This is a genomic window from Arthrobacter sp. D3-16, from assembly GCF_054408515.1.
This window is the reverse complement of record NZ_CP096437.1, coordinates 959662-1014244: the sequence shown is the minus strand read 5'-3', so window position 1 is coordinate 1014244 and position 54583 is coordinate 959662. Positions and strand designations below refer to the sequence as shown.

Sequence of the window (54583 nt, the reverse complement as noted above, 5' to 3'; positions counted from 1 at the left end):
GATTGGAGCCTCGCCGCGCACAGGCAGCGGGACCTGATGGAACTGGAATGAACCCGTAGTCGCTCTTAGTGGCCCTGTTCCTCGTGGGGCTTCGGTCTGCGCCTTCTGCGGCCGGCGCCAGTCCTCATTGTCGCGGTATCTGACGATGATGTCTTTGATCCCGGCGTCGAAGCTGGAGAACTGTGATTCACAGCACAGCTCATCGCACAGCTCCGTGGAGTGGACGGCGTAGCGCAAATCGAGTCCGGACCTTGGTCGTACGTATCCGGGGCCCGCCCCATGTGCTTGAGGCTCAGTTCAATAACGTCCTTATTGCTATCTTCCCGCGACCGTCACATATGAGTACCAATCTTGCCCTAGGCGTTGATGGCCAGGACCGCGGAGGTGTGGCAGTTTGCGTGGCTTAAGTCCCGGACGTTTTCGCTCTTGCCTTAGAGCCTGAGAAGACTGCCGTCAATGACGTTCGTGATCTAGCACGGATTGAACTTCTCCACTTGCTGGTACGGGCATAGTTATTAGAGCAGTTACTGATTGTGACTTGCACCGTGAGGGACCGGACCGAGGTAGGGACCAGCAGGTCTGCGCCCGCTTTCGTCAAAAATACGGGTTGGACGGGTTGTACGAGGTCTGTTTCGTGAACCGCTCCGATAAATCCAGTTCAAGTCACCGTAGACCTCGTACTGCATTACGACGTTGCCGTCAGGCACCAACCGGTCCACCAGTTCACCTGCGCACTATCAGCGGGGGACAACGTGAAGCGGTCCTCCGGGAGGAAAAAGAAACCGCTGCGTTTGTCCATTCGTGACACATGTACATGATTTGGTTGAATTTCCAACATCCCGGAAAATCGAACATATGCGCGGAATAATCCTCGCCGGGGGAACCGGTTCACGTCTTCATCCAATTACGCTCGGCATCAGCAAGCAGCTGGTCCCGGTATACGACAAGCCCATGATCTACTACCCGCTGTCAACGCTCATGCTGGCTGGCATCCGGGACATCTTGGTCATCACTACGCCCCACGACGCGGACCAGTTCCAGCGGCTCCTGGGTGACGGAAGCCGGTTCGGCATAAACCTTACCTATACTCAGCAGCCCTCGCCGGGTGGGCTCGCACAGGCCTTCGTTCTAGGGGCTGACCATATCGGTGACGGTCCTGTGGCTTTGGTGCTGGGCGACAACATCTTTTACGGCCACGGCATGGGCACGCAGCTTCGCCGCTTCGAAAACATAGACGGTGGAGCCGTCTTCGGTTACCGCGTTGCAGACCCATCTGCATATGGCGTTGTGGAATTCGATGAGACCGGTCGCGCGATTTCCCTTGAGGAAAAGCCTTCAGCGCCCAAGAGCCATTACGCAGTTCCTGGCCTGTACTTTTACGACAATGACGTGGTGCAAATTGCACGCGACCTCAAGCCCTCCGCACGGGGTGAGCTTGAAATTACTGACGTCAACCGCGTTTACCTGGAACGCGGAAAACTGCAGGTGGAAATACTTCCGCGCGGTACGGCCTGGCTTGATACGGGGACATTCGACGACCTAAACGATGCATCAGAGTTCGTGAGGACCGTACAGCACCGCCAGGGACTCTCCATCGGTTGCCCCGAGGAAATCGCCTGGCGGTTAGGATTCCTTACTGATGACGAGCTGCGGGAGCGTGCAGAGCCCCTCGCAAAGAGCGGGTATGGCAAGTACCTCCTTGAACTCCTGGTTGAAGGTGCTGGGAGCCCGGTAAACCCACTGGAACTGGTCTCTCCCTGACTAGTAACTGTCAAAAAATACAGGCCCGCCGCTCTAAGCGACGGGCCTGTAGCAGTTTGCCTTCGAGCTAGTTAACGAAAGCCTTCATCCAGGTCTTCAAGTCCTCGCCGAACTCAACCCGCTCGGAGGCGAGCGTGATCACGGCCTTGAGATAGCTCAGCTTGTCGCCCGTGTCGAAGCGGCGGCCTTTGAAGACGACGCCGTACACCCCGGAGCCTTCACCCTCGCCGGCGGCCAGGGTTTGCAGGGCATCCGTCAACTGAATCTCGCCGCCGCGGCCCGGCTCGGTGTTCTCCAAGACGCCGAACACGGACGGGTGCAGTACGTAGCGGCCAATCACAGCCAAGTTGGACGGCGCCTCACCCACAGCAGGCTTCTCGACCAAGCTATTCACGCGGACGTAATCCTCGCCGTCAACCGCGGTGATATCCGCGCAACCGTAGGCGCTGATCTGGGACGGGTCCACCTCGATCAGGGCGATGACGGAACCACCGGTCTTCTGCTGCACCTCCATCATGGTGCTCAGCAGGTCCTCGGCCTCATCGATGAGGTCGTCGCCCAGCAGTACGGCGAACGGCTCGTTGCCCACGTGCTGCTGCGCGCAGAGGACCGCGTGGCCCAGTCCCTTGGCCTCGCCCTGTCGGACGTAGTGGATGGGGCCCAGCTCGGAAGCGTACTGGATTGACTCCAGCCGGCCCGTGTCACCCTTGAGCTCCAGTACGCGTTCCAGTCCCGGCGCACGGTCAAAGTGGTCCTCGAGGGCGCGCTTGCTGCGGCCCGTAATCATCAGGATGTCGTCGAGGCCGGATTTTACGGCTTCCTCCACCACGTACTGGATGGCCGGCCGGTCTACCACCGGCAACATTTCCTTCGGCATTGCCTTGGTGGCGGGCAGGAAGCGAGTTCCCAATCCGGCAGCAGGAATGACGGCTTTGGTTATTGCTTTCCCCGTTGTCATAGCTGAACCTTACAAATCAGCGGCAGACAAAGGCAATTTCTGGCTGAGCTTCAAGGGTTTCACAAGCTCAATCGAGCTCTGGCCTCAACCTCTATGGCCTCTCAGGTCCCGAACGATTTGGGGAACTGAGCGCAGAAAGCGGGCCCATCGGGCCCGGTGCTGCAGGAGTCGTCCGGGTAGTGACATGTCAGCGTAGATGTTCCCGCTCAGGAAGACCTCCCGACGTGGGAACACCGCCCGCCACAGCATCTTTGGTTTGTCCTGCCATTGAGCCTGGACAATGGCCAGGAGGTGGGCGCTTCCCGGTTCCTTCGCCAGTAGGCGGTTATGCCACTCCAGGGATGGCTGTGGCCATTCCGGAGCAGCGGTTTCCGAGATAAGGCCCTCGAGAAAGGGCCGCATGGCCGCCAGGGAACCGGTGGCTGTGGTGATTGTCACGAGGGCGGACGCAAGTGCTTGCTGTTGGGTGAGGCGGGCCAGGAACTCGAGCTCCTGCCGGCACGCCGGCACGTGGGGCGACCGGAGGGCATGCAGTGCCAGGACCAGGACTGCCAGCGCCTTTGACGGGACCCGCAGTTCCTGCCCTGCAAGCTCCAGGACTTCCGTGCTACTCCACATCACCTCAAAGCAATCGGCGGCGGGATTATCCATCCCGGGGAAGCGGAAGTGAACGTCAATGCAACAGGGCCACTCTGGATGGTCGAGCGTCACCGAATGCTTTGGAAAAGTCCTGCCGTCCGGATCCGAGGGGCGTTCGCGCCAACCCCGCTCCCGCAGGCCTTGCAGCATTCGTTCCAAGCTGGAAGGTGGCACAAAAACGTCCACGTCAGCCGACGTCTTGGGCTGGCGCAGCCCCTGAAGCACACTCGCCGGCCCCTTGATGAAGAAGGCCCGGACGCCCACGCCTTCCGCCACCCGCGCTGCCAGGGCATGGCCCAGGAGCACGCCCTCGGGGATACTGAGCTGTGATGCGTTCACCACGTCCGCCACTGCTGCTCCTAACCCTGCGCCCTGCGCCCACCGGGCACAGCTTCCAGGACGCCTTGGGCTTCGGCATCCCCCCGGGTGTTGACTCGCTGGGATTCAGCCGCAGACGCTGGCCCGGGGGCGGAGGTATAGGTACCGTAGTAGGAATTGGCGTCTGTTCCGCGGGTTGGCACGTAGTTCAAAACCGCGCCCAGCACCCGGCCCTTGACCTTGTCCAGGTTTCCCAGGGATTGAGCCAGCTGCTCCTGGGTGGTCCTGCCCGTCCGGATCACAAGGATGGCACCGTCGGCCACGCGGGAAAGGACGGCCGCGTCAGTCACCGGAAGCAGCGGCGGGGCGTCAATCAGGACGATGGCATCCTCAGCGAGGGTGTTGAGCATGTTCTTCATGGCGCGGGACCCCAGCAGCTCGCTTGGGTTTGGCGGGATGCGGCCTGATCCCAGGACGGAGAGGTTTGGCAGGGCACCCCACGGCTGGAGGACGTCCGCCAACTCAGCGGTGCCGGTGAGGACATCAGTGACCCCCACTCCCGGAACTAGATTGAAAACGTCCACCAGCGTGGGCCGGCGGAGGTCGCCGTCGACCACGACGACGTTTTCACCGGCGGCCGCCATGGTGACGGCCAGGTTGGCTGTGACGGTGGATTTTCCTTCTGACTGCACGGAACTGGTCACCACGATGATCCGTGGCGGCTGGTCGACGTCAAGGAAACTGAGGTTGGTGCGCAGTTCGCGGAGGGCTTCAGACATGGCTCCCCCGGCGTCGTGGACTTCCGCTGCCGTTCCGGCGTCGAGGATGGTGCTTTTCTGGTCCAAGCGGTGGTCCACGGGGAGTGTGCCGATCACTGGGACTCCGAAGATCCCCTCGATTTCAGCAGCCTTGCGGATCCGCCGGTCCAGATGCCGGCGGATCACCGCATACGCCGCTCCAAGGGCCAGGCCGACGAGTGCGCCCAGCGCAAGGTTGAGCTTGGTATTTGGTGAAGTTGGGCTTGTAGGGAGGACTGCCTTGCCCAGCGGGAGCACCCGGACTGCCGTTGCAGTTGCTGACGGCCCGGCGTCGAGCGTTGGTTCCGTGCCGGGCTCACTAGCTGTCTCGGCGGGGGTCGCTGTTTCGATCGCCTCCACCTGGGCAGCCAGGCCATTGACCCAGGCATCAGCCACGCGCTGTGCGGTGGCCGGGTCAGTCGACTGGGCAGTGACCCGAATTTCGGCAGTGTCCAGCGGGACCTTCACGCTGATGGCGCCGAGCAGGGCGTCGGCAGTGGTTTTCAGCTCCAGGGAGGCGATAACGCGGTCCGCAACGAGGCGTGACTTTGCCACGGACTCGTAGTTTTTGACCTTGGCCTTGGCCAGGCTGTCCCCGGCGAGTGACAGGCTCACGTTGTCCGAGCCCGGAGTGACCACGATGCCGCTGGAATCTGAGGAGTAGATCTTGGGTTGGAGGACGGTCCAACCGCACGCCGTCAAGGTGGCCAGCAGGGTGAATGCGACAATTGCCTTCCAGTAGACCCGAAGCATCCGGAGGTAGTCCGTTAGCTCCAGGCCGGCGGGCGCTTCCGCGGGGGCCGCTGGTGTGCTCATGGTGGTTCCTTCCACTCAAGTTCTTGGATTTCCTGTCCCGGTCTTCGTTGCCGGGGTACTGCTTCGAGTGGTCCCCCACGCGATTGCTGCCTAGCTGCTGCCCTGTTCCAAGACCGATTTCTCGATCAGCTGCTCGGTGGCTGCGGCCACGGCGTCTCGGTAGCCTTCTGGCCTTCCATGCACCCCTCCGATTTCTTCGGCGAGCTGGTCCAGCCTGATTGGTGTAGCGGTCGCTTCCCAGATGGCCGGGCCGATCCCGCTGAGCCGCACGATGTCGTTCTCCAGCATCACCAACAGGTCATCGCCGATGGCCACGGCATCTTTCGGTGCCATGCGGCGGATGAAGCCGGCCGGGATGTGTCCCGTGTGGACGTTCTCTGCTGCCCTGGCGTCCCACTCGGGCTCGGCCCGGGGCTGTGTTTGGAACAAGGGTGCCAGAGCCGCCGGCAGATCTGCGGCTTCCGAGTAGGTCACCTGCCACACTCCCCCAACGCTGTCGATCAGGCGGCAGAGCGACTGCAGCGGCTCCTCGATCTCGCCCTGTGAGGACGAATCCGGGATCAGGGCAAGCACTGCGTCGGCCAGCGGAACCAGCTTCAGCACCGGAGCCACGGGACTGTCACTTTGGACCCGGTCCAACAGCACGATGGACTGGATGAAGGGCTTGGCGGGAGCTGGCTGAAGTCCAAGCTCGTCCGGTCCCACCTGTCGCTTGGGTTGCCCGGGCCGTTGCCTTACGGACAGCGGTTTGGGGTACGGAACCACCGAGCCGCCAGGTGAGATGGCTGCGGTTTCGTCCGTGACATAGCCATACGTCCGCGCCAGCGCAGAAGCGGCGGTAGTCTTGCCCGTTCCCGACTTCGCAACCAGCGCCACTACCGCCCCTGTTACTGGCTCCGCCACTCCGCAGGCGTGGAGCATCGTGAGCTCACCTGCCCTGGCGAGGATTGCCGTCACCGTGAGCCGGGACGTGAGGTTCTCAGCCAGCTCCTCAAAGGAGGCGGCCTGAAGCTGGAACATACCGTCGTCGGGTTTATCCGACTTCCACGCGACGGAAGCGGTGAATGGCTGATCGTCCGAGGGTTCTATCGGCAGCGACGGAAGCAGGGGCTTGCGGCTGCTGGCGCACCGTCCCCAGGCCAGTCTCATACTCTCCCGCTGCTGCAACGTGACCGCAGGGCCCCAGCGAACAGCGAACTGTGTTCCCAAGACCTCCAGGGTCAGCAGCTCAGTGCTTCTTGCCAATTCGTCGAACAGACGTTGTTCCCACGCCAAAAATACGTTCCCCATGATCCCCCCGGACCTCAAGCTGTTAGCGCGAAGCGTCGCGGTCGGCCTCGATCAGGCGCTGGGCTTCCAGGCTGGCCAGGAACTGTTCCACCTGGGACTGCATCTGCCCTGACTGGTCTTCAAAGGTGGCCTCGAGTTCCGCGAGGATGGACTGTTCTGTGCGTTGTCCGTCGATCAGTTCCCAGATGGTTGCCGCCGTGCCTTCGAGGACCACGGGTTGGTTTGCGTCGAGGTGGAGCAGGGCGACGCGGCACATGGATTTAGTACGCACCTTGGCGACCTGGCGCGAGTGTCGCCAAATGACGTTCGTGGTCACGACTTCACGAGGGTAATCGTGGAGCTCGGCCTCAGTTGTTTGGTCGCCCCGCGTTCTTGGAATGTGATCAGGGTGGTCACGTCATAGGTGGCACCATCCTGCTTACGGCCACTGTAGGTGTAGCCGCCTAGCAGAAATTCGAGGCTTGTGGCACCCGCGGGCAAGGTGTGGGAAAAATTAGCGCTGAACGTGTTGCCCTGTGAGGGAGGCGTGAAGGTCAAGGTAGTGGATCCCACGCGAACCGTTGAAAAGGAGATGGCAGGGGCAGTGGACGCCGCAGACTGAGGGGCGATGGTAATCAGAACCTGAATGGAACCAATTACTCCACCCAGGTCCTTAAGACTCAAGGCTGCAGGTACCGGCACGCCTGTCCGATCGTGGCCTGTAGCCGATGATGAAAGCATGTTTTGCGTTCCGGTTGTGAATGAGCCGGATGCTGACGACGTGGTTGGCGGCGCCGTCGGCCCGGGCGACGCAGATGCCGGAGGGACCGCAACGGTAGTCAGGATAACGGGCACTGACCACGCCACTCCTTTGACTACCCTGCGCCGGCTGAAGCCGCTCTCTTCGCCGCTCGTGCCTTTTTCGTTCAAAACCTCAGACAATGACGCCCCCGGATGTAGTCTTCAGCCGCTGCCGGTCCTTGAAGACCGGCGGCGGGGATAGGCCGGGCGTTTTCCCGGCTCTATCTACTCTCGCGGACGAGGCTTAAGAATCCTGCAACCAACCCGCAAGGTTGGGTCAAGATCTAGTTTTTTGTTCTGAAAGCGCTTTCACCTGCGGAAACGCGAAAGAGGCCACATACTGACTTAGGTCGGCGGAATCGTTCTGTTTGCAGAGCCGTGGCTGCTCTTCGTTCTCTTCAGCCATCCAAGAGCAGTGTGAGAACGTGGCTTTCTTCCAAGCTGCGGTGTTGGCACCAATTACCTGTTTGAGTCGGGGCAAATACCTGTTTGTGTCCAGCACAGTACTCGAGTCCCTGTTATGCACTCCGATCCCGCTCCAACGCGTTGTCAGGCTGCTAAGGTCGCCGGATCCCGCTCGCGCGGGTCCATCCCGAAGAATAGAGTCAATGATGCGTTTATCTTCCTTGGTGGCCGCGACGACGCTGGGACTTGTCGTCGTATTGGCACCAGCCGGACCGGCATTCGCTGGTCCAAACGAACAGCGCGCCGCCTGCACAGCGATGGGCGGAACATTCAGCGGCGCCGGCAACAATGCAAGGTGCACAGTCGTCACACCCGTCGTGGGTCCCGATGTTCCATCAGGGGCTTCGACGACCACATTCAGTGCGGACCGCCCCGTGGGCGCCCCTGTCACCGTGGACACGTCGCTTCCGGCCCGGCAAGCAAATCCCACGGCGGCAACCGAGGAACGCAATGTCGGTGACGCGGTTGAGGTTCGGACCGAGCGCGCAGGAACGCCGGTGGTAACACGTGAGGATCGCAATGCCGGCGAGCCTGCGCACGTTGACGTTATTGTTCCCGGCACCCCGACATCCACAACGCGGACGGACCAGGGCACCCCGACGAGCACGGAGTCACCGACCACCACCAACTGCCAAAGGGTGAACAACGAGCGGGCAGCGCGGCCCGTCGAGAGGTGCGAGAGGGCCGTCCTGACCACAACGACGACCCCCACAACGGTGGTTACCACGACTACCACCCCACAGGAGAAGGTCACCACAACCACCCAGCAGCGGGAGACGGTGATCACCACCACCACGCCGTACACCGAGGTCTTCACCAGCACACAGCAGCGTGAATCATGCACCACCACGACGTACCAGACGGTGATCGCCACGATGACGACTCAGCAGACGGAGCGGACGGCGACCACCACTCAGCCGACGAGCCGGACCACTGTTACCACGACCAGCATGTTCGACTTCCCCCGCGGCACCGACATCCCGACTCCCACCGGCACGCCGGCAGTGACGACGTCAACGGCTCCAGGCACTCCAGTAGTGACCGAAGCTGTGGTTCCCGGCACTCCGGTGGTGACCACCGGAACCCGTCCCGGCGCCGAGGAATCGGACATCGTGTGCACCCCGGTGGCACCGGTGATAACAGCCAAGGACGGCGAAACCCGTCAGGAGCTTTCGACGGCGACCGCGCCCGCAGAGCCTGTTGTCACCGTGACCCGTCAAAACATTGATCCGCTTGTGATGGATACCCGAGCCCCGGGAGCTCCAGTCGTGACCACCAGCGTCCGCAGCTCCGGCGGGACCTGCTACAACAACCCTTCAAACTCGGACCAGCGGGCCAACCGCTGCTAAGGGATTAAGCGCCCGAACCTAAAGCACGGCAGCTGCCGCCTTCCATCCCGGAGGGCGGCAGCTGCCGTGTATGCGGTTCGAGACTAAGGGGGTATCGGGGGGCCTTCTGAATTAGACACTCTGAGCTTGAACAACCTCAGCCAGCGAAACCGGTGAACTTAGGCTCCCGCTTCTCCTGGAAAGCCCTAAAACCCTCGGCATAATCGTCCGTTTTGCAGAGCCGCGCCTGCTCAGCGTTCTCCTCTTGCATGGCCTCCCACAGGCCCAGCCGCTGGTCACGGATGTGTGCCACGAGCTCTTTGCTGGTGACAAATGCACCCGTGGCGCCGGTAGCCACCCGAGAGACGATCCCCCGCGTCGTCTCCAGCAGCTCGTCCGCGGGCATGGCACGGCTGAACAGCCCCTTCGCCACCGCCTCGGTGCCGCTCATCAGCTCGGCCGTATAAATCAGGTCCAGCGTGCGGTGCATCCCGAGCCGCTCCGTGAAGTACCAGTGCCCGCCCGAATCCAGCGTGGCCCCCAGCTTCGCGAACGGCGACCCGAACTTCGCGTTCTCCGCCACATACACCACGTCCGTGGCCAGCAGCAGCCCCAGCCCCACGCCCAGGCAGGCACCGTGGGCCGCCGCGAACGTGGGAGCCGGGAACGCGCTCATCTTCTTCAGCAGCGGCTCCACCAGCCCGCCCAGATACGCGGCAGCGTCGTCGCTCTCCGGCGTGACGTTCTGGATGTCCCGGCCCGCGCAGAAGGCGCGGCCCTCTCCCCTCAGCAGCAGCGCCCGCACGTCACCGCGGGAGGCGGCGGCAGCAGCGTCGTCGTACGCCTGGGACAAATCCGCCAGCGCCTGCTCATCCAGCGAGTTCAGCTTGTGCGGTGCGTTCAGGACCACTTCGGCGACGCCATTGTTGATGGAGAGGGAAATCATGGAACTCCTTGAAGTTGAAAAGACTTAGACGTCGAAGTCGACGGTGACTTCCTTGCTGGTGGGGTGGCTCTGGCAGGTCAGCACGTACCCCTTGTCCAGCTCATCCTGCTCCAGCGCGTAGTTTTCGTCCATGGTCACGCTGCCGGTGACCACCTTGGCCCGGCACGTGCCGCACACTCCCCCGGCGCACGCGAACGGCACATCCGGGCGGACGCGCAGCGCAGCGTTGAGGACCGACTCGCGAGCATGGGTGGGGCTGGCCACCTCGCCCTGCAGGCCGTCCAGCTTGAACGTGATCTTGTACGTCTCCTTGGACTCGTCCACCACCACCGGACGGCCCGCATGCCCCTCCGGCTTGTCCGGCTTGCCGCTCGTGAACAGCTCGAACCGGATATTCTCCGGCTGCACGCCGCGCTCGGCCAGGGTGTCCCGGCACAGCTGCACCAGCTCGAACGGCCCGCACAGGAACCACTCGTCCACGTCGTCCGCGTGGATGGCCGTGCCCAGCAGCTGCTGGAGCTTCTCGGCGTCGATCCTTCCACTGAGCAGCGGCGCGATCCGCTGCTCCCGGGACAGGACGTGGTGGATGGCCAGCCGCTGCGGGTACTTGTCCTTCAGGTCCGCCAGCTCCTCCAGGAACATCACGTCCATGGCGGCCTTGTTGGCGTAGATCAGGTCGAACCGGCTCTCCGGGTTGGCGGCCAGCAGCGTCCGCGCGATGGCGATCACCGGGGTGATGCCGCTGCCGGCGGCGATGGCCACAAAGCTGGCCTCTCCGTTGGAGGCGACGTCCCCCGCCAGCTCCTCCGGGTTGTTCATCGAGTTCATGCGGTTCTGCTCCACCGCCTGGCCGTCGCGGCCGTGCCGGGACACAAACGCGCCCATCGGGCTCATCACGTCCAGGGTGTCCCCGGCCTTCAGCTCGGCGTTCGCCCAAGTGGAGAACAGCCCGCCCAGGTCCTTCTTCACCGCCACCCGGATCTCGCTGCTGCCGTCCGCGAAGCTGCGCGGTTCGGCGCAGATGGAGTAGCTGCGGCGCACCTCGTGCAGCTCGCCGGTCTCATCGGGCAGTTTGGTGCGCAGGGCCACGTACTGGCCGGGCAGGTAGTCGAACTGCCCGGCGAGCTCTGTGGGGACGTGGAAGGCCACCTCGATGGCATCCTCGGTGAGCCGGCGCACCTCCTTCACGGCGAGGGTGTGGAAGGACGGACGACGGCGGCCGGTGGCCTGCGCCGTCTCTGCGGCGGTCTGGCGGACAACAGGCATGGGGCTTCCTTACAGCACTTTGAAGTAGTCGAACGGTTCCTTGCAGTCCTGGCACACATACAGCGCCTTGCAGGAGGTGGAGCCGAAGCGGGTGAGTTCCCTGGTGTTCAGGCTGGCGCACTGCGGGCATTTCACGGCCATGCTCAGGCGGATGGGGCCGGCGTGGCGGGCTGCTCCTGCCTTGCCCGACGGCGGGGCGATGCCGTACTCCTGCAGCTTCGCCTTGCCTGCCTCGGTCATCCAGTCCGTGGTCCAGGCCGGAGCCAGCACCAGGTCCACCTCGACGTCTGTGAAGCCCTCTTTCGCGAAGGCAGCCTTCAGGTCGTCACGGATGGCGTCCATGGCAGGGCAGCCCGAGTAGGTGGGGGTGATGGTGACCCTGACGTTTCCTTCTGCCACCTGCACGTCCCGGAGGATGCCCAGGTCCTCGATGGTGAGCACGGGGATCTCGGGGTCGCAGACGGTGGCGGCGATGTCCCACGCCGTCTGCCGCGGTGTCCGCGTCCTGGTTTCGAAGTCGGAGATGTACATGGCCTGTGTGGTCACCACTTCGCTCCGGGGTACTCGCGGGCGAGGACCTGCATTTCGGCCAGGATGTAGCCCAGGTGCTCGGAGTGCTTGCCGTACCGGCCGCCGCCGGGGGCCGCTGGGACGTCCGGCACCTCTAGTTCGGCTTCTTTCAGGACTTCGCCGGTGAGCCGGTCAAAGTCCTCCCGCAGGCTGGAAGGCGCGACGGCGGCACCCGCCTCGGCGAGGCTTTGCGTCAGGTCATCGTCCTGGAACAGTTCGTTGACGTACGGCCACATCAGGCGCAGGCCGTGGATCATCCTTCTGCGGGATTCCTCGGTGCCGCCGGCCAGGCGGAGGATCCACTGGGCGCTGTGGTCCCGGTGGTAGTCCACTTCCTTCACGGCCTTCGCGGCGATGGCGGCGAGCGTTGCGTCGGTTGATTCGGTCAGCCGGCGGTACAGCTCGAACTGGTAGTAGCTCACGATGAACTGCCGCGCGATGGTCACCGCGAAGTCGCCGTTGGGCTGCTCGAAAAGCTGAACGCTGCGGAACTCGTGCTCGCGGCGGAAGTAGGCGAGATCGTCCTCGGACTTCTCCCAGGCGCCGCCGGCATAGCTGAGGAAACTCCGGGCGTGGCCCAGCTGGTCCAGGGCGATGTTGCCTAGGGCCACGTCCTCCTCCAGCTCAGGGGCGCGGGAGATCCAGTGGCCCAGTCGCTGGGCGAGGATCAGGGCGTCGTCGCCGAGCCTGAGGGCGTATTCGGCGACGTCCTCTGACGGCTTGGCCAGGCCGGTGCGGACCTCGAGGGCGATGTCTTCCGGGCGGAGGGCGTTGCCGGGGGTGATGCGGGTGGCGCTTGCGTTGGAGTCGCCGCTTCCCGATGGGGCAGCCACGCCGGTGGAGATGTCGCCGTGGCCTGAGTTCTCAGTGGTCCGGGTGGTTTCGGTGTTGGAGGCAGGGGTGCTCACAGGTGCTTCACCCCTTCGCTCTTGGTGTAGTACGTGGCGTGCCGGTAGTCCTTGCCCTGGGGCGACTCAAAGAACGATCCCTTGGCGTCCGGGTCACTGGCGGCGATGGCTTCTGCCGGGACAACCCAGATGGAGACGCCCTCGTTGCGGCGGGTGTAGAGGTCGCGGGCGTTGCGCAGGGCCATGGCGGCATCCGGTGCGTGCAGGCTCCCGGCGTGGACGTGGCTCAGGCCGCGGCTGGACCGGACGAAGACCTCCCACAGGCCCCAGGCGCCGCGGTCTGCGGCGGGCTTGATCGACGGAACCTGATTCTCCGAGGCCGGGGTTATTGCGGCGGCCTTGGCCTCGGTGGCGGCTGCCTCCGGCTCGGCCGGGACTTTCTGCGCGTCGCGGTTGATCTCTGTGGCCGAGCTGGCGGGAACTTCCGGGTTGCCGTGAGGGCTCATGCTGCGTATTCCTTTGTCTTCATTGACTGTTTTGCCCGCTGTTTGTCCGCATAGGCGGTCGCTGCCTCGCGGACCCAGGCGCCGTCGTCGTGCGCTTCCCTGCGGCGTTCCAAACGCTGGGCGTTGCAGGGGCCGCGGCCGGCCAGGACTTCCTGGAACTCGTACCAGTCCAGCGGGCCGTGCTCCCACTTCTTGGTGTCCTCGTTGTAGCGGACCTGGTCATCCGGGAGGGTGAGGCCCAGGACCCGAACCTGCTCCACCATCATGCCCACGAAGCGGCTGCGGAGTTCGTCGTTGCTGAAGCGCTTGATGTTCCAGGCCATGGACTGCTTGGAGTTGGGCGAATCGTCGTCCGGCGGGCCGAACATCATCAGGGCCGGGGCGTACCAGCGGTTCACGGCGTCCTGGGCCATCTGCTTCTGCTCGGGGGTGCCGTTGGAGAGCTCGAGGAGGATCTCGAAGCCCTGGCGCTGGTGGAAGGACTCTTCCTTGCAGATGCGGACCATGGCGCGGCCGTAGGGGCCGTAGGAGGCGCGGCACAGCGGGACCTGGTTGCAGATGGCGGCGCCGTCCACCAGCCAGCCGATGGCACCCATGTCTGCCCAGGTGAGGGCAGGGTAGTTGAAGATGCTCGAGTACCTTGCCTTGCCGGCGATGAGGTCTTCCATCATCTTGTCCCGTGTTTGGCCAAGGGTTTCGGCGGCGCTGTAGAGGTACAGCCCGTGGCCGGCCTCGTCCTGGACCTTGGCCATGAGGATGGCCTTGCGCTTCAGGCTGGGGGCGCGGGAGATCCAGTTGGCCTCCGGCTGCATGCCGATGATCTCGGAGTGCGCGTGCTGGGAGATCTGGCGCAGCAGGGTCTTGCGGTAGGGCGCCGGCATCCAGTCTTTGGGCTCGATCCGGGAATCCTCGGCCATGACCCGGTCAAAGTTGGCCTGGGCTGCCGCTTCTTCCGCCGAGAGCTCCTCCGGGGATAGCTCAGCTGGCACTGACTGCAAGTTCTGCGCTGCCATGGTTGCTCCTATGCAAAGACCTACTGGGACGTGCCGAATTATTTACCGACCGTTCGTTCAGGATATGCGGAAGCGTTCCGGACCGTCAAGCGCCCACCCCTCCCCCTGGGGCGCCCCATCACCTTCCCCACCCTTTTCCGCAACGCCGCATCACCATTAGCGGTGTGGGACAGCCTGAGGTGAAAAATAACCTAAACCGATAACCCGCTTATCCAGCCAGCCGTATGGGACCCCCGCTTTTGGCGGGAATTCCAGCCCTGCCAACAGAGAACAACAGGTCATTGTCGCGCCGCCTGCAACGTATTTGGGGCTAGCAGCCAGAGCCTCATTGACTTTCATCAGTGCTTGTTCTAGATTCGCAAATCACAACACCTGCCAAGGCATTTCGTAAATCCGGAATTACTTATATGGGCTGGAACGATGAATGAATTGAACGGCAATACCGTCATGATTCTCGGCGGCGACGGATATCTGGGCTGGACGCTGGGGCTGGCCATGGCCAGCCGTACGGACCGGCAGGTCGTCTTAGTGGATAACCTCGTCAAGCGCCGCTGGGAAAAGGAGGTAGGGGCCAAGGTCCTGGTGCCTCTGAAGAGCCCCAAGCGCCGGGTCGCCGAATATGAGCGGATCTTCGGCAGGCAGAACCTGTCGTTTGAAAAAGTCGAACTCCTGGACTCCGAGGCTGTCGAGAAGGTCATTGCAAAGCATCGGCCGGCCGTCGTCATCAACGCCGCCCAGCAGCCCTCCGCGCCGTATTCCATGAGCAGCGCCAAGAACGCCGCGGCTACGTTCTCGAATAATGTTGCCGGTCACCTCAACGTGTTGTGGGCCATCGCGCACCTCAGCAAAGCTACGACATACATCAAACTTGGCTCCGGCGGCTGCTACATGGCTACTGCCACCGACTATGTCCCGCTTGATAAAACCGACTTCACCTTCGAGCATTGCGGAACGCAGCACAAGGTCCTCCAGGCCTTCTTGCCGATGCAGGCCACGGACTTCTACCATCAGTCAAAAATTGCCGACTTCCTGATCGATGACCTCTGCTCCAAAATGTGGGGCCTGAAGGTCATTACTGTCCAGCAGGCCACCATCTTTGGCGCGACGATTCCGGAAAACCATTCGCCGGAGTGCGGCGGCCTGGCGGCCCGGTTCAATTACGACGCTGTCTTCGGCACGGTCTTCAACCGCTTCATCTGCCAGATGCTCATCGGACACCCGCTTACCGTCTATGGTGACGGCACTCAGAAGACTGGCTTGATCAGTCTCGCCGATACAGCCGACAACTTTCTGAAGCTAGCCGACGTTGATGTCGAGCCCGGCGAGCATATGGTGGTGCACAACTACACTCACCGCTTGAGCATCCGCGACATCGCCCAGAAGCTCGCAGATATTGATCCCTCCGCCAAGATCAATTACCTGACGAACCCCCGCCAAGAGCCGACCGGCGGGCTGGATCTTCAGGTGGAAGTACATGAGGCCATTAAAGCCACTAACACCAACAAGGAAGCCCGGCTTCAGGCAGAGATGGCTAACACGCTTGAGTTTGCTGGCCGCTACAAGGCCAACATCGATCGGTCCATCATCTTGCCCGAGGTCAAATGGTCGGTAGGAGAGAAGACAGCCTAAGCCCGTTTGCCCCAACCTTGCCTTCTGACGGCTCTGGCAATCCCCGATCGGCTCCGCCAGCGCAGTTTTTGCCACCGCCTAGGAATTCACGCGCAAGCCGGGCCAGGACTTCGAAATCTTCCAGTTTGGATTCATGAATGAATGACACCCGCGCCACATCCTGAACAACCTTGATGTAGACACCCCGTTCCATCAAAAACTTGAACAGGGCGGAAGGATCAGCCGTCCGCATAGAGACGATGTTGCTCTGACGAGCGCCGCAATCGATGAAATCGATTCTGTGTTCCCGCAGAATCACCTTGATCCCCTCCAGGATCGCAAGGTTTTTTCGCTCGATGACGTCCATGCCGACAGTATTGATTTCCCGGAGCGCCGCGTGCAGCGCGGCCAATCCGGTGATGTTCTGGGTACCATCCTGGAAACGGGCAGCCGTATCTCTCAGAACGTAGGAATCCTCGTCGAAATGCTCCATGCTGCGGATGCCAACCCTGCTGTCACGCAAGGCGGGCATGACCCTCCGGCTGACGTACATGAAGCCGATGCCCATGCCGGCACGCAGATACTTCTGGCCTCCGCAGACGAGTATGTCCACCGGTGTCTTGACTACATCGATCGCCCGCACGCCGATGTGCTGGACAGCGTCAATCACCAGGAAGATGCCCAAATCACGGCACAGTCCCGAAAGTACGGCCAGGTCCGGCATAAAACCGTCGTAGCGCTGGGCTGAGGACATGCTTATCAGCTTGGTCCGCGGGCCGATGCTCTCGAGCAAACGCCGGAACGCGGCTTCACTGTCCCGGCCGGTTATTACCTTCACCCTTACGCCGTCCTGGCGCTTACGCAACCAGGGCAGCAGGTTGGCCGGATATTCATTGCCGAGTACCAGCACCTCGTCGCCGCGCCGCAGCGGCAGCGCATCGCTCGCGATAATAATGCCCTCGGACGTATTTTTCAGATAAGTGATTTCTTCAGCCGCGCAATTAATCAGCCGGGCAGCTTCGGCAGCCATGTCCTCTGCCACCAAATCCCAATAATGCAGCACTTCCGGCGGCCCGTACTGATAAAAGTCATCCATAAAGGTGCGGGCCGCTTCATAAGCGCTCTGGCTCATAGGCGCGACCGTGGCGTAATTAAAGAATATCTTCTCGCATAAAGGCTTCACGCTGCCGCGAATTCCGGCGTGCAACGCATTCGCTTCGTTTGCCGGCGCCTTGGCAGCGCGGTCTGTACTACGGGCCATGGCTGCCTCCGAGCGGAACCATCAGCACCCCGGCAAGCGGGAAAACCCGAACGGTCAGGCAGCGCTTCCGCCGCCCGGAGGGGAAGATCGGGGTCTGATCCGCTCCCACCCTGTGCCCCTTCCCCGGAGTATCACCTTGTACAAGGACCCTAGGAGAACTGGCCAGAACCTGCATGCGTAGGAAGTACTCTAAATTTCGCCGGTGCCATACCTGCACAGGCGCAACTGGAGGCTACGGCCACTTGCCGACCTTGTATTGCTTGGGGAGAGGCCAGCAGCGGCGTTCAGGCCACGTCGATGAACACCGGGTTGGCGTAAAACCACGTGTCTGCCCAAGGGTCAGCGTCGCCGAGGTTGTTGCCGTGGCGGAGGGGGCCGGCCGGATCAACGGCGGTTCCGTAGTAGCCCGCGCCATGCCGGTTGCCGTCGCTGCCGCGGAGGCGGAAGTAGCAGGATTCCTGCACGTCCTTGAGAACGTGGCTGATGGTGAACGTGCCGGTGCGGCCCGACACGTCCATCTGCTTCCAGACGGCGGTTTCCGGAGCCCGCAGCAGGTCGCGGTCTGCCACGGGGCCGGTAACAGGACCGCCGATGACATCCACGTGGGCCAGTTTGGGGAGGACCCCCGCGAAGTTGCGGTAGTCCGTCGTCGTAATGGTGATGGAAATTTCGACGTCGGCGCCCCGCCTTACGCTGAGCCGCGAACCTAGCGTGACGCCGTTGCGTCCGTTACCGTTGCCGCGCGCCTCACGCACCCGCACCTCCAGGCCCTGCAGCAGGTGCCCGTGGTCCACCCACATCCGCCCCTGCCGCATGGCGTCCAGCACGCCCGTGTAGGAACGCTCGGTGACACCGGTGTGGAGGCGGCTGAACTGCCCGGGCCAATAGTCGCTGCCGCCTTGCTTTTCGCCCGTATCGTACGGGTCCGGTCGTTTGCCGGTGACGGACCAGCGGTCGAATTCATTGGGCAGGCTCAGGTAGGGCTCCTCGGCCGGGTAGGGGCCAGTCTTCCAGGTGTCCTTGACCGTCAGGTGGTTGTCCGAGTTCGCCGTGATCCAGAACGGAAGCCCCTCGGCCAGCATCGAGTCCCACACACCGCCGACGGTGGCCGCGGCCCAGTCGAAGCCGCCGTAGGGACGGAAGGCGTCCGCGGGGTATCCCGGGAAGCTGAACTGGGTGGGGTTGTTGGTGTACTCGCCGCGCTGGTCCCCCGCCCTGGCGAACTGGCTGACCCCGGACCCCTGCGCTCCTGGGGCACCTTCCATCCCGATCATCACGTCGCGGGCGGCATCGCGCCAGGCGCGCAGTTCGTGCGGCGAATCAATGCCCAGGCGCATGGGGTGGTTGGCGAGGGCCACGACGTCGTCGATGTAGCCGGAGCGGCGCTGTTCCGCCAGCCAGGCGATAGCTTCCACTGCTTTCCGTTCGAACGTTTCCACCTGCGCGGTTCCCGGGGCCGGCTTCTCCCATTGGTTCAGTTTGCCGTCCCAGACAAGTTCGAAGGTCCTCAGCAGGTTCACCTCGTTGGCTCCCGGAGCCACCAGCACGGAGGCGTGCTCGGCCCCCGGGATGTACCACTCGAGACCCTGGAAGATCAGCAGGTCCGGACGTGCAGCACGCTGCGCCTGAATCTCCTTGTTTGAGTTGGCTGCGCCGCCGTTGTTGGCATGGCCGAAGTTACTGTGCTCCGTCAGCGCCAGCCAGTCCACGCCATATGATTCGGCGGCATCCAGCTGCTGCTTGATCAGGTACTTGGCGTCGTGGCTGTATTGGGTGTGGACGTGGTGGTCTCCCACGAGCCATGTCAGCTGTGGATCGTTACCGCCAGGATTGGCCGCGGCCGGCCGTGCGACGACGGCTGAGGCTGCCGTGCCCGCAGCCAGGATGCCTGCAGACTGCAGGATCCGCCGCCGGCTCAAACCCATGGTCTCCAGCTCGGCGTCGGCCAGGTCCCTGCTGCGGCTGGCTGTAGTTGTTTCCCTGTCTGCGGTGCACATTGCGTTCCCTCTTGTTGATTCCGGTTCCCAGGCACAGTAGAAGGGCAGGGTGGCAGGAAGGTTAACGGTGAGGGAACGGCGTCCGTGGACATGTCCGCGTGCCAGGGTTGGCGCTTTCCCACAGATACCAGCACAGTAGAACCCATGGATTCGTTTACCGCGTCGCACGAAGACGGGTTTCTGCGGCTGCATTGGCGGCCGGGAGTGTTTGTCACTTACGAGACCGCCGCCCAGGCTGCCCGCACCCTGGAGGGACTCAGCGGCGGGCAGGTCCTGCCCATTCTCGTGGATATCACCGGCGTGACCGGGCTGAGCCCGGAGGCACGGGCAGGCATCATCGCCTACCGGGGTTTCTCGGTAGTGGCTCTCGTGGGTGACCATCCCATGGGCACCGTGCTTGCGGCTTTCGCCCGGCAATCCCCCATCCCCTCCGCGTACTTCACCAGCCAACCGGAAGCCCTGCAGTGGCTCTCCGAGCAGAACGGGTACAGCAAGGCATCCGGCACTTCCCCGAAGACGGGGCGTTAGGAGAGTCCGTGGAAGAAGATGACGCGCATGACGAAATCATCGGCACCATCGAGCTTTGCGGGCAGATCCTCTGCTTGAAGTGGGCCCCCGGTGCCGTGGTCAGGGAAAGCGACGCGAAAGCGCTGATGCAACGTGCCAGCGCCCTCAGTGCAGGGCGGACGCTTCCGCTGCTGGTCGAAATGACCGGCATGACGTGGATTGACCGGCGCGCACAGGAAGCCTTCGCCTCCTCCTGGCCGCTCACCCGCGCAGCAATCGTCGGCACCTCCGCCGTGGACGAAGCCATCGCCGGCTTCTACACGGCGCGGCACCATCCGGACCACCCCACCCGGTTCTTCACGTCCAAGGATGAAGCGCTTGCTTGGCTGACGAAAGATTCGGCGCAGCCGTAACCACTCTTTTCCTATCGGAACGTCCATGCCTAGGATGAAGTCCTCGCGGCCCTTTTCAGAGAAGGAGCCGAGGGCATAAGAACCGATCAGAAAGGAAACTGGCACCATGGCAGAAACTCCGAACCCGATCCAGATTCAAAAGTTCCTCGGCGGTGTGGACTATCCGGCAAGCCGTGACGCCTTGCTGTCCAGCGCAAAGGACTCCGGCGCTGATAACAACGTGATCCAGGCCCTTGAAGCCATCCCCGACAAGGAGTACGACAGCCCCACGGCCGTCAGCTCAGCGGTTTCGGACAGTAACTCCTAAACCGGCCCGCCAGGTCCCTTTGCGGCTAGTATTCGGGCATGGGACTAATCATCACGCTGCTTGTCATCTGGCTTGTTTTGTCCATCCTGGGTTTCATCATTGAAGGCCTGCTGTGGCTCGCGCTTATCGGCCTGGTGCTGTTCGCTGCCACTGCGGCGTGGGGCTGGGTGAAACGAAAAGCCCGCGCATGACCGAAGAGACGGACACCGGTTTGGCCGGAACCATCCTGCGCGGGCGCTACAGGGTGGGCGAAGTGCTCGGCCACGGCGGCATGGGAAGTGTCTACCGGGGAACCGACCTGGTCCTGGACCGGGACGTTGCACTGAAAATCTTCCGCGATGACGTCACCGGCGCAGACGAACTGGCCAGGCAGCAATCAGAGGCCCGCATGCTGGCGCAGCTGAACCACCACGGCCTGGTAACGCTCTTCGACACCGGGACGTTGCTGCGCGGCCACCGGGAAGTGCCCTTCCTGGTGATGGAGCTTGTTCCTGGAACAGATCTTCGCCGGCATCTTGCAGCCGGACCGCTGCCTGGTGCCGAAGCTGCGCGGCTGGGAGCGGAACTGGCTGAGGCCCTGCAGTACATCCACCACCGCGGCGTAGTGCACCGTGACGTGAAGCCCGCCAACATCCTCCTCACCCGCTACGCGGCCGGTTCGCCCCTCCGGCCCAAGCTCGCTGACTTCGGCATCGCGAGAATGCTCGACGGCGCCCGGGTCACCGCAACCAATATGGTCCCCGGCACAGCCGCTTACCTGAGTCCGGAGCAGGCCAGCGGCGACCCGGTGGGACCGCCGGCGGACATCTACTCGCTGGGCCTGGTGCTGCTCGAGGCCCTCACCGGAACAGTGGCGTTTCCTGGACCGCCGCTGGAGGCCGCCGTGGCCCGGCTCTCCCGCGGCCCGCGCCTTCCCGATTCCCTTGGTCCGCAGTGGACATCGCTACTTGCCAGAATGACAGCCCGGGATCCGCAGGACCGGCCTGACGCGGCGAGCGTCGGAGCCACGCTGGGCACCGCCGTCGGCTGGTCCCTGCCGGCCGAAGAACCGCACGGAGTTGAAACTGCCCTGGCAGCATCGCACCCGGCCACCAGAGTCCTGGACGCGGGGGCCGCCGGAAAGCCCGGGTCCGCCAGCCCGGCCGCAAGGCAGGGCGCCCGCCTCCCGGCCATGCCAGAGAACCAGGCCACCAACGCCACGTCATGGCAGCCTGCCCCGCATATGCCAGCACGCTCACCGGCTTCGCCCCAGCCGGCGCCTGACCGGCAGCGCCTGGGGAAAAAACTCGGACGCCCCGGGAACCGCCGGCTGTGGGTCCTGGCTGCGGTGGCCGCCGTCGTCGTGATCCTCCTGGTCCTGCTGCTGACCACGCTCCAGCGGCCGGCGCCCGCTCCGGTGCAAACGCCCGGGCCAGCGATCACGGGGCAGCTGGGCGAGCACTTCAAGGAACTGGAAGAAAGCGTCACGCCATGATCCTCACTCCCCTGCGAAGAATGCTGACCGCTGCGGTGGCCGGCGCCCTCGGCATGTCGCTCCTGACTGCCTGCGCCGGTCAACCGGATCTGGACAATGCTGTCGCGGCGCAACTGCAAACGCGGGTTGCTGCGGCGAAGGAGCGGGCCGCGCAGCAAGACTTCCCCGCGGCGCTGGCCGAGCTGGGGCAGCTGAGCCAGGAGGTGGCAACGGCTGCGGAGCAGGGCAGGATGACGCAGCAGCGCCAGAACAGGATCGAGGCTGCCATCGGCACCATCAGGAGCGATTTGGATGCATCCCTCGCGCCGGCACCGTCGCCCGCGGCCCCTGCGACTGCTCCGCAGCTGACCGAGGACCAGCAGGAGCAGGCGGAAGAGGCACGGAAGGACGCCGAGGAGCAGCGGGAGAAAGCCCAGAAGGAAGCCGAGGAGCAGCGGGAGAAAGCCCAGAAAGAGGCCGAAGAGCAGCGCGAGAAAGCCCAGAAAGAGGCCGAAAAGCAGCGGGACAACCGCTGACTCAACGGGATGCCCTGAATTCCTCGTCCCACTCCTGAACCGGTGAGCAGCTTGGAATTTCCTTGGTGGCCTCCCCTGCACAGCGTTCTAGGTTTTCCGCAAGGCATCGGCTTCAAGATTAGCTATCTGGCCGGGGAGCTAAGCCCCCATAGCTCATTCCGGTCAGTGCGCCGGGCCTGGCATCGCACCCCCCATGCGATGCCGGGCCCGGCGGCCAGGTCTCCCGCTCCCCGACGTGAACAGCCCACCCGTGCCGTCCGCCGCTGGAGCGCGTCACGGATTGGACTGCGGAACGTGCCCTTCATCAGCAATGTCGCCTGGGACGGACGACTCAAGGACTTCAAGGGCAGGGACACTGCCCACTACATCGAAGCGGTCAAAGCTGCGGCCAGCCGCTGCGGGGCCTGCCTGCTGCCTCTTGGCCCCGGCGCCGACCTGTCCCTGACGGTGATCATCACCGAAAGCCGCGATCGGGAGGGCAGAACGTCCTTCACCTTCGATCCTGTTATCTGCCACCTGCAGTGCCAGGAGCCCGGGCTGACTGTGCGTGAAGAATTTGCGGTGGTGGACAAGGTCACCTCCATTGGTGCCCGGCTGGTCCTGAGCGGGGGCGGGCCGGGCCAGGAACACATTCCCGTGCTGGCCTACACCCTGCTTCCGAATGTTGTTATTGGGGAACCCGGCAGGGAGAAAACGTCGGCGCTGGTCTCGGTCCTGCTCAACCACGGATTCCAGATGTCCTTCACCGCCAGCTACAGCGACATCCTGCGGCGGGCAGCCCCTGCCCGGAACACCTGCACCTGCACCATGGCCGGTGGTGGAGTGGTCCAGCTGCATGTTGACGGACTCCTGATGTGTTCCCAGCAGCTGGACAGAAGGAACGGCCTTGATGCCGCATGGCTCCAAGCTGCCGGCGCAGGGCGGGTCCTGGTCATCAGCGGCGACAACCTGACATTCACGGAGACTGACCTGGAGCTGACAGCAGCTGCCCGCCTCGGCACGCTGGTTACCGGATTTGTCCCCGCATCCTGGTAGCCAGCTGCGGGGCCCTGCCAGCTCCGGTCCTGCCCGGGATGCAACCCGCACGCAAAAGCACGGCCCGCCCTCCGGAATGGAGGACGGGCCGTGCGAGGGGAATCAGTGAGGATCCCGGTGGTGAGCCTTAGCGGCGGGTGCGGCCGTCGCCGTCGAGCTCGATGTTTTCCTTGCGGACCTCTTCGCTGACAGTGTGCTCGTCGGTCACGGTTTCCTTGTCCAGGCGCACGCGCTCCACAGGGACCGTTTCCTTTTCCACGACCGGGCGCTCCTCGTGGAGGATGACCTCGTGCTCTTCCTCGCTGATGGCGGGGCCGTCCATGGCGGCGCCGACATTAGCGTCCGTGATGGGTTCGCGCTCCAGGCGGACCTCTTCACGCTGCACGGGGACGGTGGTGGTGACGTTTTCGGTGACGACGTACTTGCGCAGCCGTGCCCGGCCGGCCTCTTCCTTGCGGGTGCCGACGTGCAGCTGCTCCTCGGAACGGGTCATGGCGTCATCGGTGGTGGGGCCGGAGGTGTCGTGCCCGACGGTCCCGTGGCCCACGGTGTCCTCGGCGGTGCCGGTGGCGAAACCGTTGCCGCCGGCGAAGCCGTTACCGCTGTGCCCGTTGAGGCCGTAGTACGTGTAGAGCCGGTCTTCCTCTTCCGGCTCCAGGTGGCCGTCCGGAGCAACCCGGGGTGCGTCCTTGACCTTGTCCTTGGTGTGGGCAATGACAATATCGTTGCCGTCCTGCGAAGCCGCTTCCAGCGGGGCGAAGGATTCGTGGGATCCGAAGAGCCCGGTCTTCACCGTGACCCAGGTGGGCTCGGACGTCTGGTCGTCAACGTAGATCTGGCCGATGGAGCCGATCTTGCTTCCGTCCGATCCTACGACGTGTCCGCCGGCAGTGGTCAGTGCAGAAAGGTTCTCAGTGCTAAGCATGTATTTCTCCTTTTGTTACTGGTTTTGTGCTGCTTGAGGACAAACTTTAGAAGCGGTTCCGCGGCGGCCGGGTCTGGGCGGCGCGGAGTTGCTTGGCTTTTCGGGCCTTGAGCACCCGGCTGATGATGCCCGGGAGCAAGGCAAAGAGCAGTTTCTTCATGACACTGGTCCTTTGGTTGGTGGGGCTGGTGGTCGTGATGCCGGACGTCAGGTCTGACCGGTTACGGCTGGCGCTCGGCGCCGCGGACCTCGCTGTACGGATCGTCCAGGTCCCTTAGCGGGACGCCGCCTGCTTCCGTGCCCGAGTAGGCCGGCCGGGCAGGTTCCCCGTAGATGGTCTCGCCGTAGGCCGCAGGCGCGGTGGCGTGGTTCTGGTAGACCGACTCCTCGCCCCAGGACGGAGCAGGCGTTGCGGTGCCGGTTGTTGCGGCAGCCGGCGCCTGTGCCGGCCGGGGCGGAATTGCCGCTTGCGGGGCCGGGGCCGGCTGCAAACCGCGTGCCAGCCTGCCCACGAGGATGCCGGCGCCGGCAGCCAGGAGCAGGAACGTCCCCGGCTTGCGCCGGGCGAAAGACTGCACGTCCTCCAACAGTTCCCGGGGGTCCTTGCCTTCCACCCAGGAAGCAACCGAGGCCGTGCGGTCCGCAGCCTGCCGGATCACGTCACTGGCGATGCCCTTCTGCTCCGGGGCATCTGCCATGTTCTGAAGCTGGCTGGAGATGGTGCGGATGCCATCAGCGGCCTTCTGCTGCTGTGCGCCGGCCTGGTTGCCCAGGCCTGACTTCGCCTCGTGCAGGAGGCCCTTTGCGCTGGCCTTTGCCTCGGATGCGACGTTTCCGACTTCGTGCTTCGCGGTCTGCGCCACATTTTGGGCCGCACCGGCCGCCTGCCCGGCGATCTTCGACGTCTCTTCCTTGGCTGCGTCCTTCTTGGTGACGTAGGTTTCCGGCTCTGCGGAAGGATTCGTCGGTGCTGCGTTCCCGTACGGGTCGAGATGGCTTCGGGCAGAAGCCTCAGGCCACTGGTTCTCCGTCATCGTCACTCGCTTCCACTGGTTGGCAGCTGGACTTTCAAACCCAGCCTGATGAATTAGTAAGTAAGGTTACTAACTAAATACTAAGCACACTTGCTATCTATCGCGCAAGATGTGTTCGAGGACACCGGGCGCAGCCGCGGTTCGGACCGCCGCCATATTTCCCTGCCCGGACACGGAGAATCTGCGGCAGTCCGCCGTGCTGTCCGCCCCGAACCACTCCCCGGCATCAAGGAAGAATCGACCACAAAGGATGACCGATGGCTGACCTCAACGCACTGGCTCTTATCTGCTCCCTGACACCATCGCCCGCTCCGTCCAGCAGCGAACTCATGGCCCGCCACGTGCTGGATGAACTGGCCAGCCACGGCGTGGGCGGTTCCTCCCTGCGGGTGGTGGATTTCAACGTGATGCCCGGCGTCCAGGTGGACATGGGCAACGAAGACGGCGCGCACAAGACCGTGGCGGACACGCAGCAGGCGCTGAACGACGTCGGCTTCACCATCCCTGCCCAGGGCGCCACGTACTGGGTGGGCGAGGCCATGCAAACGGTGGACTACAAGGACCTGGACAGCGTCCCCGAAAAGGTGGCTGCAACCACCGCGGGAGCCGCCCGAATGCCGCCCACCTCGCCCGTTCCCTCACCCAGACGCCGTACCCTGCCGGGTAGGATGCCGCCGTCGACCTCAACGGAGGAGTGTTGAGCCAGTGCTGCCTGCGGTTTTGCAGGATAAACTGAACATCTGCCGCTGAGGCGGGACGCGGTCTTGTGCGGTGCACCTTTTCACGGTCATTGTCCAGGGCATTACAGGAACGAGGCTGCATGGTCCAGGACCACCGCACGCAGCAAGACAACAGCGTGGCCGATCACCTCCAGGACCTCGTTCTGGGTTCCGCTGACGTGGAGGAACTCCTGACGGAGCTCGCCACGCTTTCCGCGGCCAGTCTTTCCACCCACAGCAAGCTGCTCTGCGGCGTCACGCTGATGCGGCGCAAAAAGCCAACCACCGTGGCCACGAGCGAACCCTCCGTCCTTGCCCTGGACGAGCTGCAGTACGGCCACGGCGACGGGCCCTGCCTCGCGGCCCTCAGGGAAAAGGCCACGGTGCACGTTCCCGACCTGAGGGACGAGCAGCGTTGGCCCCGCTACTGCAGGGCTGCCTGGGCCGAAGGAATCGGATCCATCCTTTCAGTCCCGCTCCCCCTCGAGGGCGAATCGCATGCCGGGCTGAACCTCTACTCCACCAGCACCCACGCGTTCAGCGGGGAGGACATCGACAAGGCCGAGGCCTATGCCATGCAGGCCTCCAAAGCCCTGCGGATGGCCGTTCGGGTGGCGCAGCTGGTGGATGACCGCAACAACCTTGCCGCGGCGATGGAGTCACGCACCACCATCGATATCGCCGTCGGGGCGATCATGGCACAGAACCGCTGCAGCCAGGAAACGGCGATGAAGATCCTTCGCATCGCTTCCAGCAGCCGCAACATCAAGCTCCGTGACGTCGCGGCGACCATTGTGGCGTCCGTGTCCCAGGACCCGAACGTACTGACGCATTTCGACTACTGAGCGGGTACCGGCTGCCGCCGCAGGTTGGTCCTGCACCGGCGGTCATCAGGCCAGAAGCACATTGAAACCCGGCTTGCCCCCAGCTGTGGCAGAATGTGCGCATGAATGCAGATAACAGCGCTTGCTCGCTGAGTGCCGACAGCCAGTACGTGGAGCTCGCCGTTGAAGTCTTCGCGATGCTCGCCGATGCGACCCGGGTGCGCATCATCCTGGCCCTGCGCGACGGCGAGATGGCCGTCGGTGCCCTGGCCGACGTCGTCGGGAAATCTCCGGCGGCGGTATCGCAGCACCTGGCCAAGATGCGGCTGGCCCGGATGGTCTCCACCCGGCAGGACGGCACAAAAGTTCTGTACCGGCTGGAGAACGAGCACGCACGCCAGCTGGTGGTTGACGCGGTGTACCAAGCTGAGCACGCCCTGGGCGGAGAGCCCGCACACCACCGCCGCCACCCGAAGGCTGCCTCATGAGTGGCCCCGGGCACGCCCACCGGCACGCGGATCCAGCCCCCGGCCACAGCCACGACCACGGCCATGAGCACGGGCACGAGCACAGCCACGGGCACGGGCACGGGCACGGGCACGGCCACGGCCACGGCCACCATCACCACGGCGGGTTCAAGGGCTGGCTGGTGGAACTCTTTGTTCCCCACACGCACGACGCCGCCGACTCCATCGACGACGCCATGGAGGCCAGCGTAGAAGGCGTGAGGGCCTTGAAAATCAGCCTTCTCCTTCTCCTCCTGACCACCGTCCTGCAGTTTATGGTGGTCCTGGTCAGCGGTTCCGTGGCCCTGCTGGCGGATACCATCCACAACTTTTCGGATGCGCTGACAGCTGTCCCGCTATGGATCGCATTCATCCTGGGCCGGCGCGCCGCCACCCGCCGCTACACCTATGGCTTCGGCCGGGCGGAGGACCTCGCCGGGCTGTTCATCGTCGCCGTCGTTGCCCTGTCAGCCGTCGTCGCAGCCTGGCAATCTGTGGACCGTCTCCTGCACCCCCAGCCGCTGAGCAACCTGTGGTGGGTCTTCGCTGCCGGGCTGATTGGATTTGCAGGGAACGAGGCAGTCGCCGTCTACCGCATCAGGGTGGGGCGCCGGATCGGCTCCGCCGCTCTGGTTGCCGACGGCGTACACGCCCGCACGGACGGCTTCACCTCCCTGGCCGTGGTACTCGGCGCCGTGGGGGTCATGCTGGGCTTCCCCCTCGCAGACCCCATCGTCGGCCTGCTGATCTCCGCAGCCATCCTCGTCCTTTTATGGGGAACGGTCCGCAGCATCGGGCGGCGGCTGATGGACGGGGTCGAGCCGGACCTTTTGGATACGGCACAAAAGGCCCTCGAGGGCACCCCTGGTGTACTCGCAGTACCGCGCCTGCAGCTGCGGTGGTCAGGCCACCGCCTGCAGGGCGCCGCCACATTGCTGGTGAACGACGGCGTCACCCTGGCTACCGCTGAAAACCTCACCGAAGCAGCCGGGCACCGCCTGAGGCATGCCGTGCCCAAAATCGACGACATGGTGCTCGTCCCGCAACGCGTCCGTGAGACAGAGGCAGGCCGGGCCGGACAACAGTAAGGCAGAAGGGGATGGCCGGTGGGGTCCGGCCGCCAAGACATTTATCAAGACTGACCCATCCTTCATAGGGATTGCTTACGAATCGCTTGCGCGGGACTTTTCCGCACGAACATTCGCAGAGCTTCACAGACCTGAAGGAAGCACAGTCATGAGCGTTCCGAACTACACCCGCTTCCTCTCGGAATGCCTCATCCAGGACCCCGAAAGGCAACCAGGTCTTCGCGAGGACGACATCTACGGCGTCTACGTCAGCTGGTGCCTGCTCAATGGACAGCAGCCCGGCTCGACTGCTTCCCTGTGGGCAGCCATGGACCAGCAGGGACATATCAAGCAACACCGCGGCGCCGGCCGTGATGAATGGCCGGGACTGTCCATAAAAGGGCCGGCAGCGGTGGACTACATCCTCTCGAGCCAGCCCAGCCTGCTCTGATCCCGCTGCCCGGCCTTGGCCTCGGTTCAAGATGATGCCGTCAGGCCGTCAGGTCCCTGTCCCGCACTAAGCGGCTGGCGGCTGCCGACGCTGCGATGGCGACGGCAACCATCAGCAGGGCGGCCTCCGGCTGGAAGGCTTCCACGGGCATAGCCGAAGAATGCCGGAACGGGCTGAGGTCCTGAAGCCAGACGGGCAGCCCGAGCAGTTCCCCGAACTGTCCAAGGACCAGCGCGGCGGACAGGGCGCCCCAGCCAAACGAACTGCTCCACCTAGGCGCAAGGGCGAACACGAGCGCGGTCACGGCGGGGAAGACCAGCGCCGCAGGGACGTGCGCGAGTGCAGCCGGAAGAACCAGCCCTGGGCTGCTTCCGCCCGCTTGCGTCAGGGCGAGTACGACGGCGGCTGAGGCTCCGGCGGCAACGGCAACGGCCGTCGTCGTGATTGCCCCGACGGCAAGGGTGCCGGCCAGCCAGCGGACCCGTGACACCGGCACGGCCAGCAGCAGCTCAGCGCGTCCCTCGGATTCCTCGTCCCTAAGCCGCAGGACCGCCTGGATGCCTGCCGCGGCAGCGAGGATTCCGGCCATACCCAGCATTGCGGTAGTGAAAAGATCCGTCATGCCGGCGCCGCCTGGAACCAGCCGGTTCATCAGCTCCATTAACGCCGGGTTGCCGGATAATGCATCCTGGACCACTGGCCCCAGCCCGCCGGCCACCGCTCCCAGCGCAGCAGCAGCGAAGCACCAGCCGGCCAAGCTTCCGCGCTGCAGCCGCCACGCCAGCCCCAGCATGGATGCCAGTCCGGCTCCGGCCCGTCCCGGCCCTGTCTCGTCAGCAGCGATGTAGCTGGCACCGAGATCCCGGCCGCGGCGGAGCACCACGGCAACCCCCGCCAGGACCACTGCCCCGGCGGCAATGACCAGCAACGGCCACCCGTCGGTATCCGTGAAGGGCCTCATGCGTTGGCCCCAGCCGATGGGCGAAAACAGTGACGGCCACGCGGGGGTGACGTGCTGGAGTGACGCCTCGACTGTGCCGAGGGCGTCACCGGCGCCCCGAATCAGGTATGCCGTGCCAACCAGCGCGGCCGCTGCACCGTTGGCGCTCCGTGCTGAGGGCATAATCTGCGCTATCAACGCTCCGGCCGCCATGAAGAACAGCCCAACAGCCCCCACAGCTGCCCCTGCCAGGAACGATCCGCCAACCGGCAGCCCCGCCCCGATGAAACCGGCAGCCACAGTTAGCGCAAGGACGACGTTGGCGCAGGTGCCGAGCAGCAGGGTTGCGTACAGGGACGCCACCCGCGTGACGGGGGTGGAGCCGACCAGTTCGAAGCGGCCCTGGTCCTCCTCCGCACGGGTATGCCTTACCACCAGGAATGTACTCATCAGCCCCGCAAGCACTGCGGTGAAGGAATAGCCCTGGAAGAAGGTGACCGCCCCGGAGCTGATGCCGTCCGGAAGCCCCCGGAGGAAAAGGAATGCAGGGCTGGCGGCAGCCGCTGCGATCAGGGCGGCCCGATCGCTGTCCGCACTGAACTGTGTGGTGACGGCGGTGGCTGCCGCGAAACCCAAACCAGCGATGCCAAGGATCCAGGCGGCGAGGACGCCGCGGTCCCTGCCTGCCTGCAGCAGGGCAAGGCGAACGACGGCGCCCATCACCGAACCCCGCTCTTTCGCGGGTTGGGCTGTTCGCTGTAATGGCGCATGAACAGCTCCTCCAGGGAGGGGGGTGCTGCAGTGATGCCCGTGACGCCGGCTGCAGCCAAAGCATCCAGGACGGACCCGAGGTCCGCTGTGTCGGCGTCGAACTCCAGGGCCGTCCCGTCGGTGCGAAGGTCGTGGATGCCTTGTACCGCGGACAGTGTCTCCGGTTTCGCTGCGGAGGTGACCCGGAAGCGGGTGCGGGTGAGATGCCGAAGCTCGGCCAGGGTCCCGGTCTCCACCGCGGCCCCGGACCGAATGATGGTTACCCTGTCACAGAGCTGTTCCACCTCGGCCAGGATATGGCTGGACAGCAGTACGGTGGCCCCTTCTTCCCTGACCCGGCGGACATGCCGGCGGAACACGGCATCCATGACCGGGTCCAGGCCCGAGCTCGGTTCGTCAAGCAGGTAGAGCCTGGCCGGGCGGGAAAACGCCGCTATCAGGGCCGCCTTCTGCCGGTTGCCTTTGGAGTAGGTCCGGGTCTTTTTCTTCGGATCGAAGTCGAACTCGTCAATGAGCTGCCGGCGGAGGCCTTCATCGGCGCCGCCACGCAGCCCCGCCAGAAGGTCAATGACCTCGCCGCCGGTCAGGTTCGGCCACAGTGTCACGTCTCCGGGGACATAAGCGACGTCCCGGTGGGCCCGCACCGGTTCAGCCCACGGGTCGATGCCGAACACCCGGGCCGTACCTGACGTCGGGCGGATCAGGCCCAGGAGGATCCGGAGGGTAGTGGACTTTCCCGCACCGTTGGGGCCCAGGAAGCCGTGGACCTCCCCGGGCATCACGGACAGGTCCAGGCCAGCGAGCGCGGCTGTCCGCCCAAAGTTCTTTACAAGTCGCGTGGTGGAGATGATGGGAGATGATTCTGGATGCATGGCAGGGTCAGTTCCTTGGTCGCAGCAATCACGCCCGAGGCGGTTACCAGGGGCATGCCGCAGTCGTTTCCGCATGCGGGCCGACCAGGCTTCCCGGCTCTCCGGTCCACATCTTACAAGTGGGGAAAGGGGCACGGAAGGGGAAGTGCGAGCGCATCATTTCCTGAGGCTGAAGGAATGCATGCCGCTAACGGCCCCTGAGGTGGCTCGTCATGGCATCGGCGATTTCACGCGGCGAGTCTTCCATCGGAATGTGTTTTCCGGCCACTTCAACCAGGCCGCTGGACGGGATCTCTGCGACGTAGCGCCGGGCAAACTTGATCTTCTGGAAGTCATCGTCCCTTCCCCAAATGAGTCGGGTGGGCACCGCGGCCGCTTTCAGCGCCGGCAGCAGGTCAAGGGTGTAACGGGAGTCCGCGGCTCCCGCCATGGCCATCCAGGACCGGGCGCGCGCCGGGTCCCGCCAGGGGAAGACATACTCATCGATTTCCTCGCCGGAAAGGTGACGTTCTACCGTGAGCTGCATTGTTTTGGTCCGGGCTGCCAGCAGTTCTTCGGTGCCCGTTGCTGCCCGGACCGCGGGGTCACGGAACCGTTCCACTGCCGGAACGGGCCAGGAGTCGAACATGACGGCGTTGACGAGCACCAGCCGTGTTACCCGCCCGGAGTAGGCTGCCAGGTGCTGGGCCACTCCCCCGCCGATATCGTGCGCGGCCACCGCGAAAGTGTCCAGGCCGAGCGCGTCGGCCGTATCCAGGACCCCCTGCGCCAGCGCCGGGACGGTCGCGTCCGCCACGTCCAACTCCCCGGCGCTGTGCCCGAACCCCGGAAAGTCCAGCGCGAAGCAGTGAGTATCCGCCGCGAGCAGGGGCAGGACCGGCTGCCAGACGCGGCTCCAAAAGGTCCCGTGCAGAAGCACCAGCGGCGGCGCGTCAGGGCTCCCCGCCTCGAGGTAGGACAGGGCGGTTCCGTTCACCGCCACTGTTGTGCGCTCTACAGGAAACGTTTCGGTCATCACGGCTCCTTAGTTGCGATTGCCCTCCGGCCCCTGGGCCGACCTGCCTGCCGTTTCCGTACCCACATTGTCTCCTCGCAGGCAGGGCTGCAATTTTAAGTGCAGCCTGCGGGGGCGGCTAGGCTGTGCTGATGGCCTTTCTCGACGCCCTGGCACCCACCTTCGCGGCCGTGGCCATCCTGATGCTGCTGACGGTCGCGGTGCTCCGGGGTTCGCGCTCGCCGTCGTATCTTGCCCCGGCGCTGGCTATCCTCCGCGGCGCGGTCCAGCTGGCGCTCATCAGCCTGGTTCTGGGCGGCATCATTGCTGATCCGCTGTGGGTGGGTGTGGCACTGCTGGTGATGTTCACTGTGGCGGCAGTAACGGCAACGCGCCGGCTGACGTGGTGCTGGCGGCGCTTCGGTACGGTGTCAGCCACCATGGCCCTCGGCATCCTGGTGACCCTCGCCGTCGTCTTCGGAACGGGAGCTGTGGCGCTGGAGCCCCGCTACGTCCTGGCGGTGGGTGGGATTGTGATCGGCAACTGCATGACCATCGCGGTGCTTGCCGGGCACCGGTTCTATGAGGCCGTCCGTGAGCAGTGGGACCAGGTGGAAGGCTGGCTTGCCCTCGGCGCCACGGCCCCGCGGGCCACCCTTACCCAGGCCCGCTACTCAGTGCACGCAGCCCTGATCCCCTCAACAGACCAGACCAAAACCACCGGCCTTGTCACTCTGCCCGGCGCGTTCGTGGGCGCGATCTTCGGCGGCGCCTCCCCCTTGGAGGCCGGACGGTTCCAGGTGATAGTCCTGGCGTCCATCATGGCGGCAGGCGCCATCACCGCCGTCGCGCTTCTCCGTTCACTGGGCGCGGTGCGCGTGCGTCCCGAACCGCTGTAGCCCGGCATGGCTATCCGGTGCCGGCGAGGAAGGTTTGGATTTCCTCCGCCATGCGCTTGGACTGGGTCCAGTGCAGGTAATGGTTGCCCTCAAGCGTGACCACCCCATGCCGCTTGACGTTCCTCAGCAGTTCCTGCACAGCGGATGTTTTGGTGGTTGTCGAGTCGGAACCTTCACCTGCAACAAAGGCCAGGACCGGCAGGTCATCGGGATAGGTGACGCCCCTCAAAGCCGCCGCGTTATCCGCTATCCGGGCTGTTTCATCCGCCACAGCCGGATTCCCGTAATTCCAACTGGTCATCAGGCGCATCCGGTGCAGCTCGTCATCCGTGTACGCGTCACTTGCCGCGTCCACGAAACCGGGGGCAAGGGCGCTGACTGCGCGCACTATTCCTGTGACGGCAAGGGCGCGTTCCCAGTTGATGCCCGGCTCCGGTCCCGGGGCAGGTCCGCTGCCGGGTTTCGGTATGGTCGCATCGATTCCCACGACGGCGGCCACCTCCGTGGGGTACCGGTTCGCGTAGTCCAGCATGTAGAAGCCGGCGATGGAGTGCCCTGCCAGGACGTAGGGCTGCTTGACCCGCAGTTTCGCCAGGACTTCGTGAAGCTCGGTGCTGATGTTCTCGTTGGTCCGCGGAGGGGCCTCCATGTCGCTGTAGCCGTACCCAAACCCCTCAACGGCGATGACGTCGAAGCCGCCGAGTTCGCGGGCCAGAGGAGCGAAGTCGAGGCCAGGCGCCGGGGTTCCCAGGCCGCTGAGCAGGACAATCGGCTGGCCCCCTCCCTGCCCGTTCCGGTACACGTTCAGGGACCCGCTGCCTACGGCGATAGGTTCGCCGTAGGCAGCCATGCCCGCTTTCTCCGTGGACTCCAGGACCAGGTTGACCACCGTGGAGACGAGGATCAGCCCCAGGATGATCAGCGCGGCGATGCCGGCGCCGCGCCAACCGCGGCGGGGTTTCTTCCGGGCACCGGAATCCGGAGCTTCCGATGAGCCGGAAGCCGTCCGAGGAAATGAACGCATGGTGGACCTTCCGCCAGAACCTGTCCGGGGCCCTCAGCCTGCCCGATTAAGCAGGCTTGGCGAAGGTGGCCGCGCTCATGATTTCGTAGCCCACGAATGTCTCGTCGCCTTCAACCCAGGCATCGTGGCCGGCAGGAATAGTGTAAGCGTTGCCGGGGCTGATCGTGGTCCGTTTGCCGTCCAGCATCTCCACGGTCAGCGTTCCGGCGGCACAGATTCCCACGTGATTGACCTGGCAGCTGTCCGTATGGACCACGGTCTTGACCGTCTCGGACCACTTCCAGCCCGGCTCAAAAGTAAACCTGCCCAAGGTGGTGTCTCCGATGTTGACAACATCCACCTGGGTCTTCGGCGGCCGGCGTTTTTCATCCGGCTCGTCGAACGACTTCGCTTCAAGGGCTCTGATTGGATCTCCGGCCATTTCGTTTCTCCTGACAGGGAGGGTTGGAACTGTTCATCCGGAGCGCCCAGAAAACTCCGGGAGGGTTGGTTGGCCGGCCCTCGTCAAGGCGTTGAACGCCAGCCAACGCACGGGCCCCAGCGCTATCAGAGTGCGCTCCGGAGTGGGCCGTGTCAATACGCTCTAGTCGCTGTCCGCATCAACCCACACCGTGCAGTTGGCCGCGTCCGCCACCACGGTTTGCAGATCCCCCGTGCGGTGGATCACTTCCAACTGCCGGACCGCTCCCGAGCCGGCGTAGAGCAGGTCATCTATCAATGTTTCCACCCTCTCCAGGTCCCCGGCGTCCTCCAGCGCCTCCCGGATATGGTTCATCAGGGCATTCACGACGGCGAGCGCCGGCCCCGGGCGGCTGGTGACCGGATCCAGCAGTTCCCCGCGCAGTCCCCACCGGCTCGCCTTCCACCCGGCGAGCCGGAGGAGCGTCGCCGGCACGGCGACCGGCTCGATGCCCCTCCGCCATTCCCGGGCAGCGGTCTCCACCAATCCACGGGCTATACCTGCCAGCAGCACCGTGTTCTCCGGCCGCAGGCACACATCCGCGATCCTGATTTCCACAGTGGGATAGTGGCGGGAAAGCCGGGCATCGAAGTAGATCATTCCCTCGTCCAGCGCCACACCGGTGCTGACCATGTCATACACCAGTTGGTGGTACGCCTCCGGCGAACCCAGGATGTCCAGCGGCCCGGCCGACGGCCACCTGCTCCACACCTGGGAGCGGTAGCTGGCGTAGCCCGTATCCTGCCCGTGCCAGAACGGGGAGTTTGCGCTCAGGGCGATGAGGACCGGAAGCCAGATACGCATCCGGTCCAGCACGGCTACGCCTTCCTCGTCCGACTCCACGAAGACGTGGATATGGCAGCCGCAGGTGAGCTGTTCCCTGGCCGTCAGCCCATATTCCTCCGTCATGGCCAGGAACCGGCGGAGCTGCACCGGATGGGGATCGGAGGGCAGCGGGGAAGTTCCCAGCGCTGCAACCCGGACTCCTATGTCCCGCGCCGCCCTGTCAGCGATGGCCCGCCCCCGAATGATGTCCGCCTCCAGTGCAGCCATGGTGGAATGCGGGGGCGTAACAACCTCGATCATTTCCTGTTGGAACTCGGCGGTCAGGACGGGACCGGAAGCGGAGTCCATCGGACGAACGTACAGGTCCCAGAGTGCGCTGGCCATGGGCACTGCTTCCCCCGTTTCCGGGCTCACCAGGAGCAGTTCCTCCTCAATGCCGAACGTCCGCAGCCGCCCGGCGGCACCAGGCTCCGAAACGCCCGCGCCGCTGTCCATGGCACTCCCGTCCGTGGCACCGGCGGTGCCTTCTGTTCCTGAGCCATCCATCGCCGTCGTCCTTTGCTATTCCATCCGGGCCAATTCGTCCCAAAAGCAGGCAAGCGTGACGGCGCCGTTGACGAGGACTTCGAGGTTGGCGCTTTCGTCGCTGTCATGCCAGTGGTCCTCCACCAGGCCCGTCCCGAAGAACAGGACGGGGGCGTCCAGTGACCGGCTGAGCAGCTCGGCAGGCCCGCCGCCGGCGTTGCCCATCCTGCCCACGTCGGCTGAGCGGAAGCCCTTGGCCATAGCCCGCTCCAGGGCGGAAACAGCGGGGTGCTCCGGCGTCCAGTACGGTTCCTGGGCCGTCTCGAGGTCCACGCTGAGCGTGTGGCCGTAGTTCTCCCCCACCGTGTCCTGAACCCATCTCCGGAGCTGCTCGGCCACCTTCTCCGCCCGTTGGCCCGCCACGGTCCGGAAGCTCAGGTCCACAAACGCCACGGACGGAACGGCGGCACTGGAAAGGCCGGCAGGATCCCCGGCGATGAGTGCCGTGACTTCCACCGCCGGGCGGAGCCACAGCCGTTCCGGAACGCTGTACCCGGCTTCGCCCGTGATGCTTCCCGACTCCGAGCGCTCCACCCAGTCCGCTTCGGTGAAGGGCAGGCGTGCCAGGGCCTTCCGAAAGTCCTCCGGCACCGCGGCAACGTCGTCATAAAATCCCGGGATGGCGATCCGGCCATCCTCGTCATGAAGATCGGCCAGCAGCCTGCTCAGCTCAAAAGCCGGATTGGGGACAGCACCGGAAACGGCGCCGCTGTGAACGTCCACGTCGGGACCGGTGACCTCCAGGTACGCGCTGATCATTCCGCGCAGGCTCATGCACAGGGCCGGATGATCCTCGCGGAAGAGAAGGGTGTCCGAGAACAGCACCAAGTCCGCCTGGAGCCGGTCCGCCTGCTCCTCGAGCAGCCGGGCAAGATGGGGCGACCCGCCCTCCTCCTCCCCTTCGACGAGGTATTTCAGGTTGATGGCGGGTGCGGTGCGTGGAGAGCCTTGCTGTGCAGAGTGCGGGAGCGTTTGGGTTTTTGCGTCGAAACGTGATGGGTCGTTGGGGTTTTGGGCCCCTGAAGTGAGAGAGCGTCCAGACTGCCGGGCCAGGTGTGCGCGGAGCGACCACAGGTGGGCCAGGACCTGGCCTTTGGCGTCGGAGCTGCCCCTGCCGAACAACCGGCCGTCCCGCACCACCGGCTCGAAGGGGGCAGTCTGGTCCCACTGCTCCGGCTTGGCCACCCGCACATCGTGGTGGCTGTAGACCAGCACGGTGGGGGCGCCGGGCGCTTCGCACCATTCCGCGTATACCGCGTGGGACTCCCCAGTGGGCAGCACCTCCACCACCGGGAAGCCCACCTCGCGGAAGGCCGCCGCCAGCCAGTTCGCCGAGCGGAGCAGGTCCTTGGTGTGCTCCGGCGCCCCCAACACGCCGGGCACGCGCACCCACTCCGCCAACTGGCCCTCCAGCTCGGCCCGGCGGGACCGGACGAAGGCGCGAAGGTCCGCGCCGCCGTCGTGGTCCCCGCCGTCGTCGTTTACGCCCTGGTTCTCCGGGGCGTGGAGATCCGGGCCCTCGTGACCCGGGCCGTCATGGCCCTCGAGCCCGTGATACTGCTCCATGGCTCACCGGGGCTGGGCAGGGTTGGTGGGATCGCCCTGCGACGGCGGGTTGATGGGAGGCCCCGGCACGCTGGTGGTCTGCGGGGTGTCCGGCTGGCCGGTGTTCACTTCCGGAGTGCTGGGCGCTTGGGGGCCGCGGGGAACGGCGCCGCCCTGCAGGTCATGAAGCCTCTTTTCAAGGATCTGCATGATGGGAAGACGGTTCCCGTGGGCCTTCTCGTACGTGATCAGCTGCGCCATCTGCCCCTCGTCCAGGCCTAAGATGCGGGACGGCAGGGTCCCCACCGGCAGGTGGTCGTAGTCGGGCAGCGGCAGTTCCTTGTGCAGGGGTACTTCGTTCATTGTTGTTCAGCTCCTTCATCCAGTGAGGTCAGCAGGTCGGCGCAGGCCTGTTCACAGCGCCGGCACGCCTCCGCGCAGACCTGGCAGTGGTCATGCATGTCGGCGTGCTTATCGCACTCCTCCGCACAGGCCCTGCAGGCAGCGCGGCAGGCTTCCAACAGCGCCCTGGTGACGCTGCCGTTGTAGCCGGCATGGCGGGACAGCACATTTCCTGTTGTTGCACAGATGTCCGCGCAGTCCAGGTCCGTCCCGATGCAGGTGACCAGTTCCGCCACCATGTCCTCGCTGAGGCAGGCGTCGGCGCAGGCAGTGCATGTCTGCGCACATTCGAAACAGGCACCGATGCATTCGGCCAGTTTGGCTTTGTTGAACTCGTCCAGCCCTTTGGGGTGGGCGTCGATCATGGCCCGTATGTGTGTCATTCCACTCTCCTTCCGTGACTGGCAGCGCTAGGCCGTGGCTTCGGCGTCGGATGGTTCCGGCACCTGCAGGCCCGAAGCGAAGACGGACTCGGCCATCTGGGCTGCGATCGCGTCCCAGTGGTACTTCTTCAGCAACTCCCGGGTTTTCGGCTTGGGGGCGCGCGAAGGATCCCTCAGGCCGAGGTTCCGGCACAGCGAGGCAAAGCCCGCGCCGTCGTCGCGCAGGTGCACCACGCCGGGGAAGTCGGCCACCACGTCAGGCACCCGGGTGGACACCACAGGAAGGCCGGCGGCGAGGTACTCGAGCGTTTTGGTGGGGCTGATGGAGCGGGTTGCCTCGTTCAGGGCGAACGGCATCAGGGCGACATCCAGGCCGGCCATCGCCGCGGGAAGGTCGGCGTAGCAGGTGTACCCTTCGTAGCTGATGTTGGGCGCCTGGGGCAGGCTGGCCGGATCAATCTTGGCCACCGGCCCGTACATCTTGATGTCCCACTCCGGCAGCGCGTGGGCCAGGTCGGCGATGAGCCCCAGGTCCAGCCGTTCGTCCAGGACTCCCACGTATCCGGCAACGGGACGCTGCCCCGCAACCCGTGGCTGCGCCGTCGGCGTCCGGTAGTGCTCGGGCTCCACACCGCTTGGGAAGAGCAGGGTGTCGGCGCGGCCCTGCCGCACCATTGAGCGGTGGAGCGAGCGTCCGCCGGCGAAGACGACGTCGGCCCGGCGGAGCGCCTGCCGTTGCCTCACCACCAGCTCGGGCGGGGCGTCCTTGAAAGCGGCGAGATCGTCCATCACGTCATACACCAGCGTGGTGGGCTGCAGGGCGAGGGCCAGTTCCAGGGCCAGCGGGGTGTACATCCAGACCACGCGCTCCCCTGCGGGCGGGCCTACGAGTTCGGGCAGCTGCTCGATGTAGTCCGGGAGGACGTCGTCGAAAAATCCCACGTGGTGGCCCTGTTCCGGGATTTCAAGCCAGGCGCGGTCCAGCCCGTCCACCTGCGTATGGTTCATCCGGTTCGGCCCGGCAAATCCGGGCGACGGCGTCAGCGGTTCCTCCACATACCAGGTGGAACAGCGGGAGCCCAGGCGGGAAACGAGGTGCTGGGGGCGTTGCCATACCCAGTCCCAGCGGAGATGCGACAAGACGATCAGTTCACTCTGCATTGACAATCCTCAATTCCATTCGGGTCTCCGTGTTAGGCAGGCTGTTTCCCTGATCCGCATCAGGGGCTTCACTCCAATTCCAGTGGGACATTTGTGATTCGTATCCGCGCAGCCAGGTGGCCACGGGTTCGCCAAGCGTAAAGGCCGGCAACTCTTTGGACGGCGTGCCGGCCGCGGCTTTCGCATAGGAGTCGGACATTACTGACGGCTGCCGGGCCAGCTCGTCGTCCAACCAGTACACCCCCACGGGGTCGATGTGCCCGTCGCTGCGGTACAGCAGCGTGTCCCAGTCCGTGGAGTCGATCACCGGGAACCAGCAGAGGCCCTCCAGCGGAACGCCCATCTGCCGGGCCCGTTCGCACTGCTCCAGCACGTACTTGAACCAGGTGGCCCGGTCCGTGGTGCGGCCGCGGACGTTGGTCTCGGTCAGCAGGCACGGCAGCCGGTAGCGGTCCCAGTACAGGTAGATCTGCTGGGCCAGCGGGAGCGGGTAAGGGGTATTGGGGGCCCCGCCCTTGTCATCGAAGTGCCACTGGCAGTGGGCGTAGTAGTCCAGGCCCAGCACGTCGATCCGTCCCGGTTCCAGGTCCTGCAGTTTCTCTCCCCCGGCTTCGCGGAGCAGCTCCGCCATGGGGCCGTGCGGGTCGTAGCCCTGGCCGTCGTACTTGCCGAGGAAGCTGTCCAGCACCAGGAACCGGCGCTCGTTGGCCATGGCGGCGTAGGCGCTTCCGCCCGCGCCGGCCCCGGTATGGTGCTCGCAGGTGTCCACCCACACATGCTTGGCGCCCGGCAACAGGTCCGCGTAGGCCCGGCTCGCCTCCGCCACGGCCGGCAGCACGTTGAGGATCTGGCCCACAAAATTGTCCAGGCCCTTTTGGTAGGGCGGCCAGATGGCTTCGTGCCCCGTAAGGAACAGTGTGGAGAAGGGCTCGTTGAAGAGGGTGTACTCCTGCACCCACGGGTAGCGCCGGGCGAACTCTTCCGTGTACCGCAGGTAGGCGGCGTGGAAGCGGGGATCCGCGAAGCCGCCCTCCATCCACCGGGGATAGCTGGTGTGGTGCACCAGGTCCACGATGGGACGGAAGCCGTTGTCCCGCAGGTAATGCATCACCTTGTCCGTGTCCTGCCAGTTGAAGACCCCTTCCTCGGCTTCCACCCGGTGCCACCGGACGGGGTACCGCAGCCGGCTCACCCCGCACTGGGTCAGCAGTTGCAGGTCCTGCTTCCACTGGACATCGTGGGCCGTGGATTCGAAGATGTCCCTGTCATGCCGGGGAAGGTAGGTGCTTTCGAAGGCGCCGATGATTTCGATTCCGCTCATATGCCCGCCCCTTCCCCCTGCAGGGCCGGATCCTGGACACTGGCGGGTGCCGCTGCCGAGGTGCCGGCTCCTTCCAATGCAGGCGGGAGCCCAGGGTTGGCGGCCAGTTGCACGTAGACGAGGTCCAGCAACTCCGCTGCCCTCAGGTTCAGCCGCCGGGACTCATCCAGGTCCCGGTCCAGCCGGATGATCTCGGCACGCAGTTCGGCAATATCCGCCGCGGCCACGGCCAGCCGCAGGTTGAGCTCTTCCAGCGGGTCGTTCAGGGGCTCATGCTCGGTCAAAGCGTCGCTCAGGAATTCGTTCATGGCAGGGCCCTCACTTTCACTCGTTGGGTGGGAAGGGCGCCATCGTCCTGGCGCCCGGTTGGTGTCACATCTTCTGCTGCCAGCCCCAGCGCTGTGAGGCTGCCAAGGAGGTCAGCACCATCCATGGGTCCGTAAAAGCGGCAATCCGGAAACGGTGTTTCGGACCTGCCCACTTGGACTTCCAGGAAGGCCGCCGCAGCCTGGCCCTGGTTCCGCAAAAGCTGCCGGATCAGCCGCAGGGTGTTTTCCCGGCCTTGCCAGTCGAGCGAATTGAGCAGCAGCCGGGCGTAGACATGCAGCGGACCGGCGCCCTCGTTCACCAGCCTGGCCAGCGGCGCTGTTTCCCTGAGCGAGTTCAGGTTGACCCGGCGGACCTCGAGGGACCCCGTGTTTGCCTTTTGCCCGCGCAGATGCTCGATGGCCGGGCGGCTGTAGTCAACGGCCACCACATGATGCCCTTGCTGCCCGAAGTGCGTCGCGTCTGCGCCGAGGCCGCAGCCCAGCTCCAGGATCCGGGACCCTTGGGGCAGCCCGCGGGCCAGTTCCTCAGCCCAGGCCGACGGCGTGTGCCCGGCACCGTGCCCGTCCCCACCCCGCAGCAGCGCCCGGTGGTGGTCCTCCCAGTTCTCCCGGTCCCAGTCCAGCCCGCCCAGCCAGGTGTCATAACGGCGGCGGGCCGGCGGCGGCGTGACGAAACGGAACGCAGGATCAGGGGTATGCCAGCCGGGGCCGTAAATCGCGGCCAGCATTTGCTCCGGTTCGGCAGGTGCGGGCAGCTCCCGTCCATTGATGGTGAGGCTCCGCAGCGGGAAGATGGTCACCTTCTCGGCGCGTTCGCGGGCGTGGAACGTGCCGTGGAACCAGCCCCCCACGTTGAAGTAGGTGAAGATGTCCAGGTAGAACCTGTCCGTGCCGTCCGCGCCGGGGAAAAGCAGCTGCAGGTGCCCCGCCGAGTGCCGGACCGTTTCGTAGCCCTGTGCATGCAGGGCCCGTTCCAGTTCGAAGCCCTCCAGCACAATGTCCGAGGGGTTCTGGTGCGAGCTGAAGTAGGCGAGGTCCACGTCGTCGTCGCCGGGCATAACCCGGCCGTCCCGGACCGGCCCCAGGAGGGTGCCGCCGGTGACGAAGAGCTCCTGGCCGCGGCCCCGCATCCACTCCACCAGCCTGCAGGCCTCATCCAGTGCCTCGTCGATCAGGTAGGCGCGCTGGCCTTCGAAGTTCCGGGCGATCCGCCCCCATTTGTTGATGATCTGGGGCATCCCCGTGCCCGGTTCCGCCAGCGAGAACTCGTGCGGTGAATCATCAAAGGCGACTGTCGCCGTCGGGCATAACGGCGTTCCGTCCTGCAGCACGCTGAGCCGCGCCCACCCGGACAGCCGGCCGGCGAGGGCCGGCGGCCAGTCGATGACGCAGCAGCCGGGGCCGCGCCGCGCGCCCTCACCGGAGTGGACACTCCAGATGGGCCTGTCCCCCAGCAGGATGGACAGCGTGGCGCCGGCGGGAATGGGCGGGCCCGCGAGCGTGAGCGATACCCTGTCCGCCTGAAGGCTGTGGCTGTGGCCGGCCGGCGTCTGAACCTGCAGCGTTTCGACGTCCTGGCTCATGTCCGCGCCACCAGTTCCGTGTCCTTGGACGGGTCCGTGTAAGGGAGCCGGACGTCCACCACCTGTCCGGTCATGGCCGACGCGAGTACCTGGATGGTGGCCCCGGCAACGGCGGCCGCCGGCAGCAGGGACCCTTCCTCCTCCGCACCGAAGGCCCTGGTCCGCATGGGAGTGGCGGTGCGGCTGGGGCTGACGCAGTTCACCCGGATGCCATCCGAGCTCCACTCGTCCGCGAGGGCCTGGGTGAGGTTCACGATCGCAGCCTTGGTTGCTGAGTAGACCGTGTAGTTCGCCCGGCCGCGGGTGTAGGAACTGGAGGCGAAAAGCGTCAGCGATCCCTTGCTCTCGGCCAGGTACTTTTGCGACTCCTGGGCCACGATGAAGGCCGCAGTGAGGTTCACGTCAACGTCGTGGTGCAGCTGCTCATCCGTGAGCTGGGCGAGCGGCCCCACGCTGAGGACGCCGGCCGTGAGGATGACGTGGTCAAGGTGGCCGTGCGTTGCGGCGGCGGAGGCCAGCGCCTGAGCCACGCACTTGCGGTCCTCCACATACGTTCCGTTGCCGGTGCGGCTTTGCCCCACCACCAGGGCCCCTTCAGCCTCGAGCTGCTGGACCAGCTCCAGTCCGATTCCGGAACTGGCGCCAAACACCAGCACCGTGGAGCCCCGGAGTCCGCCAGCGTTTCCGCCGGGCAGCATGGTTTTGTGCTTGAGCTGGAACAGCTTGTCAGCGAGGTGGATGTCGATGGGCTGGGTGATCTTGATGTTCGCCTCATCTCCGTCCACCACGAAGATGGGGACGTCGGGGGAGTACTTGAGGACCACGGAGCAGTCATCCGTTGCCGAGAAGTCCGGGTCCTGGGTGGCCCGTTCGTAGGCCTGGGCGATCACGGGCATGCGGAACGCCTGCGGCGTCTGTCCCCTTCGCAGCTTGGCCCGCGGAGGTACTGCGCGGATGAAGTTCTCATCATCCACTTCGATGATGGTGTCCGCTGACGGGATGGCGGTGTCGACGGCGTCATAGACGTCGAGTGCGCGGATGCAGGCAATGATGATGTCGCCGTCCAGCAGGGGACGGACGGCGTCGTGGAAGATGACGTTGGCGTCCTTGTCCTCGATGGCGGCAAGGGCCAGGCGGGACGTTTCGCTGCGGTCCGCGCCGCCGGGAAGGATGCCGGTGAGTTTGCTGAGCTTGTTGGCTGCCTTCGCATCCGGTGTGCTGCCGAAGAGCAGTTCCTCGGCGCGGGGAATGTAGCCCGGCGCCATCATCACGATCATCTCGTCCACCAGCCCGCAGTGCTGGAACAGCTCCACCGTGTGCTCAAGGCTGGTGCGGCCGGCGATCGGGACAAACTGTTTGGGTATGTCCAGGCCCATGCGGGCGCCGACTCCTCCTGCCAGGATGACCGCCACGTTGCGGCGGCGGGTGCCGGATGGAGAGGGTGGTTTCTGGTCCATGGCTGGTCCTTTCATTCGATGTCGCGGCCTAGTGGCGGCCGCAGGGGGTGCCTCCCGCGTTTTCGGTGGCGGATGGGATATCGATGGATGCGGCCTGGAGCCGCTTCCGGGTTTCCTCGGCGGTGATGTAGGAATTCATTCGGGGGTACTCGCCCACCGGAACCACCGCTGAGACGAAGGTCCGGTTGTGGATGCGGACCAGGTTGTAGGACCGGGCGCCGTCCAGGCCCTGCATGGCGCCCGCGGGCAGTGCCAAATCCTGGTTGTAGCTGGTGGAGGAAGCCACCGATACCGGAATGCTGGCAAAGGTCGAAAAGACGCTGTGATGGGTGTGGCCGGAGAGGATCCCGATGACGTCGCTGCCCTCCAGCACCTGGGCCAGGCTCCCCTGGTTCCGCAGCTCCGAAAGTACGGCGAGCTCCTGTACCGGCGGGACAGGCGGGTGGTGGATTACCAGGAGGGTGCCGTCGCCGGCCCTTGTTTCCAGTTCCCCCGCCAGCCAGCGCAGCTGCTCATCGCTGATCTCGCCGTGGTGGTATCCGGGGGTGGATGAGTCCAGGACCAGCACCCGGAGATTGCCCAGGTAATAGCTGCGGTCCACCGGAAGGGTCCGCGGCTCCTCATCGAGGAGCATCTTTTGGAAGTTCATGCGTTCGTCGTGGTTGCCCATGGCCCAGATGAGTTGCGCGCCCATGCGTTCGGCGTACGCCTGGCAGGTGGTCCGCAACCGCCGGTACGCTTCCAGGCTGCCCTTGTCCGCCAGGTCCCCGGAGAAGATGATCGCTTCCGGTTTAAGCCCGCTGGCCTCGATGGCATCAAGGACTTCCACCAGCCCCGTTTGGGGATCCAGCTCGCCGTACAGCAACCCCTCTTCCACGTAGTGCGGGTCGCTTACGTGGACCAGCACGTGGTTGGGGTTTGAGTACTCGGACCGGATCAGGTGCATGGGAGCCTTTCAGCTGTTCCCGCCGGGCGCAGCCCAAGCGGGACGGTTCGCTGACGGTCGCTGCATGCCGTCGAAAGAAGAACATAATAAGCACCCTTATGAATTATTGGGAAGACTTGTCTTTTGTTACGGCGGCGTGGTGGCGCCTCCCCAGGCTCACTTCAGCAGGCTGTTGGCGGCGGCTGGCGGACTGTACTTCCCCGCCCGCCGCGGGTAAATTCAGAAGTGTGACGGGCGTTACTCGTCCTCCCTGGCCCTTGCTGCAGGGGCTCCGGGAAGTAGCTGCTGAAGCCACCCGGTGGCACATGTTGCAGTACTGGATTGGGCCATCATGCCGTCCTCGCACTTCCAGCAGTTCCTTGACGAAGCCACCATCACCGACCCGTCGGCCGAACACCCGTTGGGACCTGACTGCCTTTACGGCCTTTATGTCAGCTGGGCCGCACTGCACGGGTTCCGGGCCAAGCCGGACCAGGCCTTCCGCGCAGGCATGCGGCGTTGCGGTGTTGACGTGAACGACTGCCGCCTGTTCATGACCGGCCCCGCCGCCGCCGACTACATCCTGGCAAGCTACCCGGACGTCGCCTGAGCGCGTCCGGGCAGCGCCGCCGCCCCACCCGACGTCAAGGGGACAGTCATGGGATTCGAGCCGTACGAGCCTGAGCAGCGCAGCCAGCTCAACCACACCCTGAAGGATGCCGACATCACCGTTGCCGAGCTCTGGCTGCGGTACCTCGGCATGAGTGGCACGGCCGGCGAATATGAGGTCCAGGCCTATGTGGAGGGACTGATCTCGCTTCCCGCCCTCCAGCGCGACCTGCTGGCCATGGCGGCCAGGGAAATCATCAGCGAGACGACGTGATGTGACGCCCGACGGCGGTACTTCCGGGCCGCCGTCGGCCTCCTGCGGGCTGGCCCTGGTTACGTATCCTCCGGGGGCACTCCGGCGCGGTTTTATCCTCTTCCCATTCCGCTCCTTCCCGCGTTAGGGTGGGCACAAACCCGCTGGCCATGTGCCACGGGTCATTGGGCTCATGCAGCTGGGCCTCTGGAGCATTTCCGGAGGGATTCCGCGCGGTGGTCACCACTAGAAGAAGCACTTTCAAACGGCGGCGGGCTGCCGCATTACTCACAGTTCCGGCCCTGTTGGCTTTGACCTCGTGTTCTGCGGAGGTCCAGCGCGGCTGGCTTCCCGGTGAACGGGATACCACGGACCACACTCCCCTGGTCACGGATCTCTGGGTGAACTCGTGGATCGCTGCACTGGTTATCGGCGTGATCACCTGGGGGCTCATCCTGTGGTGCGTCATCGCGTACCGCCGCAGGAAGGATACGGTCGGGTTCCCGCGCCAGATGAGCTACAACCTCCCGCTGGAGGTCTTTTACCTCTCGGTGCCGCTCATGATCGTTGGGGTCCTGTTCGTCTTTACCGACCGCGAGCAGCGCGCCATGGATGACCGGTTCGAGGACCCCGACGTGGTGATCGATGTCCGCGGCAAGCAGTGGTCCTGGGACTTCAACTACGTCAAGGAAGACGTCCACGAGGACCCGGGCGTTCAGGCCCATCTGGACGGCAACTGGGGTACGCCGGACCGGCTGCCCACCCTGTACCTGCCGGTCGGTAAAAAGGTGGAGCTGCAGCTGAACTCCCGCGATGTCCAGCATTCCTTCTGGGTGGTGGAGTTCATGCAGAAACGGGATATGTACCCCGGCGAAAACCAGTACAACCGGTTTATTGACATCATTCCCAACCGCACCGGTGAGTTCACCGGCAAATGCGCTGAACTCTGCGGTGAGTACCATTCCGAAATGCTCTTCAAGGTCCGCGTAGTGACCGAGCAGGAGTACAACAGCCACATTGCCGACCTCCGGGCCAAGGGCAACACCGGCATCCGCGGCGATGAATACGACCGGAATCCGGAACGACCAGCCCTGGAACAGGCACAGCAAAGGACGGAACCGTAATGACCACCACCGGCCAGAAAATGGGCGTAACGTCGGCGACCGCCGCACCTTCGGTGGTCAAGCGCCCCAAGGGCAGCATCGTGGTCAGCTGGATCACGTCCACTGACCACAAGACCATCGGGTACATGTACCTGATTTCCTCGTTTGTTTTCTTCTTACTCGCCGGCGTGATGGCACTGCTCATCCGCGCCGAATTGTACGAACCCGGTATGCAGATCCTGCAGACCAAGGAGCAGTACAACCAGCTGTTCACGATGCACGGCACCATGATGCTGCTGATGTTCGCCACGCCGCTCTTCGCCGGCTTCACCAACGTGATCATGCCGCTGCAGATCGGCGCACCGGACGTCGCGTTCCCGAGGCTGAATGCGCTGGCCTTCTGGTTCTTCCTGTTCGGCTCCACCATTGCAATGTCCGGCTTCATCACCCCGCAGGGCGCCGCGTCCTTCGGCTGGTTCGCCTATACCCCGCTGTCCAACACCACTTTTACGCCCGGCCTCGGCGGTGATCTCTGGGTGTTCGGCCTGGCGCTGTCCGGTTTCGGCACCATCCTGGGTGCTGTCAACTTCATCACCACCATCATCTGCATGCGCGCTCCCGGCCTCACGATGTGGCGAATGCCAATTTTCACGTGGAATGCCCTGGTCACGTCGATCCTGGTGCTGATGGCCTTCCCGCCACTGGCCGCCGCGCTGTTTGCCCTGGGTGCGGACCGGAAGTTCGGCGCCCACATCTATGATCCTGCCAATGGCGGCGCCATCCTCTGGCAGCACCTGTTCTGGTTCTTCGGCCACCCCGAGGTGTACATCATCGCGCTGCCGTTCTTCGGCATCGTCTCCGAGATCTTCCCGGTGTTCAGCCGCAAACCCCTGTTCGGCTACAAGGGCATCGTGTACGCCACGATCGCCATTGCGGCTTTGTCTGTGACGGTGTGGGCCCACCACATGTACGTCACCGGCGCGGTGCTGCTGCCGTTCTTCGCGTTTATGACCATGCTCATCGCGGTTCCCACGGGTGTGAAGTTCTTCAACTGGATCGGGACCATGTGGGGCGGCTCGCTGACGTTCGAGACGCCCATGCTATGGAGCCTGGGCTTCCTGATCACGTTCCTGTTCGGCGGCCTCACCGGCATCATCCTGGCTTCCCCGCCGCTGGACTTCCACGTTTCCGACACCTACTTCGTGGTGGCGCACTTCCACTACGTGGTCTTCGGCACCGTGGTGTTCGCCATGTTCGCCGGGTTCTACTTCTGGTGGCCCAAGTTCACCGGGACCATGCTCAACGAACGCCTGGGCAAGATCCACTTCTGGATGCTCTTCCTGGGCTTCCACGGCACCTTCCTCATCCAGCACTGGCTCGGTGTTGAGGGCATGCCCCGCCGCTACGCCGACTACATGCCGGAAGATCAATTCACGTGGATGAACCAGTTCTCCACCATCGGCTCCTACCTGCTGGGCGCCTCGATGATCCCGTTCCTCTGGAACGTCTACATGACCTGGCGGACCGGCAAGAAGGTCACCGTGGATGACCCCTGGGGCTTCGGTGCCTCGCTGGAGTGGGCCACGTCCTGCCCGCCGCCGCGGCACAACTTCACCTCCCTGCCCCGGATCCGTTCGGAGCGGCCGGCACTGGACCTGCACCACCCGGAGCTGAGCGTCAGGGAGCACGCGCCTGCCGACAGCCCGGCCGCAGACATTCTGGGCGCTGCGGATATCGGCCCTCGCGACGTCAAGGATCCGGACCCCAACAAGTAGGGCACCACAAACTAAGCCCCCTGCCCGCTGGTCATTCCAGGGACCTGCCGGCAGGGGGCTTAGTGCTGTCAGCTCGATCCGGCCGGTACCCCGCGATGCGCAAAAACGCTGGCGCCCCCGGAGTTCCGGGTGCGCCAGCGTTTTTGAGCGTCGAGGATCGTTTTGCGCATCGAGGATCCTTTTGCGCGCCGGCAGCTACTCCTTCTTGAGCTTGTCCTGAATGGTTCCCGCAGCCTTCTCCATCATGTTCGGCAGCTCTGTGGTGCCGTAGAAGCGGGAATCCGGGTGCGTGGGCGGCGGCATGGGAACGCCGGCCGGGGGCTCTGCGACGTAGCTGAATTCGCCCAGGCCGTCTGGTGAGGGACCCTTGGCCCAGGAGCCTTCTGCCGCAGCCTGGCCGTCGGAGAAGTTCCGGTACTGGTAGGCGACATCCCGCATTTCCTTGTTGATGGGGAAGTTGCTGGGTACGGGGAAATTCTCCTTGCCCTCTTCCTGCAGCTCCTTGGCCGCCGCGATCCACTGGTTCTGGTGCATGGTGTCGCGGGCCAGAAGGAAGGACAACATGTCCCGGATGCCGTGGTCATCGGTCATGTGGTACAGCCGGGCCACCTGCAGCCGGCCCTGCATTTCGGCGTTGGCGTTCGCCCAGAAGTCTGCCAGCATGTTGCCGCTGGCCGTGATGTAGCTGCCCTGCCAGGGGTTGCCGTTGCTGTCCACGGGCCGGACTCCGGCGCCGGCCACGATGGCGGACTGGACGTCGGTTCCGCCCACGATCGCTGCGACGGTGGGGTCGGCCTGGACCGCGTCCTCGGTGATACCCAGGGGTGCTTTCTCCAGCAGCTGGGCGATCATGGTGGCGAGCATCTCCACGTGGCCGAATTCCTCAGCTCCAATGCCGAACAGCATGTCCCGGTATTTCCCGGGCATGTGTGCGTTCCAGGCCTGAAACGAGTACTGCATGGCCACGGTGATTTCGCCGTACTGCCCGCCCAGGACTTCCTGCAGCTTCCGGGCGTAGACGGCGTCCGGCTTGTCCGGCGTCGCCTTGTATTGAAGTTCCTGCTTGTGAAAGAAAACCATGAGTATGTCCTCTCGAGCTCACATCTGGATTTGTTTGAACCGATCCGGTTCCGATAGCCGATTTAATCAGCATGCTTACTATCCTGCGTCAGATTCGCCCATTTTTCCAGACGGTTGACTACCCCTAAATAGAAGCCAGCCGCCCACGGCCAGGACCACACTGACCGCCAGGAAGCCCAAGTCCCAAGCGAGTGGCCCGCCCAGGTCATCACGGACGTGATGGATCTGGAGGAGCTGGTGGTTGACCAGGCCCTCGACGATGTTGAACACACCCCACCCGGCAAGGACCAGGCCGGCATGGAACCTCCAGCTGGCTGATAGGCGCCCCTGCGCGCGGGCGCGGATGGTGAGGGCGGCCGCGGCCACCACCAGCACCCACATGGCGCTGTGGAACAGGCCGTCCGCCAAGGTGTTTAGTTCCAGGCCAGCCACGGTTTTGGTGTTGCCGCTTTCGGTGTGGCTGAGCATGTGGTGCCACTGCAGCAGCTGGTGCAGGACGATGCCGTCCACGAAGCCGCCGATGCCCATGCCGAACAGGAAGGCCGGGGCCTTGGCAGGGACGCCTGCCGCCTTCGCCGGCGGCGTTCGGGTTTCCCGTGACACTGTTCGCTCCCCCTTCGCCGGTACACCTTTCACCTTGTCCCCTACCCGCCGTCGGGCGCCCTAAGCATCCTGCACGCCCACTGCCGGTGCCGGCGCAGCGACCCTTGACCAGCTCCTGCCCCAAGTGGAAACGTAGGGCACGCGGTGCGCCTCAAGCAGCGGGGGTGGTTCCTGCACGAGACGGAACCGCACTGCCAGCCAACAACCCAAGGCGGCACACATGCGAGCAATGGTTTACCGCGGCCCGTACAAAGTCCGGGTCGAAGAAAAAGACATTCCCAGGATCGAACACCCCAACGACGCGATTGTCCGCGTGACCACCGGGGCCATCTGCGGTTCCGACCTGCATCTTTATCACGGCATGATGCCCGACACCCGGGTGGGAATGACCTTCGGGCACGAGTTCGTGGGCATGGTGCACGAGGTTGGCTCCTCGGTGCAGAACCTGGCGGTCGGGGACCGGGTGATGGTGCCCTTCAACGTGTACTGCGGGTCCTGTTACTTTTGTGCCCGCGGGTTGTATTCGAACTGCCACAACGTGAACCCGAACGCGACGGCGGTGGGCGGCATCTACGGCTACTCCCACACCTGCGGAGGGTACGACGGCGGCCAGGCAGAATTCGTGCGGGTTCCCTTCGCGGACGTGGGACCCGCAAAAATACCCGATTGGATGGACGAAGAAGACGCCGTCCTGCTCACGGACGCCCTGCCCACCGGCTACTTCGGCGCCCAACTGGGCGACATCGTGGAAGGCGACACTGTGGTGGTGTTCGGTGCCGGGCCAGTGGGCCTGTTCGCCGCCAAATCCGCCTGGCTGATGGGCGCCGGCCGGGTCATCGTGATCGACCACCTGGAATACCGGCTCGAGAAGGCCCGCACCTTCGCCCACGCCGAAACCTACAACTTCGTGGAGTACGACGACATTGTGGTGCACCTGAAGAAAGCCACCGACTACCTCGGCGCCGACGTCGTCATCGACGCGGTAGGAGCCGAGGGGGACGGCAACTTCCTCCAGCACGTGACCGGCACCAAGCTGAAGCTGCAGGGCGGCTCCCCCATCGCTTTGAACTGGGCCATCGACTCGGTCCGGAAGGGCGGGACCGTGTCCGTGGTGGGCGCGTACGGGCCGATCTTCAGTGCCGTGAAGTTTGGCGACGCCGTAAACAAGGGCCTGACGCTGCGGATGAACCAGTGCCCGGTCAAACGCCAGTGGCCGCGGCTCTTCGAACACATCCGGAACGGGTACCTCAAGCCCAGCGACATCGTCACCCACCGCATCCCGCTGGAACACATCGCCGAGGGCTACCACATCTTCTCCGCGAAGCTCGACGACTGCATCAAGCCCCTCATCGTTTCCACCCCGGCCTGAAAGGACGACCACCATGGCTGAGATACCAACGCCTTATACCGCCGGCAAGGCGGCGCTGAAGGAGTCCGTGGAGGACCTGCGGGCCCGGATCCCGGGATGGGGCGTGGACCTCGACCCGGCGGACCGGCCCTCCTTCCCCCGTGAGCAGCCCGGGATTAAGACCGGCGCGCACTGGGACTTCCCGGAACGCCAGGAAGAGAAATGGCCCCGGGAGCGGTCCATCGAGCACGCTTTCGTGACGCCCGTTTTTGGCACTTCCACCCCTCCCAAGGGGGCGTCCGGGGCCATCCGGAAGTACGCCTACAAATACAGTGAGGGCCGGGCCGCGCACTGGCTGCTCCTTATCGCGGCGGACCGGGTGGACGCCTGGGAACACCACCTCCGCTCGTTCGCCACCCTGCGTCCGGACAACCCCGTGACCGAGACCGGCGTGCTTAGCGAGTTTTCGCGCGATGGCTTCGGCTCCCGGTTCGGGAAAAAGCGCGCCGACGTGAACCACCAGTGGATTGATCCCCTGTTGGTGGGCGGGCCCTGGGTGCTTGCCGGCCTGGGCGGCGTCGTCGCAGTGCGGGCGCTCAGGCGCGCGGTGGTGGGGCGGAAATGACGCAGGCCACCTCGGGCAGGGCGTCATTCACTACGGTGGCGGACGGCGTGCACTGCGTCTCCGAGGCCTTCGTCAACTTCTACCTCGTGGAGAGCCCTGACGGGCTCACCCTGGTGGACTCCGGACTGCCGGCAATGTGGAAGACGCTGGAGGAATCGGTGCGTGGCCTGGGGCATAGCGTGGGCGATATCAGGGCGGTGGTGCTCACCCACGCGCACTTCGACCACCTTGGCCTGGCGCACCGGCTGCACTCGGAATTCAAGGTGCCGGTATGGGTGCACGGCGGGGACTCCTTCATCGCCCGCCACCCCTACCGGTACCAGCACGAAAAGTCCCGCTTCGTCTTTGCGCTGGCGCATCCCGGCGGCCTGCCCGTCCTGGCCCGGATGACCAGGGCCGGCGCGCTGCGGGTGAAGGGCGTCGACGATTTGACGCTGTTTCCTGCCGGGTCCGGCGCGCTGCCGGTTCCGGGATCGCCCGAGGTGGTGTTCTCCCCGGGCCACACCGCCGGGCACTGCGGGCTTTACCTGCGGGACCGGGATGTGCTGTTCAGCGGGGACGCCCTGGTGACGCTGGATCCCTATTCGGGACGGACCGGGCCGCGGATCGTGGCAGGAGCCGCCACCATGGACAGCCGGCAGAACCTGGACACCCTCACCGAACTGGCGCGGACCGGCGCTTCCCTGGTCCTGCCCGGCCACGGCGAACCGTGGACAGGCGGCATCGAGGAGGCAGTTGAAGCAGCCCGGCGCGAGGCGGCTTCCTGATCCTGCTGTGCGCCAGCCCGCCGTCGTAATTCCTGCTGTTGACACAGAAAAAACACTCCGTTGAAACATTTCAGCAACCTGCCCACGGCAAGCTGTTCTTACGGGGAGACAACAGCAGGAGGCACCGCATCATGGAGGCACCAAAGGTAATGACGGCCCAGCTTCGCATCGGCGACCAGATCGAAGCGTGGCACAACGGCAAGCTCTTCCACCGGGGGCGGGTGACCGACGTCGTACCGGCCCTGGAACTGTTCTGGATCCTGGACGCCAGAACCGGCACGCGGAAGCTGCTGGATCCGGAGGCGCTGGAGATCCGGCATGCGGAGGAACAGGCAAAGCCGCTGGCCACCGCCTGAGCATGGCCACTTTTCCGGCGGGGGCCGGACACAGTAACCTCTGAAACCGGAAGAGGTTTTTCGGTGAAGGAGGCCGGGGTTGAGCCAGGCGCAGCCTAACAACGACTCGGAGGACAGCGGAGAGCAGTGGCTCTCCGAGGGCCGCGGGTTGCAGGAACTGGTCCTCAAAAGTGTGGACGTCAGCTCGTTCCTCCAGGAACTCGCGGCGCTTACGGCATCCACGCTGTCCACGGAGGCCAGTCCGATCCACTGCGGCGTGACGGTGGTACGGCACCGGAAACCCACGGTTGCGGCAAGCAGCGACTGCCTTGCCCGGTCGCTGGATGAACTCCAGAACGGGTTCGAGGACGGCCCGTGCCTCACTGCCCTGCGGCGGCAGGAAACCATTCTGGTCCAGGACGTCGGCCTGGAGCGGCGGTGGCCCGAGTACACCGGCGCGGCAAGGGACCGGGGCATTGGCTGCATCCTGGCTGTCCCGCTGCACCTTTCCGGGGAGGCCCAGGCGGTGGTCAACCTGTACGCCGAGAAACCGGGAAGCCTGTCCCTTCTGGACATTGCCACCGCGCAGAACTTTGTGGCCAACGCTTCCAAGTCGCTGAAACTGGCGCTGAAGCTTGCCGCACTGCGCGACACCAGTGACGACCTGGCCGCTGCCATGAAATCCCGGGCCATGATTGACATGG

General features: G+C 64.7%; 58 protein-coding genes and 1 pseudogene (2 of these 59 running past the window's edge). 26 read left to right on the top strand and 33 right to left on the bottom strand.

Features of this window, described 5'->3' with window-relative positions; all coding sequences use genetic code 11:
* Both M1D32_RS04910 and rfbA read left to right on the top strand, forming a co-directional pair.
* A protein-coding gene (locus M1D32_RS04910; RefSeq protein ID WP_458781218.1) for a VanZ family protein crosses the window boundary here: on the top strand, window positions 1–37 show its final stretch. It extends 440 nt beyond the left edge of the window; the window shows 37 of its 477 coding nt (coding positions 441–477); its start codon lies beyond the left edge, outside the window; its stop codon occupies window positions 35–37.
* Window positions 38–855: 818 nt separating this feature from the next.
* Window positions 856–1761 carry a glucose-1-phosphate thymidylyltransferase RfbA gene (rfbA, locus tag M1D32_RS04905; protein ID WP_458781217.1) on the top strand — a complete coding sequence of 302 codons (906 nt, stop codon included), beginning with the start codon at window positions 856–858 and terminating at the stop codon, window positions 1759–1761.
* Window positions 1762–1828: 67 nt separating this feature from the next.
* Here rfbA and galU read toward each other — a convergent pair whose 3' ends face one another.
* The 6 genes from galU to M1D32_RS04875 all read right to left on the bottom strand — a co-directional run bounded on the left by galU (window position 1829) and on the right by M1D32_RS04875 (window position 7420).
* Entirely contained in the window at window positions 1829–2719 is an 891-nt protein-coding gene (gene galU / locus M1D32_RS04900) for a UTP--glucose-1-phosphate uridylyltransferase GalU (RefSeq protein ID WP_458781216.1), read from the bottom strand.
* An 84-nt stretch (window positions 2720–2803) separates the two neighbouring features.
* Window positions 2804–3700, bottom strand: a complete 897-nt coding sequence (locus tag M1D32_RS04895; protein WP_458781215.1) for a nucleotidyltransferase family protein — start codon at window positions 3698–3700, stop codon at window positions 2804–2806.
* A 17-nt stretch (window positions 3701–3717) separates the two neighbouring features.
* Entirely contained in the window at window positions 3718–5289 is a 1572-nt protein-coding gene (locus tag M1D32_RS04890) for a tyrosine-protein kinase domain-containing protein (RefSeq protein WP_458781214.1), read from the bottom strand.
* 90 nt (window positions 5290–5379) lie between these two features.
* Complete coding sequence (locus tag M1D32_RS04885) at window positions 5380–6579, bottom strand: ATP-binding protein (RefSeq protein WP_458781213.1); 1200 nt, start codon at window positions 6577–6579, stop codon at window positions 5380–5382.
* Between the two features lie 22 nt (window positions 6580–6601).
* Window positions 6602–6850, bottom strand: coding sequence for a PqqD family protein (locus M1D32_RS04880; RefSeq protein WP_458781212.1), 249 nt, complete (start codon window positions 6848–6850; stop codon window positions 6602–6604).
* Window positions 6851–7231: 381 nt separating this feature from the next.
* Window positions 7232–7420, bottom strand: a complete 189-nt coding sequence (locus tag M1D32_RS04875) for a hypothetical protein (RefSeq protein WP_458781211.1) — start codon at window positions 7418–7420, stop codon at window positions 7232–7234.
* Between the two features lie 547 nt (window positions 7421–7967).
* Here M1D32_RS04875 and M1D32_RS04870 point away from each other — a divergent pair.
* Window positions 7968–9173 (top strand): hypothetical protein, encoded by a 1206-nt coding sequence (locus M1D32_RS04870; protein ID WP_458781210.1) that lies wholly within the window; start codon window positions 7968–7970, stop codon window positions 9171–9173.
* A 136-nt stretch (window positions 9174–9309) separates the two neighbouring features.
* Here the strand turns inward: M1D32_RS04870 and M1D32_RS04865 are convergent, their stop codons facing one another.
* Genes M1D32_RS04865 through paaA form a run of 6 tightly spaced genes read right to left on the bottom strand, consistent with a single transcriptional unit; the run spans window position 9310 to window position 14301 of the window.
* A complete protein-coding gene (locus tag M1D32_RS04865) occupies window positions 9310–10098 on the bottom strand; it encodes an enoyl-CoA hydratase/isomerase family protein (RefSeq protein WP_458781209.1) in 789 nt (262 codons plus the stop codon).
* Window positions 10099–10122: 24 nt separating this feature from the next.
* A complete protein-coding gene (gene paaE / locus M1D32_RS04860) occupies window positions 10123–11364 on the bottom strand; it encodes a 1,2-phenylacetyl-CoA epoxidase subunit PaaE (protein WP_458781208.1) in 1242 nt (413 codons plus the stop codon).
* Window positions 11365–11373: 9 nt separating this feature from the next.
* Complete coding sequence (gene paaD, locus M1D32_RS04855) at window positions 11374–11895, bottom strand: 1,2-phenylacetyl-CoA epoxidase subunit PaaD (RefSeq protein ID WP_458782104.1); 522 nt, start codon at window positions 11893–11895, stop codon at window positions 11374–11376.
* 11 nt (window positions 11896–11906) lie between these two features.
* On the bottom strand, window positions 11907–12842 hold the full coding sequence (paaC, locus tag M1D32_RS04850) for a 1,2-phenylacetyl-CoA epoxidase subunit PaaC (protein ID WP_458781207.1): 936 nt from the start codon (window positions 12840–12842) through the stop codon (window positions 11907–11909).
* A complete protein-coding gene (gene paaB, locus M1D32_RS04845) occupies window positions 12839–13288 on the bottom strand; it encodes a 1,2-phenylacetyl-CoA epoxidase subunit PaaB (protein WP_458781206.1) in 450 nt (149 codons plus the stop codon). The genes paaC and paaB overlap by 4 nt, the downstream gene beginning before the upstream one ends.
* Window positions 13285–14301: a 1,2-phenylacetyl-CoA epoxidase subunit PaaA gene (paaA, locus tag M1D32_RS04840; RefSeq protein WP_458781205.1), complete on the bottom strand. Its 1017-nt coding sequence runs from the start codon at window positions 14299–14301 to the stop codon at window positions 13285–13287. The genes paaB and paaA overlap by 4 nt, the downstream gene beginning before the upstream one ends.
* Window positions 14302–14721: 420 nt before the next feature.
* Here paaA and M1D32_RS04835 point away from each other — a divergent pair, with 420 nt between their 5' ends.
* The gene (locus tag M1D32_RS04835; RefSeq protein ID WP_458781204.1) at window positions 14722–15930 is read left to right on the top strand and encodes an NAD-dependent epimerase/dehydratase family protein; all 1209 of its coding nucleotides are present in this window, start codon (window positions 14722–14724) and stop codon (window positions 15928–15930) included.
* Here the strand turns inward: M1D32_RS04835 and M1D32_RS04830 are convergent.
* Both M1D32_RS04830 and M1D32_RS04825 read right to left on the bottom strand, forming a co-directional pair.
* Window positions 15899–17170: an aminotransferase class V-fold PLP-dependent enzyme gene (locus M1D32_RS04830; protein WP_458781203.1), complete on the bottom strand. Its 1272-nt coding sequence runs from the start codon at window positions 17168–17170 to the stop codon at window positions 15899–15901. The genes M1D32_RS04835 and M1D32_RS04830 overlap by 32 nt on opposite strands.
* Window positions 17171–17454: 284 nt before the next feature.
* Window positions 17455–19167 carry a PHP domain-containing protein gene (locus M1D32_RS04825; protein ID WP_458781202.1) on the bottom strand — a complete coding sequence of 571 codons (1713 nt, stop codon included), beginning with the start codon at window positions 19165–19167 and terminating at the stop codon, window positions 17455–17457.
* Window positions 19168–19311: 144 nt separating this feature from the next.
* Between M1D32_RS04825 and M1D32_RS04820 the strand changes: the two genes are divergently transcribed.
* From M1D32_RS04820 to M1D32_RS04790, 7 genes are all read left to right on the top strand, one after another.
* Complete coding sequence (locus M1D32_RS04820; RefSeq protein ID WP_458781201.1) at window positions 19312–19695, top strand: DUF7793 family protein; 384 nt, start codon at window positions 19312–19314, stop codon at window positions 19693–19695.
* 8 nt (window positions 19696–19703) lie between these two features.
* Window positions 19704–20087, top strand: a complete 384-nt coding sequence (locus M1D32_RS04815) for a DUF7793 family protein (protein ID WP_458781200.1) — start codon at window positions 19704–19706, stop codon at window positions 20085–20087.
* 106 nt (window positions 20088–20193) lie between these two features.
* A complete protein-coding gene (locus M1D32_RS04810) occupies window positions 20194–20394 on the top strand; it encodes a DUF2795 domain-containing protein (RefSeq protein WP_163167353.1) in 201 nt (66 codons plus the stop codon).
* 38 nt (window positions 20395–20432) lie between these two features.
* Window positions 20433–20585, top strand: coding sequence for an LPXTG cell wall anchor domain-containing protein (locus M1D32_RS04805; protein WP_458781199.1), 153 nt, complete (start codon window positions 20433–20435; stop codon window positions 20583–20585).
* Window positions 20582–21868, top strand: coding sequence for a serine/threonine-protein kinase (locus tag M1D32_RS04800; RefSeq protein WP_458781198.1), 1287 nt, complete (start codon window positions 20582–20584; stop codon window positions 21866–21868). Before M1D32_RS04805 ends, M1D32_RS04800 begins: the two co-directional genes overlap by 4 nt.
* Window positions 21865–22383, top strand: a complete 519-nt coding sequence (locus tag M1D32_RS04795; RefSeq protein WP_458781197.1) for a phage regulatory CII family protein — start codon at window positions 21865–21867, stop codon at window positions 22381–22383. The genes M1D32_RS04800 and M1D32_RS04795 overlap by 4 nt, the downstream gene beginning before the upstream one ends.
* Before the next feature lie 294 nt (window positions 22384–22677).
* On the top strand, window positions 22678–23418 hold the full coding sequence (locus tag M1D32_RS04790; protein ID WP_458781196.1) for a hypothetical protein: 741 nt from the start codon (window positions 22678–22680) through the stop codon (window positions 23416–23418).
* Window positions 23419–23545: 127 nt separating this feature from the next.
* Here M1D32_RS04790 and M1D32_RS04785 read toward each other — a convergent pair whose 3' ends face one another.
* Both M1D32_RS04785 and M1D32_RS04780 read right to left on the bottom strand, forming a co-directional pair.
* Entirely contained in the window at window positions 23546–24343 is a 798-nt protein-coding gene (locus M1D32_RS04785) for a DUF2382 domain-containing protein (protein WP_458781195.1), read from the bottom strand.
* Window positions 24344–24564: 221 nt separating this feature from the next.
* A complete protein-coding gene (locus M1D32_RS04780; protein ID WP_458781194.1) occupies window positions 24565–25377 on the bottom strand; it encodes a hypothetical protein in 813 nt (270 codons plus the stop codon).
* 257 nt (window positions 25378–25634) lie between these two features.
* Here M1D32_RS04780 and M1D32_RS04775 point away from each other — a divergent pair.
* The 5 genes and pseudogenes from M1D32_RS04775 to M1D32_RS04755 all read left to right on the top strand — a co-directional run bounded on the left by M1D32_RS04775 (window position 25635) and on the right by M1D32_RS04755 (window position 28944).
* Window positions 25635–26044 (top strand): annotated as a pseudogene (locus M1D32_RS04775) (hypothetical protein).
* A gap of 153 nt (window positions 26045–26197) precedes the next feature.
* Entirely contained in the window at window positions 26198–26941 is a 744-nt protein-coding gene (locus tag M1D32_RS04770; protein WP_458781193.1) for a GAF and ANTAR domain-containing protein, read from the top strand.
* A gap of 101 nt (window positions 26942–27042) precedes the next feature.
* On the top strand, window positions 27043–27408 hold the full coding sequence (locus M1D32_RS04765) for an ArsR/SmtB family transcription factor (RefSeq protein ID WP_458781192.1): 366 nt from the start codon (window positions 27043–27045) through the stop codon (window positions 27406–27408).
* The gene (locus tag M1D32_RS04760) at window positions 27405–28514 is read left to right on the top strand and encodes a cation diffusion facilitator family transporter (protein ID WP_458781191.1); all 1110 of its coding nucleotides are present in this window, start codon (window positions 27405–27407) and stop codon (window positions 28512–28514) included. Before M1D32_RS04765 ends, M1D32_RS04760 begins: the two co-directional genes overlap by 4 nt.
* 148 nt (window positions 28515–28662) lie before the next feature.
* Window positions 28663–28944 (top strand): hypothetical protein, encoded by a 282-nt coding sequence (locus M1D32_RS04755; RefSeq protein WP_458781190.1) that lies wholly within the window; start codon window positions 28663–28665, stop codon window positions 28942–28944.
* 40 nt (window positions 28945–28984) lie between these two features.
* On the opposite strand, the gene M1D32_RS04750 is transcribed toward M1D32_RS04755, so the two are convergent.
* From M1D32_RS04750 to M1D32_RS04740, 3 genes are all read right to left on the bottom strand, one after another.
* A complete protein-coding gene (locus tag M1D32_RS04750) occupies window positions 28985–30604 on the bottom strand; it encodes an ABC transporter permease (RefSeq protein WP_458781189.1) in 1620 nt (539 codons plus the stop codon).
* Window positions 30604–31527, bottom strand: coding sequence for an ABC transporter ATP-binding protein (locus M1D32_RS04745; protein WP_458781188.1), 924 nt, complete (start codon window positions 31525–31527; stop codon window positions 30604–30606). The genes M1D32_RS04750 and M1D32_RS04745 overlap by 1 nt, the downstream gene beginning before the upstream one ends.
* 187 nt (window positions 31528–31714) lie before the next feature.
* A complete protein-coding gene (locus M1D32_RS04740; RefSeq protein ID WP_458781187.1) occupies window positions 31715–32542 on the bottom strand; it encodes an alpha/beta fold hydrolase in 828 nt (275 codons plus the stop codon).
* Between the two features lie 131 nt (window positions 32543–32673).
* Between M1D32_RS04740 and M1D32_RS04735 the strand changes: the two genes are divergently transcribed.
* The gene (locus tag M1D32_RS04735) at window positions 32674–33420 is read left to right on the top strand and encodes an ABC transporter permease (protein ID WP_458781186.1); all 747 of its coding nucleotides are present in this window, start codon (window positions 32674–32676) and stop codon (window positions 33418–33420) included.
* 10 nt (window positions 33421–33430) lie between these two features.
* On the opposite strand, the gene M1D32_RS04730 is transcribed toward M1D32_RS04735, so the two are convergent.
* The 12 genes from M1D32_RS04730 to M1D32_RS04675 form a co-directional block, all read right to left on the bottom strand.
* On the bottom strand, window positions 33431–34444 hold the full coding sequence (locus M1D32_RS04730) for an alpha/beta fold hydrolase (protein WP_458781185.1): 1014 nt from the start codon (window positions 34442–34444) through the stop codon (window positions 33431–33433).
* A gap of 46 nt (window positions 34445–34490) precedes the next feature.
* Window positions 34491–34865 (bottom strand): cupin domain-containing protein, encoded by a 375-nt coding sequence (locus M1D32_RS04725; RefSeq protein ID WP_458781184.1) that lies wholly within the window; start codon window positions 34863–34865, stop codon window positions 34491–34493.
* A gap of 162 nt (window positions 34866–35027) precedes the next feature.
* Window positions 35028–36236, bottom strand: a complete 1209-nt coding sequence (locus M1D32_RS04720; RefSeq protein ID WP_458781183.1) for a carboxylate-amine ligase — start codon at window positions 36234–36236, stop codon at window positions 35028–35030.
* A 15-nt stretch (window positions 36237–36251) separates the two neighbouring features.
* Window positions 36252–37841 carry a M20/M25/M40 family metallo-hydrolase gene (locus M1D32_RS04715; RefSeq protein WP_458781182.1) on the bottom strand — a complete coding sequence of 530 codons (1590 nt, stop codon included), beginning with the start codon at window positions 37839–37841 and terminating at the stop codon, window positions 36252–36254.
* 3 nt (window positions 37842–37844) lie between these two features.
* The gene (locus M1D32_RS04710) at window positions 37845–38183 is read right to left on the bottom strand and encodes a hypothetical protein (protein WP_458781181.1); all 339 of its coding nucleotides are present in this window, start codon (window positions 38181–38183) and stop codon (window positions 37845–37847) included.
* The gene (locus M1D32_RS04705; protein WP_458781180.1) at window positions 38180–38605 is read right to left on the bottom strand and encodes a four-helix bundle copper-binding protein; all 426 of its coding nucleotides are present in this window, start codon (window positions 38603–38605) and stop codon (window positions 38180–38182) included. The genes M1D32_RS04710 and M1D32_RS04705 overlap by 4 nt, the downstream gene beginning before the upstream one ends.
* A gap of 27 nt (window positions 38606–38632) precedes the next feature.
* Window positions 38633–39766, bottom strand: a complete 1134-nt coding sequence (locus M1D32_RS04700) for a glycosyltransferase (protein WP_458781179.1) — start codon at window positions 39764–39766, stop codon at window positions 38633–38635.
* Window positions 39756–41087, bottom strand: coding sequence for a family 1 glycosylhydrolase (locus tag M1D32_RS04695; RefSeq protein WP_458781178.1), 1332 nt, complete (start codon window positions 41085–41087; stop codon window positions 39756–39758). Before M1D32_RS04695 ends, M1D32_RS04700 begins: the two co-directional genes overlap by 11 nt.
* Window positions 41084–41395, bottom strand: coding sequence for a hypothetical protein (locus M1D32_RS04690; RefSeq protein ID WP_458781177.1), 312 nt, complete (start codon window positions 41393–41395; stop codon window positions 41084–41086). Before M1D32_RS04690 ends, M1D32_RS04695 begins: the two co-directional genes overlap by 4 nt.
* Entirely contained in the window at window positions 41392–42999 is a 1608-nt protein-coding gene (locus M1D32_RS04685) for a methyltransferase domain-containing protein (protein WP_458781176.1), read from the bottom strand. The genes M1D32_RS04690 and M1D32_RS04685 overlap by 4 nt, the downstream gene beginning before the upstream one ends.
* Window positions 42996–44456, bottom strand: coding sequence for an SDR family NAD(P)-dependent oxidoreductase (locus M1D32_RS04680; protein ID WP_458781175.1), 1461 nt, complete (start codon window positions 44454–44456; stop codon window positions 42996–42998). Before M1D32_RS04680 ends, M1D32_RS04685 begins: the two co-directional genes overlap by 4 nt.
* 28 nt (window positions 44457–44484) lie before the next feature.
* Window positions 44485–45402: a metallophosphoesterase gene (locus tag M1D32_RS04675; RefSeq protein ID WP_458781174.1), complete on the bottom strand. Its 918-nt coding sequence runs from the start codon at window positions 45400–45402 to the stop codon at window positions 44485–44487.
* A gap of 298 nt (window positions 45403–45700) precedes the next feature.
* Between M1D32_RS04675 and M1D32_RS04670 the strand changes: the two genes are divergently transcribed.
* The 4 genes from M1D32_RS04670 to ctaD all read left to right on the top strand — a co-directional run bounded on the left by M1D32_RS04670 (window position 45701) and on the right by ctaD (window position 49121).
* Complete coding sequence (locus tag M1D32_RS04670; protein WP_458781173.1) at window positions 45701–45991, top strand: hypothetical protein; 291 nt, start codon at window positions 45701–45703, stop codon at window positions 45989–45991.
* A gap of 48 nt (window positions 45992–46039) precedes the next feature.
* A complete protein-coding gene (locus M1D32_RS04665) occupies window positions 46040–46264 on the top strand; it encodes a hypothetical protein (protein ID WP_458781172.1) in 225 nt (74 codons plus the stop codon).
* Between the two features lie 215 nt (window positions 46265–46479).
* Complete coding sequence (gene ctaC, locus M1D32_RS04660; protein ID WP_458781171.1) at window positions 46480–47367, top strand: aa3-type cytochrome oxidase subunit II; 888 nt, start codon at window positions 46480–46482, stop codon at window positions 47365–47367.
* 20 nt (window positions 47368–47387) lie between these two features.
* Complete coding sequence (gene ctaD / locus M1D32_RS04655) at window positions 47388–49121, top strand: aa3-type cytochrome oxidase subunit I (protein ID WP_458782103.1); 1734 nt, start codon at window positions 47388–47390, stop codon at window positions 49119–49121.
* 195 nt (window positions 49122–49316) lie between these two features.
* Here the strand turns inward: ctaD and M1D32_RS04650 are convergent, their stop codons facing one another.
* Window positions 49317–50201, bottom strand: a complete 885-nt coding sequence (locus M1D32_RS04650) for a manganese catalase (protein ID WP_458781170.1) — start codon at window positions 50199–50201, stop codon at window positions 49317–49319.
* Between the two features lie 78 nt (window positions 50202–50279).
* On the bottom strand, window positions 50280–50804 hold the full coding sequence (locus M1D32_RS04645) for a DUF2243 domain-containing protein (protein ID WP_458781169.1): 525 nt from the start codon (window positions 50802–50804) through the stop codon (window positions 50280–50282).
* Between the two features lie 220 nt (window positions 50805–51024).
* Here M1D32_RS04645 and M1D32_RS04640 point away from each other — a divergent pair, with 220 nt between their 5' ends.
* The 5 genes from M1D32_RS04640 to M1D32_RS04620 form a co-directional block, all read left to right on the top strand.
* A complete protein-coding gene (locus M1D32_RS04640; RefSeq protein ID WP_458781168.1) occupies window positions 51025–52173 on the top strand; it encodes a zinc-dependent alcohol dehydrogenase in 1149 nt (382 codons plus the stop codon).
* Window positions 52174–52186: 13 nt separating this feature from the next.
* Complete coding sequence (locus tag M1D32_RS04635) at window positions 52187–52777, top strand: hypothetical protein (RefSeq protein ID WP_458781167.1); 591 nt, start codon at window positions 52187–52189, stop codon at window positions 52775–52777.
* The gene (locus M1D32_RS04630; RefSeq protein ID WP_458781166.1) at window positions 52774–53544 is read left to right on the top strand and encodes an MBL fold metallo-hydrolase; all 771 of its coding nucleotides are present in this window, start codon (window positions 52774–52776) and stop codon (window positions 53542–53544) included. The genes M1D32_RS04635 and M1D32_RS04630 overlap by 4 nt, the downstream gene beginning before the upstream one ends.
* Window positions 53545–53675: 131 nt before the next feature.
* Window positions 53676–53900 (top strand): hypothetical protein, encoded by a 225-nt coding sequence (locus tag M1D32_RS04625; RefSeq protein WP_458781165.1) that lies wholly within the window; start codon window positions 53676–53678, stop codon window positions 53898–53900.
* A 79-nt stretch (window positions 53901–53979) separates the two neighbouring features.
* Window positions 53980–54583, top strand: the 5' portion of a protein-coding gene (locus tag M1D32_RS04620; protein ID WP_458781164.1) for a GAF and ANTAR domain-containing protein. It continues 182 nt past the right edge of the window; only the first 604 of its 786 coding nucleotides appear in the window; its start codon is at window positions 53980–53982; the stop codon falls past the right edge of the window.

What these genes read in the sequence shown, in the direction of transcription:
- rfbA (WP_458781217.1), top strand. Translation starts at nt 856, where the DNA reads ATGCGCGGAATAATCCTCGCCGGGGGAACCGGTTCACGTCTTCATCCA.
- galU (WP_458781216.1), bottom strand. Translation starts at nt 2,719, where the DNA reads ATGACAACGGGGAAAGCAATAACCAAAGCCGTCATTCCTGCTGCCGGA.
- M1D32_RS04890 (WP_458781214.1), bottom strand. Translation starts at nt 5,289, where the DNA reads ATGAGCACACCAGCGGCCCCCGCGGAAGCGCCCGCCGGCCTGGAGCTA.
- M1D32_RS04885 (WP_458781213.1), bottom strand. Translation starts at nt 6,579, where the DNA reads ATGGGGAACGTATTTTTGGCGTGGGAACAACGTCTGTTCGACGAATTG.
- M1D32_RS04870 (WP_458781210.1), top strand. Translation starts at nt 7,968, where the DNA reads ATGATGCGTTTATCTTCCTTGGTGGCCGCGACGACGCTGGGACTTGTC.
- M1D32_RS04865 (WP_458781209.1), bottom strand. Translation starts at nt 10,098, where the DNA reads ATGATTTCCCTCTCCATCAACAATGGCGTCGCCGAAGTGGTCCTGAAC.
- paaE (WP_458781208.1), bottom strand. Translation starts at nt 11,364, where the DNA reads ATGCCTGTTGTCCGCCAGACCGCCGCAGAGACGGCGCAGGCCACCGGC.
- paaD (WP_458782104.1), bottom strand. Translation starts at nt 11,895, where the DNA reads ATGTACATCTCCGACTTCGAAACCAGGACGCGGACACCGCGGCAGACG.
- paaB (WP_458781206.1), bottom strand. Translation starts at nt 13,288, where the DNA reads ATGAGCCCTCACGGCAACCCGGAAGTTCCCGCCAGCTCGGCCACAGAG.
- paaA (WP_458781205.1), bottom strand. Translation starts at nt 14,301, where the DNA reads ATGGCAGCGCAGAACTTGCAGTCAGTGCCAGCTGAGCTATCCCCGGAG.
- M1D32_RS04835 (WP_458781204.1), top strand. Translation starts at nt 14,722, where the DNA reads ATGAATGAATTGAACGGCAATACCGTCATGATTCTCGGCGGCGACGGA.
- M1D32_RS04830 (WP_458781203.1), bottom strand. Translation starts at nt 17,170, where the DNA reads ATGGCCCGTAGTACAGACCGCGCTGCCAAGGCGCCGGCAAACGAAGCG.
- M1D32_RS04825 (WP_458781202.1), bottom strand. Translation starts at nt 19,167, where the DNA reads ATGTGCACCGCAGACAGGGAAACAACTACAGCCAGCCGCAGCAGGGAC.
- M1D32_RS04820 (WP_458781201.1), top strand. Translation starts at nt 19,312, where the DNA reads ATGGATTCGTTTACCGCGTCGCACGAAGACGGGTTTCTGCGGCTGCAT.
- M1D32_RS04810 (WP_163167353.1), top strand. Translation starts at nt 20,194, where the DNA reads ATGGCAGAAACTCCGAACCCGATCCAGATTCAAAAGTTCCTCGGCGGT.
- M1D32_RS04805 (WP_458781199.1), top strand. Translation starts at nt 20,433, where the DNA reads ATGGGACTAATCATCACGCTGCTTGTCATCTGGCTTGTTTTGTCCATC.
- M1D32_RS04800 (WP_458781198.1), top strand. Translation starts at nt 20,582, where the DNA reads ATGACCGAAGAGACGGACACCGGTTTGGCCGGAACCATCCTGCGCGGG.
- M1D32_RS04795 (WP_458781197.1), top strand. Translation starts at nt 21,865, where the DNA reads ATGATCCTCACTCCCCTGCGAAGAATGCTGACCGCTGCGGTGGCCGGC.
- M1D32_RS04785 (WP_458781195.1), bottom strand. Translation starts at nt 24,343, where the DNA reads ATGCTTAGCACTGAGAACCTTTCTGCACTGACCACTGCCGGCGGACAC.
- M1D32_RS04780 (WP_458781194.1), bottom strand. Translation starts at nt 25,377, where the DNA reads ATGACGGAGAACCAGTGGCCTGAGGCTTCTGCCCGAAGCCATCTCGAC.
- M1D32_RS04770 (WP_458781193.1), top strand. Translation starts at nt 26,198, where the DNA reads ATGGTCCAGGACCACCGCACGCAGCAAGACAACAGCGTGGCCGATCAC.
- M1D32_RS04765 (WP_458781192.1), top strand. Translation starts at nt 27,043, where the DNA reads ATGAATGCAGATAACAGCGCTTGCTCGCTGAGTGCCGACAGCCAGTAC.
- M1D32_RS04760 (WP_458781191.1), top strand. Translation starts at nt 27,405, where the DNA reads ATGAGTGGCCCCGGGCACGCCCACCGGCACGCGGATCCAGCCCCCGGC.
- M1D32_RS04755 (WP_458781190.1), top strand. Translation starts at nt 28,663, where the DNA reads ATGAGCGTTCCGAACTACACCCGCTTCCTCTCGGAATGCCTCATCCAG.
- M1D32_RS04750 (WP_458781189.1), bottom strand. Translation starts at nt 30,604, where the DNA reads ATGGGCGCCGTCGTTCGCCTTGCCCTGCTGCAGGCAGGCAGGGACCGC.
- M1D32_RS04745 (WP_458781188.1), bottom strand. Translation starts at nt 31,527, where the DNA reads ATGCATCCAGAATCATCTCCCATCATCTCCACCACGCGACTTGTAAAG.
- M1D32_RS04740 (WP_458781187.1), bottom strand. Translation starts at nt 32,542, where the DNA reads ATGACCGAAACGTTTCCTGTAGAGCGCACAACAGTGGCGGTGAACGGA.
- M1D32_RS04735 (WP_458781186.1), top strand. Translation starts at nt 32,674, where the DNA reads ATGGCCTTTCTCGACGCCCTGGCACCCACCTTCGCGGCCGTGGCCATC.
- M1D32_RS04730 (WP_458781185.1), bottom strand. Translation starts at nt 34,444, where the DNA reads ATGCGTTCATTTCCTCGGACGGCTTCCGGCTCATCGGAAGCTCCGGAT.
- M1D32_RS04725 (WP_458781184.1), bottom strand. Translation starts at nt 34,865, where the DNA reads ATGGCCGGAGATCCAATCAGAGCCCTTGAAGCGAAGTCGTTCGACGAG.
- M1D32_RS04720 (WP_458781183.1), bottom strand. Translation starts at nt 36,236, where the DNA reads ATGGATGGCTCAGGAACAGAAGGCACCGCCGGTGCCACGGACGGGAGT.
- M1D32_RS04715 (WP_458781182.1), bottom strand. Translation starts at nt 37,841, where the DNA reads ATGGAGCAGTATCACGGGCTCGAGGGCCATGACGGCCCGGGTCACGAG.
- M1D32_RS04710 (WP_458781181.1), bottom strand. Translation starts at nt 38,183, where the DNA reads ATGAACGAAGTACCCCTGCACAAGGAACTGCCGCTGCCCGACTACGAC.
- M1D32_RS04705 (WP_458781180.1), bottom strand. Translation starts at nt 38,605, where the DNA reads ATGACACACATACGGGCCATGATCGACGCCCACCCCAAAGGGCTGGAC.
- M1D32_RS04700 (WP_458781179.1), bottom strand. Translation starts at nt 39,766, where the DNA reads ATGCAGAGTGAACTGATCGTCTTGTCGCATCTCCGCTGGGACTGGGTA.
- M1D32_RS04695 (WP_458781178.1), bottom strand. Translation starts at nt 41,087, where the DNA reads ATGAGCGGAATCGAAATCATCGGCGCCTTCGAAAGCACCTACCTTCCC.
- M1D32_RS04690 (WP_458781177.1), bottom strand. Translation starts at nt 41,395, where the DNA reads ATGAACGAATTCCTGAGCGACGCTTTGACCGAGCATGAGCCCCTGAAC.
- M1D32_RS04685 (WP_458781176.1), bottom strand. Translation starts at nt 42,999, where the DNA reads ATGAGCCAGGACGTCGAAACGCTGCAGGTTCAGACGCCGGCCGGCCAC.
- M1D32_RS04680 (WP_458781175.1), bottom strand. Translation starts at nt 44,456, where the DNA reads ATGGACCAGAAACCACCCTCTCCATCCGGCACCCGCCGCCGCAACGTG.
- M1D32_RS04675 (WP_458781174.1), bottom strand. Translation starts at nt 45,402, where the DNA reads ATGCACCTGATCCGGTCCGAGTACTCAAACCCCAACCACGTGCTGGTC.
- M1D32_RS04665 (WP_458781172.1), top strand. Translation starts at nt 46,040, where the DNA reads ATGGGATTCGAGCCGTACGAGCCTGAGCAGCGCAGCCAGCTCAACCAC.
- ctaD (WP_458782103.1), top strand. Translation starts at nt 47,388, where the DNA reads ATGGGCGTAACGTCGGCGACCGCCGCACCTTCGGTGGTCAAGCGCCCC.
- M1D32_RS04650 (WP_458781170.1), bottom strand. Translation starts at nt 50,201, where the DNA reads ATGGTTTTCTTTCACAAGCAGGAACTTCAATACAAGGCGACGCCGGAC.
- M1D32_RS04640 (WP_458781168.1), top strand. Translation starts at nt 51,025, where the DNA reads ATGCGAGCAATGGTTTACCGCGGCCCGTACAAAGTCCGGGTCGAAGAA.
- M1D32_RS04635 (WP_458781167.1), top strand. Translation starts at nt 52,187, where the DNA reads ATGGCTGAGATACCAACGCCTTATACCGCCGGCAAGGCGGCGCTGAAG.
- M1D32_RS04630 (WP_458781166.1), top strand. Translation starts at nt 52,774, where the DNA reads ATGACGCAGGCCACCTCGGGCAGGGCGTCATTCACTACGGTGGCGGAC.
- M1D32_RS04625 (WP_458781165.1), top strand. Translation starts at nt 53,676, where the DNA reads ATGGAGGCACCAAAGGTAATGACGGCCCAGCTTCGCATCGGCGACCAG.